Genomic DNA, 57,671 nt, shown 5'->3' with positions numbered 1-57,671 from the left:
GAGTCGTCACCCCGGGCCAGGCCCATATCCAGTGCCCGTACGCGTAGTTGATCCCATGCTTCGCCCTCGCCCGGAGTGTGGACGAGGGTGGTGAGCCTGCGGTCACCGGCTTCGGGGGCGGTCACGGCCTCGACGCCGGCCAGGTCCAGGCCGATGTGTGCGCGTTGCAGGGGTTCCAGGGGCTCGTCCAGGGCGCGTTCGAGGTACGCGGCGGCACGGGGGAAGTCGCCGCGGCGCATCGCGGCGCCGAAGCTGCCGCGCAGGACGTGTACGGCCCAGGGTTCGCCGATGGGCGGTGCCTGGAGGAGGAGGCGGGCGATGCATTCGTCGTCGGCCACGACCTGGTGGGCGAGGTGGGCGGCGCGGGCGTGCAGGGCGGCGCGTTCGCCGGCGGGCGTCTCTTCCAGGACGCGGGCCCGGACGACGGGCAGCCGCACGCGTTCGTAGGAGCCATCGGGGACGGTGAAGCCGGCCATGGCCAACGCAGCGCGCAGCCGGGATTCGCGTACGGCGCGCAGCCCGGCCAGGGAGCAGATCAGCGGGAAGTCCAGCAGGTCGCCGGCGACGGCCAGCGCGCGCAGTACGGCGGTGGCCTCCTCGCTCAGCCCCCGCAGGGCGCGCCCCGCGCGGTCGCCGATGATGCCGGTGATCAGGGTGCGCAGCTGCGGAACGCGGTCGGCGGTGGGCCGGTGGCCGGCCTCCGCGAAGCAGTGCAGGGCCGTGTGCAGGATGGCGGGGCTGCCCTGGGACGCCTGGGCCGCCGCGGTAGCGAACGCCTCGTCGCAGGGGCCGCCGCAGATCTGCTCGGCGAGGGTGGTGACCGCGTCCCGGCTGAGCGGGCGGACGCCGAGGTGGCGGGTCAGCCGCGCGGACGGAGCGGCGTCGGCCAGCCAGTCGGTGCCGTGCGGCTCCAGGCCGGTGCGGCCGATGAGCAGGGCGAGGGGAACGCCCGTGGACAGGCGGCGTACCAGGGCTTGCAGCCAGTGCGAGGAGGCCGCGTCCAGCCACTGCGCATCCTCCACCGTCACGAGCGTGGGGGTGCGGCGGGCGGTGTGCAGGAGTTCGGGCAGGCCCGGCAGGCCGTCCGGCTCGGGCTGCGCGCGCAGGGTGTGCAGGGAGCGTTCGGCCACCTCGCCCAGCTGGCCGAGGAGCTGGATCACGGCGCCGTGGCGCAGATCGCGTTCGGCCAGCGAGCCGCTGACCCGCAGGACGCGGATCGAGCGTTCCCCGGCGAGGCGGGCGGTCCAGCGCAGCAGGGCGTTGTGGCCGAAGCCGGGACGGCCGGTCACGGACACGACGGTGGGGCGGTCTTCGTCCAGCGCGGCCAGCACGCGCCGCAACTCCGCCTGTTCTTCCTCGCGTTCGAGCAGCGGCGGGTCGGTGCGCCGGTCCCCCGCGCGGATGAGTCCCGCGTACGGCTGCTCGCTCTCCAGCCCTGTCTCCGGCATGTCCCGGCCGCCTTCAGCGCTGCCCGCGCGACCGCGACGCCTGCTCCGGCACCCGGGTCCCGCGGACATCCGACGAACGGAGGACCGCGGAGAGCTGGGCACGCTCGGAGACGCCCAGCTTGCGGTACACGCTGGTCAGATGCGTTTCGACCGTACGGACGGTGACGTGCAGCGACTGGGCGATCGACCGGTTCCTGGCGCCGCCGGCGGCGAGGCCGGCGACCTTGCGTTCCATACTGGTGAGCAGATCCAGGGGTGAGCCGGTCATCTTCCGCATGCGGCCGCCCGCCGCCAGCAGGGCACCCCGGGCCTTCTGGCCCAGTGCGAGGGCGCCGCAGCGCTGGGCGAGGTCGGCCGAGGCGCGCAGGTGCTCGCGCGCGGCCCGCGGCTCACCGGCCGCCAACAGGGCCTGCCCAAGGAGGAGTTCGGCGCGGGCGTGCTCGACGCGGGCCGGTGAGGCGGACAGGTGCCGCACCGCCTCGCCCAGCAGTTCCACGCCCTCCTCACCAGGAGCGGCCACACCGCGGGCCATGGCGGCCAGGCCGAGGACGCGTGGGGTCCCCCAGCTGCGTGCGAGCCGTGTGCCGTGCGCCGCGGGCTCCTGGGCCTCCTCGGCGCGGCCCAGCTCCGCGAGCACACAGGCCGCCTCCGCCCACCAGGGCAGATAGGCCGCGTGGCGTACTTCGGCCTCCTCCAGCGCCCTGCCGCACTCACGGAACAGCGCCAGCGCGCCCTCCGCGTCCCCCAAGGCGTGGCGGGCACGGCCGTAGGCCATGAGGTAGCGGTGGTGGGTCCACAGGTACGGGTCGCGCCAGACGGGTTCGGTGGCGGTCAGCAGTTTTTCGGCGTGCGCGGCCTCGCCCCGGTCCACCAGGACGCCCGCCAGGGCCAGGCGCGGCAGGACCATCATCTCGCCCCACCGCTCCGCGCCGCTGATCTGCACCGCCGTCCTGGCATCCGCGAGCGCTTCCGGGAGTGCGCCCAGGCCGTGCCGGAGCAGGGACCTGATGGCCAGGGCCACGGAGTAGGTCCAGATGGCGGAGTTCTCCCGGCCGTGCCGCAGGAGGCGGTCCAGCGCGCACAGGGCGTCCTCGGTGCGGTCGGCGAGGCCCAGGACGACGGCGGAGTTGATCAGGGACCAGCTCTTCGGGGGGAGGTGGGGGCAGCCGGAGGCGCGCAGGGCGTGTTCCACCACCGACTCGGGGGCCTGCCCGTCGAGCGCCGTCAGTACGGCCATCGCCGCCAGTTTCTGCCGCTGGGCGGGGGTGTCGCCCGCGGGTACGGCCATCGCCGCGGCCCGTTTCCGTGTCGCGGCGATCGTGCCGCGGCCGTGCGCACCGACGATCAGCAGCACCGATTCGACGAGGGTGCGCAGTTCCCGGTCGGCGGGCAGGGGGTCGGGGCCGAGTTCGGCGTCGAGGGCGGCCAGGACGTCTTCGAGCATGCGCAGGGCGGTGGGGCCTTCGCGGGCGGCCAGGTAGGTGGTGCCGAACTGCGCGATGATCCGCGCCCGGGTGCGGACGTCGACGCTGGGCACCAGCGCTCCGCGGAGCTGTCCGACGGCCTCGGGCGGGTCGGTCTCGGCCAGCGCCCTGGCCAGCCGGACGCGGACCTTCACGCTGTCGGGGTCCGCTTCCAGGACGCGGTACAGGTAGCGGGCCGCGGCCTCCGGGGCGCCGCGCTCCTCGGCGCGGGCGGCGGCCTCCATCAGGACGCCGGTCATCCATGGTGCGGACACCGAGGGCAGCAGCAGGAGCTGGGCGGCCACTTCTTCGGCGGGCCGGCCCGCGTCGCTCAGGAGCAGGGCCGCCCGCGTACGCAGTTCCGACAGCGCCTGGGCGTCCAGGGGCGCCAGCACCGCCGCTTGCACCACGTCGTCCGTCAGGTGCTTGCCGGGCGCCGGCAGTCCGGCCTCGCGCAGCACCGTCAGGGCGTCCTCGACGGCATCGACGGGGACGGCGGCCAAGGGGGCGAGGTGCTCGGCACCCCGTTCGCCGAGGATCACCACCGCCCGCGCGACCTCGCCCACCCAGGGCGGCCAGCGGTTGAGGAGTTCGCGTGCCCAGTGCGCCAGGACGCGGGGGCCGGCCTCGGCGATCCGGTCGGCACCGCCCACGCCGGAACCGACGCCCTCGGCCCGCAGTGCGCACAGCAGACGTTCCAGGAGGCCGGGGTTGCCGCCGGTCACGGCCCGGGCGCGGGAGATGAAGGCGGGGGCGGCGGGCGCCGGGAAGAACTGCCGTACGGCCTCGGTGACCTGCTCCTCGGTCAGCGGCCGCAGGCGCAGCGTCGTGGTGCGGCAGTGTGCGGTGAAATCCGCCAGGGCGCGCGAGGCCGGGGTGCCGCGGGCGAGGACGGTGGCCTCGGTCCGCTGCGTGAGGACGACGAGCAGGGGAAGGCCGTCAGCCCGCCGCAGCAGGAAGTCCAGCCAGCACAGGGAGAGTTCGTCGCAGTGGTGGGCGTCGTCCAGGGCCAGGACGAGCGGGCGGCGGCTCAGCCCCTGTGCCGCGAGGCGGTACAGGTCGTGGAACACGTGCTGGACGGCGGGGGCGTGCGGCGGCTCACCGGCCGGCGCGCCGGGGGCGAGGGCACGGCGGACGTCACCATCGGGGAAGGCGTCCTGCGCAGCGGAGGCGAATAAGGCGCGTACGCCCCCCAGGGAGTCGCCCGAGGCGCCCTCCTCGCAGAGACCGTGCAGGACCGTCGCGGACCGGCAGGAGTCCCCGTCGAGGAAAGCGCGCAGGAGGGCGGATTTGCCAATGCCCGCCGGGCCGGTCACGACCGCCGAGCCCGCGCGGCCCCGACGCGCTTCGCGGGCAAGGTGGCCGAGTTGTCCGATGTCATCTTCTCGGCCGGCCAAGGTGCTGCCTAAGCGGGGATTGACGCTCCGCTCCTGCACCATAGAGCTCCTTGCACCTCGGAGACACAACAGATGCGACGGGGCGTCACCACATCGTGTTGTAAATCACCCTAAAGAGTGATGGCCGACCTGCGTCAGGTTACATGATCGACAGTCTCCGTGGCCAGGACGCACCTCAGTGCGTGAACTCCCCCGCGCCGCTGAGGTGTTCACGCAGCACCGCCAGTACGGCGGGGGCCTGCGAACTGAGGAAGAAGTGGCCGCCCGGGTAGACCCGCAGATCGAACGCGCCCGTGGTGTGCGCGCGCCAGTCCTCGGCCTCCTCCACCGTGGTCAAGGGGTCGCTGTCACCGGTCAGCGCGGTGATCGGCGCCTTGATCGACGCCCCGGGGTCGCAGCGGTAGGTCTCCACCGCGGTGTAGTCGCTGCGGATCGCCGGGAGGACCATCCGCAGCAGCTCCTCGTCGCCCAGCACCGAGGTGTCCGTACCGGACAGCCGCTTCAGCTCGGCGACGATCCCGTCGTCGTCGCGCCGGTGCACACTCTCCGTACGGTAGCGCGAGGGCGCGCGCCGCCCCGAGGCGAAGAGGTGCGTCAGCTCGCCGCCGTCGGCCTCCAGCCGCCGGGCCACCTCGAAGGCGACCATCGCGCCCATGCTGTGCCCGAAGAACGCCGTCGGCCGTGACCCGATCCGGTCCTTCAGGGCCGCGTACACCCGGTCGGCCATGGTCGTGATGGCGCTGGGACTGGTCTCGTTGCGCCGGTCCTGACGGCCGGGGTACTGCACCGACAGCACCTCCGCCACGGGCGACAGCTCCGCCGACACGGGGAAGAAGAAGGGGGCCGAACCGCCCGCGTGCGGAAAGCAGACGAGCTGGCGCGGGCGGTCCGGCGCCGGGTGGTAGCACCGGGCCCAGAGCCCCTCCGCCGTGGTCGTCGTCATCGTGCTGGCTCCTCCTCCTGGCGAGGGCACCGGACCGGTCCGCCGGAATGCGGCGGCCGATCGGCGGTGCCTGTGGTCCACACGCCCATTCCACAGGGCGGGCGACGGGAAATAACCTAGTGTTTCGCGCTCCGGGTGAGGCGGGCCCACCGTCACGGAGCCGTACGGGGCACGCCGTGGCCGGCGCCGGGGTACGCCCTGGGTCCGGCTACCAGCTGGCGGCCAGCAGCAGGTCCCCGTACTCCCGCTCGCGGGACGCCTGGCGCAGGTCGGAGTCGACCATCATGCGCATCAGCTCGGGGAAGTCGACGCTGGGCTCCCAGCCCAGCTGGGTGCGGGCGCGCTCGGCGTCCGCGCAGAGGATCTCCACCTCGGCGGGGCGCACCAGGGAGGGGTCGATGCTGACGTAGTCCTCCCAGTTCAGGCCCACGTGCTCGAAGGCGATACGGACGGCGTCGCGGACCGAGTGCATCTCGCCGGTGCCGATCACGTAGTCGCCCGGCTCGTCCTGCTGGAGCATCAGGTGCATGGCGCGGACGTAGTCGCCGGCGAAGCCCCAGTCGCGGACGGCGTCGAGGTTGCCCAGGGACAGCTTGTCCTGGTAGCCGAGCTTGATCCGGGCCACCGCGAGGGAGATCTTCCGCGTCACGAACTCCGCGCCGCGGCGCGGCGACTCGTGGTTGAACAGCATTCCGGAGACCGCGTACATGCCGAAGGACTCGCGGTAGTTGCGGGTGATGAAGTGCCCGTAGGTCTTCGCCACGCCGTAGGGGCTGCGCGGCCGGAAGATGGTGGTCTCGCACTGCGGGGTCTCGGCGACCTTGCCGAACATCTCCGAGGAGGACGCCTGGTAGAAGCGGATCTGGCCACCGTCGCCGGCGCCGCCGCCGCGCGAGCCGTTCAGGCCGCTGATCATGCGGATCGCTTCGAGCATGCGCAGGACGCCCATGCCGTTGATCTCGGTGACGAGTTCGGCCTGCTGCCAGGACATCGGGACGAAGGAGATCGCACCGAGGTTGTAGATCTCGTCGGGCTGCACCTTGTCGACCGCGGAGACCAGACTGGCCTGGTCCATCAGGTCTCCGTCGACGAAGTTCAGTTCGGAGACGAGCCGGCTGACCCGGGACTTGCGGGGATTGGCCTGCCCCCGCATCAGGCCCCATACCTGGTACCCCTGGGCGAGCAGGTGCTCGGCCAGATAGGAGCCGTCCTGCCCGGTGATTCCGGTTATCAGCGCACGCTTGGACATCTCATTCCTCTCCTCCGCTAAGAACAGACCGCCCAAACGCAGGGCCGAGTCGGCTGCTGGGCCTCTTGGCTGCTCGGCCTCGAACGGCATCGGCTGAACATCGAATACCAAGGCCCGGACGCTGGGTATTCGTACGCTTCCAAGCGGCCGGTCGCGGTGTCAAGAAATCACCGGCACACTAGGGATTTCCTGAGTCCCGCGCATCGCGGGTCTCCGGCTATTGGCTCCCGCCGGACGCGGTACGGCCCACGGCGCTCTCCCGGCGGGACACTAGGGATTTTCCGGTGTGCGGTGCGCTGCACTGTCCGGGTGTGCCCCCTCCAGGCCCGGCCGGCGCTCGCGTTCCCGCTGCCGACCGGGCCTGCCCGTCTCCTGGAGCGTCGCCCGGTGCTGCTCAGACTCCTGCGAATCCACCTGCGGCCCCACCGGCGCTCCGTCGCGCTGCTGGGGCTGCTGCAGCTGGTACAGATCCTGGCCACCCTGGCCCTGCCGACGCTGGGCGCCGCGGTCATCGACAACGGCGTGGTGAAGGCCGACAGCGGCTACATCACCCGGACCGGCCTGGTCATGCTGGCCGTGGCGCTCCTCCAGATCGCCGCGTCCGTCGGCGCGGTGTCCCTGGGCGCCCGTACGGCCATGGCGATGGGCCGCGACCTGCGTTCCGCGGTCTTCCGCCGGGTGCTGGACTTCTCGGCCCGGGAGGTCGGGCAGTTCGGAACCCCGTCGCTGATGACGCGGACCGTCAACGACGTGCAGCACGTGCAGATGCTGGCGCTCTCCGCGTTCGGCGTCGCCGTGTCGGCCCCCCTGATGTGTCTGGGCAGTATCGCGCTCGCGCTCCAGCAGGACATTCAGCTCTCTCTGCTCCTGGTGGCCTTGGTGGTGGTCCTCGGAATGACCTTCGGGCTCATTCTCGGCCGCACCGATCCGTTCTTCGCCCGTATGCAGAAATACCTGGACCGCACCAACGGGCTGCTGCGCGAACGCATTACCGGAGTCCGGGTCGTCCGGGCTTTTGTGCGCGACGCCCATGAAGGCGCGAGATTCGGCCGCACCAATTCCGAACTGCGCGACATCTCGCTGCGCGTCGGCCGACTGCTGGCGACCATCGTTCCCGTCGTCCTGCTGGCCCTCAATGTCTTCATGGTGGCCGTGCTGTGGTTCGGAGCCCACCGGGTCGAGGCCGGGGCGATGCCGTTCGGTGCGCTCAGCGCGTTCCTGAGCTATCTGTCCCTGGTCATGATGTCCGTGGTGATGGTGACCTTCGTGTGTCTGGCGATGCCCCGGGCGAGGGTCTCGGCCGAGCGCATCCAGCAGGTGCTGGCGACCGAACCGAGCGTGGCTGCGCCGCCCGCGCCGGTACGCGCCCTGCCCGCGGCCGGTGTCCTGACCTTGCGCGGCGCCGGATTCCGCTACCCGGGGGCGAAGGACCCGGTGCTGAGCGGAATCGATCTGAGCGCCCGGCCCGGCGAGACGGTGGCGATCCTCGGCAGCACCGGCAGCGGCAAGACCACCCTGCTCAATCTCGTACTACGGCACTTCGACGCCACCGGCGGCTCCGTCCACGTGGGCGGCGTCGATGTCCGCGCCCTGGACCCGGAGGTACTGCGCCGTACCGTCGGCTTCGTACCACAGCGGCCGTACCTCTTCTCCGGCACCGTCGCCGGCAATCTGCGCTTCGGCGTCCCGGACGCCACCGACGACGAACTCTGGCGCGCGCTGGAAATCGCCCAGGCCCGCGATTTCGTACAGCGTCTGCCCGAGGGGCTGAACTCACCGATCACACAGGGCGGCACCAATGTGTCCGGCGGGCAGCGACAGCGCCTGGCGATCGCGCGCACCCTGCTGCGCAAGCCGGACATCTATCTCTTCGACGACTGCTTCTCCGCGCTGGACCACGCCACGGACGCCGCGTTACGGGCCGCCCTGGAGCCGGAGCTCGCCCGGGCGACGGTGCTCACCGTCGCGCAGCGCGTCAGCACCGTCCAGTACGCACAGCGCATCGTGGTCCTGGACGCGGGACTGGTGGTCGCCACCGGAACGCACGAGGAACTGCTGCGTACCAGTACGACCTACCAGGAAATCGCCCGGTCCCAGCTCACCGCACCCACCGGCCCCTACGGCGGCCCCGGCCCGGACGCCGGAGCCGCGACGACACTTCAGGAGACTCTCCATGGTCCCGGTGGACAGCGCTGACCGCGGGCGGATCGGCCCCGCCCGCCGCACTCTGGGACTGCTGCGCCCGCACCGTGTCCCGGTGGCCGTCGCGGTCGTCCTCGGCATCGGCGGCGTCGCGCTCAACGCCGCCGGTCCGTTGCTCCTCGGCCGGGCCACGGACCTCGTCTTCGACGGCATCCAGCACCCCGAGGCCTCCGGGGGAATCGACTTCCCCGGGATCGCCCGCGTGCTGCTGATCACGCTCGCGCTCTTCGGCGCCGCCTCCTTCCTCACCCTCCTCCAGGGGAGACTGGTCGCGGCCGTCGTCCAGCACGTGGTGTTCGCACTGCGCCACTCCGTGGAAGGCAAGCTCGCCCGGCTGCCGATGCGGTACTTCGACCGCCACCCGGCGGGAGAGGTGCTCAGCCGGGTGACCAACGACGTCGACAACGTGCAGCAGACGCTCCAGGAGACCCTCAGCCAGCTGATCACGGCGGTGTTCTCCGTGCTGACCATGCTGGTGCTGATGTTCGTCATCTCCCCGCTGCTGGCGCTGATCATGCTGGCCTGCGTCCCGGTGTCGGCCGTGCTCGCCGCCCGGATCGGCAAGCGCGCTCGGCCGCGGTTCACCGAGCAGTGGTCCGCCACCGGAGCGCTGAACGCCCATGTCGAGGAGGTCTACACCGGGCACGCGCTGGTCAAGGGCTTCGGCCGGCGCGAGCAGGCCGAGCGCACCTTCGACGAGCACAACGAAGCCCTGTACCGCGCCGGCGCGCGGGCCCAGTTCGTCTCCGGCACCACCGAGCCGTCGATGACGTTCGTCTCCAACCTCGGTTACGTCGTCGTGGCGGTCGTCGGCGCGCTGCGCGTGGTCGCCGGGGCCCTGACCATCGGCGACGTCCAGGCGTTCATCCTCTACTCCCGGCAGTTCAGCCAGCCGATCATCGAGGTCGCCGGTATCGCCGCCCGCCTGCTGTCCGCCCTCGCCTCCGCGGCGCGGGTCCACGAGCTCCTGGACGCCGACGAACAACGCCCCGACCCCGCTTCTCCCGCACACCTCCGCAGCTCTCGCGGGCACGTCCGGTTCGAGAACATCCACTTCCGCTACTCCCCCACCACCCCCCTCATCGAGGACCTCTCCCTCACCGTCGAACCCGGCCGGACCGTGGCGATCGTCGGCCCGACCGGCGCGGGCAAGACCACCCTGGGCAACCTCCTCATGCGGTTCTACGAACTCGACGGGGGACGCATCCTCCTGGACGGCACCGACATCACCGCCCTGTCCCGCGAAGAGCTGCGCTCCCACATCGGCCTGGTGCCCCAGGACGCCTGGCTCTTCTCCGGCACCATCGCCGAGAACATCGCCTACGGCCGCCCCGACGCCACCCGCGAGGACATCGAGGCCGCCGCCCGCGCCACCTGCGCCGACCACTTCATCCGCACCCTGCCCGAGGGCTACGACACGGTTCTGGACGAGGAATCAGCCGGCGTCAGCGCGGGCGAGAAGCAACTCGTCACCATCGCCCGCGCCTTCCTGGCCCGCCCCTCGATCCTGCTCCTGGACGAGGCGACCAGCTCCGTCGACACCCGCACCGAAGCCCTCGTCCAACGCGCGATGCACTCCCTGCGCACGGACCGCACCAGCTTCATCATCGCCCACCGCCTGTCCACCATCCGCGACGCGGACCTCATCCTCGTCATGGAGAACGGCCGCATCATCGAACGCGGGACCCACCCCCAGCTCCTGGCCGCCAAGGGCGCGTACGCCCGCCTCCACTCATCCGCCGACGTTCCCCACCCCCAAGAATCCGAACTCCAGAACGCCACAACCCGCTGACCGGTCTCCGGACCACACTCCCGCGCACCCGTCGGAGGTGACGCCTCCCGCCCCGGTCGGCGAAATGTCCGATTGTCAGAGGTGCCACCTAGAGTTCAGGCCATGGGAACGGAGATCGAGTACGTGCGGGGCGACGCAACGCCCCCCGAGGCAAAGGCCCCAAAGTGATCGCCCATGTCTGCAACGACCTGGGCGGCTGGGGCAAGGGCTTCGTCCTGGCGGTCTCCCGCCGCTGGCCGGAGCCGGAGCAGGCGTACCGGCGCTGGCACCGCGAGCGGGCCCGGAACGACTTCGGCCTCGGCGCTGTGCAAATGGTGCAGGTGGAGCGGCTGATCCGGGTCGCCAACATGATCGGTCTGCGTGGGATACGTACGGGCAGCAAAGGCGTGCCCGTACGGTACGGAGCAATCGACACCGCCCTGGAGACGGTGGCCGCCCGAGCCGCCGAACTCGGCGCCTCGGTCCACATGCCACGCATCGGCTGCGGTCTGGCCGGCGGCCGCTGGGAGCGGATCGAGCCGCTGGTCCGGTCCCGGTTGACGGAGCGGGGGATCGCGGTGACGGTATACGACCACGACTGAGCCGGGCGCAGCCTCACGGCCCGGCAGGACGGGGTCGGCCCGGAGGCACGGCCGCGATCATGTGACGGCGGGCCCACCGTACCGGCACCGGGCCAACACCTGGCCGGCCAGCTCCCGTGGCCCCAACTCGCCGTCCAGGAACACCGTGTCGCCGGGCAAGGTGCCGACCGCCGCCATGCACGGTTCGATTCTGCCCTTGCTCCAGCGCCGGACCTGCTCTTCCCGCTCGGGGTCATCGGGGTAGAAAACGCGCTCCTCGATCCGTCTCTCCAGTTCACACCGGGAGACCTTGAGGAAGAAGTGGTGAAGCTCGACGCCGGCGTCACTCAGCATGCCGAAGATCTCGGTGACGTAGCCGGGGTCGACCAAGGTCATGGGCACCAGGACGGGGCGGTGGTACTCCTCCACCAGGCCCACTGCCAGCTCGGCGACCTGGCGCCGCCACAGTCGCAGGTCCTGGAAGTCGCCGGTCGGCGCCTCCACGATCTCCCGCAGCACGAAGCCGACCATCTCCGGGTCGTAGACCAGCGCCCCGTCCCAGCGCGCACGCAACTCCTCCACCAGCGTGGTCTTCCCACTGCCGAACGCACCGTTCACCCAGACGATCAACGTGTCCCTCCCCGCCCCGCCGCCGACGCCCGTGTTTCGGGCGTGGCATGTCGGCCCAGCTCGCCGTACGGGCCGGGACGGACGCATTCGCCCCGGGCCGCGCCCCGACTTGACGCTCGGCTGCGCTCACCAACCGGCGATCACGTCACGGCCCTGCGGAATGGCGAGGTCGAGCAGACCGGGAAAGCGGGCGTCCAGGTCGTCGCGGCGCAGCCGGTTCATGCGCCGGGTTCCCTCGTCCCTCTGGCGGATCACGCCGGCTTCCCGCAGAACCTTGAAGTGGCCGCTCTGGGTGGACTTGCTGACCGGCAGGGCGAACGTCGCGCAGGCCAGTTCGCCATCGGGTCCGGCATCGGCGAGCCGGGCGACGATGGCCAGCCGCACCGGGTCGCTCAGCGCGGCCAGCACTGCGGTGAACCGCATCTGAGCACGGTCGGGATGCACGAGTTCGGTCGCGGTACGGCTGGCCATGTCCCCACCTTAGCGCACCATGTTCGCCATCTTCGAACATCTGCTATGTTCGCCGTCTCCGAACATGACGCCATGGAGGAATGAATGCCCAGTGACCGCCCCACGACCGCGCTCCACCGCCGGCCGCAACACCGTGCCGCACGAGAGGACCGCCCCGACCCGCTGAACCCGAACGCCCCCGCACCGCCCGTTCCGCGAAGGGGGCGATGGAGGTTCTGGGCCACGGCGTACACCCTGCTGGTCCTGCTGACCGGCACGAACCTCCCGACGCCCCTGTACCGGGGCTACGAAGCGACATTCGGCTTCTCACCGCTGGTCGTCACACTGATTTTCGCCGCGTACGTGGCCGTGCTGCTCCCTTCCCTGCTCCTGGCCGGCCCGCTGTCGGACGCGGTCGGCCGCCGCGGCGTACTGCTGTCGGCCGTGGCACTGGCCGCGCTGGGTTCGCTGGTCTTCGCCCTGGCAGCGGGCACGGGGTGGCTGTTCGCCGCCCGGGTCCTGCAAGGCCTGGCACTCGGCGCGGCCTCGGGGCCCTTGACCGCGGCGCTGACCGAACTCGAACCCACCGGCAACCGCCGCAAGGCGGCGCTGGTGTCCACCGTGGCCTCCGTGGGCGGCCTCGGCCTCGGGCCCGTACTGGCCGGGCTGCTCGCCCAGTACGCCCCGGCACCGGACGTCCTGCCGTTCGCCGTGGAGATCGTGCTGCTGGTTCCGGCCGCAGCGGCCGTCATGAGCCTGCAGCCCGCGTCCGCGAGGACCCGGTGGCGCCCCCGCCGCCCCGAAATCCCGGCAGCGATGCGGACCGTTTTCGCGACCAGCGGTACGGCGAGTTTCCTCGCATTCGCGGTGACCGGACTCTTCCTCACCCTCGTCCCGACCTACGTCGCCACGCTCTCGGGCAGCAGGAACCTGTTCCTGGGCGGTGCCGCGGTGGCACTGATGCTGCTCTGCTCCGCACTCGCCCAACTCCTCGGCTACGGCAAACGAGCCCGAAGCCTGGAGCTCGCCGGCCTCCCCCTCCTGGCCGCCGGACTGGTACTGCTGGCCCTCGCGGGCGGTCTGCCCTCGCTGCCCATGCTGCTCGTCGCGACCGTGATCGGGGGCATCGGCCAGGGGCTCGCGTTCCTCGGCGGCCTCACCGCGGTCAACCAGGCCGCCCCCACCACCCGCCACGCCGACGTGCTCTCCAGCTTCTACGTGATCATCTACCTCGGCGTCGGCCTGCCGGCCATCGGCGTCGGCTTCCTCGCCAACACCGTCGGCCTCCTCACCGCCGTCCAGTACTTCGCCGCCGCAGCCGCCGCACTCTGCCTGGTGATGACGCTTTCCCTGCTCCGCTCCCATCGCCGCACCACCACCGCGGCATCACCACCTCCCACCGACACCGGCCGCTGACCGCGGAAACATCGTTTCCCCTTTCTGGCGAGTGCCGGAAAACCGACGAAGATGAGTCCTGCGCGCAACGCGACGCGGGCAGGCGCCTCTTCGGGGGAGGGCGCCTGCCACACTCCCCCACGGCTGTCCCGTAAACAGATACGGCCTGGGTCAGGCCGCCTCCGGGGTGGAACTCACAGCACCGGCAGAGCCATTGGGCGCGCCGCCAGGCCCCCGAGCCCCCTAGGACTTGTCCGGTCGATCATGTGACGAGTCCCTGACCGGGTCGTTGGTGTTGGCATGGGGCGGGGGCGGGGTGATCTGACTAACGCGGAGTGGGAACGGCTAAAGCCGTTTCTGCCGGTCAGCAACAGGCGTTGTGGCAGATGGCGGGATCACCGGCAGGTGATTGACGGGATCTGCACCGGGTTCGGACCGGCGCGCAGTGGCGCGACCTGCCCGAGCGGTTCGGGCCGTGGAAGACCGTCTATGAACGCCACCGGCTGTGGTCGGCCGACGGGACGTGGGAGCGTCTGCTCCAGCAGGTACAGGCCGCCGCCGATGCCGCCGGCAAGATCGACTGGGACGTCTCGGTCGACTCCACCCTCGTCCGCGCACACCAGCACGCGGCCGGTGCCCGCACCGATCCCCCTCCGGTTTCGGCCTCAAAGGGGGCCGAAACGCCGGACACCAGGGCGAAAGCGCGTGGCAGAGCCTCGTCGCCCGCCTGGTGGAGGTGGTGCTGGAGGTGAGAGCCTGGGCCGCTCGCGGGGCGGGTTCACCAGCAAGATCCGCCTGAGCGCCGACGGCCGATGCCGTCCGCTGTCCCTGATCGTCACACCCGGGCAGCGGGCGGACTGCATTCAGTTCAAGTCGGTAGTGGAGAAGATCCGCGTCCCGCGGACCGTCCTGGGAAGACCCCGCAAGAAGCCCGGCAGCCTGGCGGCGGACAAGGCATACAGCAATGGGCCCTGCCGTGATTACCTGCGACGGCGGGGCATCCGGCACACCATCCCGGAGAAGATCGACAGCCAGGCCGCCCGCCTTCGCAAAGGCTCACACGGCGGACGGCCACCGGGCTTCGACGAAGCGATGTACAAGAAGCGCAACACCGTTGAACGGGCGATCAACCGCATGAAGCAGCACCGGGCGGTCGCCACCGGCTACGACAAGCGCGGCCATGTCTTCCTCGGCACCGCGACAGCGGCAGCCCTCGTCATCTGGCTGCGAACGTAACCGCCGGGACAAGTCCCGGGTGACGGACAGTGAAACTAGCGACGCGCGGGTCTTGGACTTTGGGGTAGCGTCCGGTGGGGAGGTTGGGATGAGTTTCCGGCTGGCGGCGTACGCCGTGTGCATCGAGGACAGGCGGGTGCTGCTCGCCTGTCACGTACCACCGAAGGGCGAGACCAACTGGACCCTTCCGGGCGGAAGGGTCGAGCACGCGGAGGATCCGTTCGACGCGGTGATCCGGGAAGTGGCCGAGGAGACCGGCTGCGACGCGGTGGTCGAACGCCTGCTGGGCGTGGACTCAAGGATCATCCCCGCAGCCGAACGCGCCATCCCCGGTGGGCCAGAACACCAGAATGTCGGCATCTTCTACCAAGTCCGCATCACCGGCGGCCAACTCCGGCCGGAGCCGAACGGCGAAATCGCCGAGTCGACCTGGACTCCGATCCCCGACGTCGCTGGCCTGCGCCGGTCGTCACTCGTCGACATCGGCCTCACCCTGGCGCAGACCCTTCCGGCAACCGGCCACGTCGCGTCCATCCCGGTCGGCGGCCTGATCCAGCACTGAGGAAACCACCAACGTCTACTCCTGCTTGGCCGTCACCTGGCTCGCATGATCGGCCGGACACGCTCTAGCCGGAGTTCCGGCGCATCAGCGCCTCCGTGCCTCACGGGGGTGCACTTCCATGGGGACATGGTCGGGGTGAGCCATGGATGAGGCGGATTCCCGCGGCCGCGGTTTTCCGGGGACCGGGCGCAGTTTCCAGCGGGCCAGAATGGTGGCCAGCGCTATCGTGGCCTCCGTCCAGCTGAACCCGTCACCGATGCACCGCCGGTTTCCCGCACCGAAGGGGACGACCGCTTGGCGCGGGAGTGCCTCCCGCCGTTCGGGCAGCCACCGGTCGGGGTCGAAAGTGTCCGGGTCGGGGTAGTACTCCGGATCACGGTGCAAGGCGTAAAGGCTGAATGCGATCTCGACGCCGGCCGGAATGCGGAAGCCGCTGAGTTCGATCGGTTCGGTCGTGCGCCGCATCAGCAGTACCACGCCGTGCAGGCGGATGACTTCGTCCAGGGTGCGCCGGATACCGGCGAGGCGGGAGACATCGTCAAAGGTCACGGGCCGGTCGCCTACGACCTCGTCGATCTCGGCGACCAGTTGCTTCTCGACCTCCGGGTGCTCGGCCAGATGATGGAACGTCCAGGCGAGGGTGGAGGCCGTGGTTTCCGTACCGGCGAACAGAATGGTGACGAGTTCGTCCCGGACTTCTTCGTCGGTGAGCGCCTCGCCGGTGTCCGCGTCTCGTGCCGCGAGCAGTACGGACAGCAGGTCCGTCTGACCGGCCTGGCCGGACTCGCGTGTGGTGGCGATGACCTCGTCGATGACCTGGCGCATGCTGGTCGTCGCATGGTCGAAGCGACGCCAAAGCGGCAGTTTGTCCAGCATCTTGGGGGTGGCGGCCCTGAGCAGCATGCTCTTCAAGATGATCGGCAGGTTACGGCGTACCGACTCCACCGCCGGCCGGCCGATATCGGTGGAGAACAGGGTCGCCGCGAGCGTCTCGATGGCGTACTCGCCCATGACCTGTTCCACGGCGATGCGCTGTCCCGGTGTCCAGGAATTCGCGAGCGCGCGGGCACGGTCGCTCATCACCTCGGCGTAACGGGCGATCTGGCCGGCGTGGAACATGGGCTGTATCAGGCGCCGGTGACGACGGTGGACCTCACCGCCGGCCGTGGCGAGGCCGTTACCGACCAGGGGGCGGACGCGGTCGAACAGCCGGCCCTTCTCCAGGGACCGGCCGTGCTTGACCATGACGTCGGTGATCGCGGGAGCGCCGGAGGCGACGTATATCGGCATGGTGCCGATATCGACCCGCACCAGATCGCCTGACGCGCGCAGCGACCGCAGGAAGTGCAACGGGTCCCGCTGGAGTGGCAGGACGTGGCCCAGGAGCGGCATACCGCCGGGAGCGCGAGGAACGGCCGTCAATTCGAGCACTGGGGTCCTTTCGCCGGACGAGGTCCGCGCCGGCCGACGTGCGGAGGCGATCCGGCGGGGAGGAGCTTGGTCTACACGGTGCAGCGGTGAGCAGGGCCAAAACGATCTTGCGCGGCATCGTACCCAGCGTGCACTCGTGATCCAATGGGGCGTCCTCGCTTCAGGGACGTTGGCCGGAGCGTCCGCGCCCGACATTTCCGTACACATTCACGGAACGGCGGTCGACGGGAGGACGGGTGGAGTGCCCGGCTTTTCAGGCAGTTGTCAGTGATCTCTGCACGGCCACTCGGACCGGCGTACCGCTTACGGCATTCGGCATATGCCGCGGTTCTTCCACTCGGCCGAAACGGCGCCCGGTTCCCTATCCGCAGAGACAGCTCTTCGTCGCGGCCGACCAGCGGCCGGGCACGTCATTCCTTATGACGTCTGACGTTTGCCTGCCCTTCGGCCCCGCACGCGCTCGTGCGGGGCCGAATGCCCCGGCCGACGGGACTGTTCATGAACCAACCGGAGCCGGTGACACGCTCCTTCAGACCGCCGCGGTCACCCGCGTGCCTGCTGCGCCGGCCCTCTCGGCGTCGATCTCCTGCGGCCCGAATGTCACGGGCAGGGCGGCCGGCCGCTGGGTCAGCCACGCGGCCTCAAGGGTGAGCTCCGCCTCCGAAACCGCGAGCCGGACGTCGGGAAGCAGGCTGAGCAGGGTGTCGATGCCGGTTTCCGCGATGGCCCGGGCGATGTCCGCTCCGGGGCACTGGTGCGGGCCGAAACTGAAGGCGAGGTGCGAGCGGTTGCCGTGCATCGGTCCGGCCGTGGAGCGCACTTCGGGATCGGCGTTGCCGGCTGCGGGGCAGAGCAGCAGCATGTCGCCTTCCTTGATCTGCTGTCCGCCGAGCTGGGTGTCGCCGGTGGCCCAGCGGCCGGGCACCACCGCGATGGGCGGGGTGTCCCACAGCACTTGGTCCAGCGCGTCGGGCAGTGTCATCTGACCGCCCGACAGGCTGCCGCGGAAACGGGAATCGGTCAGCACCAGGCGCAGTGTGTGGGCGAGCAGGTTGACCGTACCCTGGTGGGCCGCCACGAGGATGAGCCGCAGATGCTCGATGATCTCGTCGTCGGTGAGCCCGGACGGATGGGCGATCAGCCGCGACGTCAGGTCGCGGCCCGGCCTCTTCTTCTTCGTCTCGACCAGGTCGCGCAGCGTGCGCGTCACCAGTTCATTGCTGGCAGCAGCCGTGGCACTGCCCTTGACCAGGTCGAGGGCGGGGGCCACCAGGTCAGGCCCCTCCCCGGGCGCCATCCCCAGAACCTGCAAGATCACCAGCATCGGGAGGGGCTCGGCGTAGTCGCGGACCAGGTCGGCTTCGCCCTTCTTGGCGAAGGCCGACACCAGCTGCCGGGTGTAGCGCGTGATGTAGCGGCGTACGCCGTGCCGGTTGATCTGTTCGAGGCTGTCCGTGACCGCGCTGCGAAGACGCACCAGCTCCGGCCCGTCGGCGAACACACACAACGGCTGCCAGCCCACCATGGGGACCAAGGGCGAATCGTCCGGGATGCGCCCTTCCTGCCATGCCGACCAGCGCCGCGAGTCACGGGAGAACCGCGAGGGAGTGCGCATCACCTCAAGGTTGTCCTGGTACCCCAGGACCAGCCAGGCGGGTACATCGCCGTGCAGCAGTACCGGCGCGACCGAACCGTGCTCGCGGCGGAGCGTCTCGTACAGTTCCTGAGGATGTGCCTCCGCCTCGTCGCCGTACAGCCGGCGCACCCCGGAAGCCATACCGTGTGCCGGACAGCCCGGGGGCGGCACCGCTACGGAGTGGTGAGAGGAAGCGTCCGGGAGGGGGGTGGTCACAGGTCCTCCGAAGTCGTTGGGGGGAGCAGCCGCGGACGGGGCCCAGCGGCGTACTCACGCGTCATCTCCGGGTCACGTGCCGCGGTGCTTCCGCGATCCAAGATCCCGAGCCAGAGGCAGCATATCTCCGGCGCCCGCCTACCCGAGCATGGCCTCGAACGTGCTGCGGGGACGCGCTGCGGGCACGAAGTCTCCGACCGGCCAGCCGGGTTGACGGGCCCGGCGAGCCGGCCCAGGCGTCGTGGGCCATCGAGGTGCGGGTACCCCGGCCACTCCCGGCTCATCGCGGGCGGATTCACGGCTCATCGCAAAGGAATGTCGCCCGCTGGAGAGTCGCCCCCTGGAATCCGCCGTGTGCCTCGGTGATGACGTGAGTGCGGGTCAGTTTCCCGGTGCGCGGGTCCCAGAACGGCCGTGGGGTGGGATTGATGGTGATGTCGCCGTTCCGGGCGATCCAGCGCGGCGCCTCGCGGTAGGCGCGGCGTATCCGGGGGTGGTCGTTGATGTCACGCTCGACAGCCAGAACACGCCGATCCGTGGGGTGACGCTGAAGGGTCGCCGAGACCACCGCGAGGGACGGCATCAACCAGTACTCGTGGAACGCCTCAGGATTGTTGCCACCCAGAATCTCGGGGGCGTCGGGATGGAACAGGATGTACCTCTGCGTGTTCCGGGTGGGGTGCGCCGTGACATGGCGCCGCACGCCCCCGAAAACCTCCCGGAACGAGGGGTTCGTGAGCACTACGTTCCAGGCCAGATCGTAGACCACGGACGGGTGGGACAGGCCGTCGATCAGGCGCTGGTAGAGCCTCGACAGGGGCGGGTACGACTGCGCTTTGGTGATCGCGGAAGGGGGGATCTGCCCCGTGAGAATATAGAGATTCGCCCGGCTCTCCGCATTCATCTCCAGAGCGCCGCCGAGCCGTTCCACCTGTTGCGCATTCAACTGGGCCGGCCGTTGCAGCCAGTTGCGGAGCGTACGGGGAGTCACCCCGAGTTTCGCCGCCAGGTCTTTGCGGGTGACGCCGAGGGTCGTGCGCGCCTCCTCCAGGAGCTGCCTGACCGTCTCGTCGCGGTCCCGGTTGGCTTCGTGGGCAGGTGCGGATGCCGGTACGGGCGCGGCCGTGAGCGCAGGTGCTGCCGCTGCGGGTGCGGCGTGCCGGGGATCATCCGTCATGGCGGTCACCCACTGACGAGAAACCCATCGGAAATGAACCATGTGTTTGCAAAGTCCGCGGCTTGAGAGCTGCGCCGAACACGCTAGGTCGACTCATGGGGTTCACCATACGAACATCACCGGAAGAGCCTCAAACGGCCTAGCCATAGCCCTAGGCGACATCTCTGTGCGCGGCTATTCGCTGCCCATATCGGAAGCATATCGCCCCGGGAATCGCCCGGACGCACCGCCTGGAGACCATAGCCATGGCGGCCGGTATATCGACTGCGCGCGAGTCGGGACGAGGTTGTCCGGTTCCAGTTGAAGGCGCAAACAAGCCGGCACAGACGGCAGTGGGCCCGTACGCCGCCTCGGCGTACGGGCCCACTGTTCTCCTCAGAGCCTGCCGGGTCTCCGTAAGCACTGCCCGGCCTCCTCAGAAACCTGTCAGTCCTAGTCAGAATCTGTCAGGCCTCCTCGGAAGCCATCAGGCAGGCCAACCCCATTGCTTGACGCGCTTGTAGCCGCCACCAGGGCAGTACATGCTGATGCCCCGGCGATCACCCTGCCAAGGCCCCGGACCGTAGTTGAGCTGACGGACGTGCGAGCCCTTCTTGCACTGAATGCTCGCCCCGTACCGGGCCGGTCCGTGACCGTCACACCAGACGTTCGCCGACGTGCCGGTCTTCCAGTTGGTGTGACACTTGAGCTTCAGCGTCTGCCGGGGCGGCGCCGCGTTGCTCGCCACCGCAGGCAGGGCGGGGACAGCGACGGCCGCTGCCGTCATCACGGCCAGCATCGCATGTCGTATACGCACCAGTTGTTCCCCCTGAATCGATGCGGCCTGCACCCGCAGCTGCCGGGGTTCGGTTCCCGGTACGGGCGAGGCTTTCGACGGCGAACCTACGGCGAGTACAGGCAGCTGTCGTCCAACAACTGGTTGACCCTGAACGTACGACCAGCGCAGCAGCGCACGGGCGGGGTAAACCGTCGGAGTAATCCACCGGGCGCGAGCGTCCGGAACGTCCACCTGCGGCTCGAAACGTACAGACGAGGGGTGGGACTGCCCGGCACCGTCACTCCGCCGTCGCCCCGGACGCACCGGCGAGAGAACGGTGCCGGTCCACGATCCCCTCGACGATCCTCATCAGCCGCTCCCCCACCTGATCGATGCTGCCGTTCTGCTTGCTGACCTGTGCGCCTTCGAGCACGAAAGTGATCTCCGCCGCGGCCTGCCCGGGGTCGGGCAGACCGGCCGCGGCACACATGCCGACGAGTCTGCGGGTCTGATGGGCCTTGTGTTCCTCGATCACTTGCCGTGCGGGATGGGAACGGTCGGGCAGTTCGGCGAGGGAGTTGATGAACGGGCAGCCCCGGTGCGAAATCGCCGGCAACCCCTCGGCGATGAAACGGGCCAGGCCCAGGATCTGCTCCCTGGGCCGGTCGGGATATTCGGCCTCGACCCGGTCGAAGGCCGCCTGGTAGTCGGCGGCGACGATCCGAAGCCACTCCGCGACCAGCGCGTCCTTGGTCTCGAAGTGCCGGTAGATCGCCATTTTGGTGGTCTCGGCCTTCTCGGCGATCGCCTGGACGCCCACCCGGAGGATCCCCTCGCTCTGGAAGAGCTCTTCCGCCGCGTCGAGGATGCGCTCACGAGGCGGCAACTTCGCCACCCTGCTCGGCCTGCTGACGGTCGATGCCATGCCTACTCCGTGACGTCCGGACGACTGCGGGCCCTCGCCCTCTGCTAAGGTACCACCTCGTCCCATCCGATACCGATCGGTATCACTGAATACCAACCGGTACCGTTTCTCCTCTGAGGAGCGACAGTGAGAATCACCGAGTACGTGACCTTCGACGCGGTCGGGCTCGCGGAGCTGGTGGCCAAGGGCGAGGTGTCCCCCGCCGAACTGGAAGCAGCCGCACGCGAGGCCGCGCAGGCGGTCAATCCGCAGATCAACGCCATCGTGGAGACCTGGCCGACCGACGACGGGCCCCACCCCGGCAGCTCGCCGCTGGCCGGTGTCCCGTTCCTGATCAAGGACATCGCGGTCTCCATGGCCGGCAGGCGGACGGAGCTGGGCAGCCGTCTCGCGGCCGGCAACGTCGCCGGTGCCGACTCCTCCCTGATGCAGCGCTTCCGCCGCGCCGGTCTGGTGACGTTCGGGCGTACCGCGACGCCGGAGATGGCCTACAGCAACACGACGGAACCCGTGCTGTACGGCGCGACCCGCAACCCGTGGGACCTGGACCGGAGCGCGGGTGGATCCAGCGGCGGCGCGGGCGCGGCTGTCGCTGCCGGGGTGGTCCCGATGGCACACGCCACCGACGCCGCCGGCTCGATCCGTGTCCCCGCCGCCTGCAACGGACTCTTCGGGCTGAAGCCCACCCGTGGCCGGGTCTCCGTGGGCCCCGACTTCGACGAGATCTTCAACGGCCTGGTCGTGCACGGCAGCGTCAGCCGCACCGTACGCGACAGTGCGGTACTGCTCGACCAGATCCGCGGACCGGAACCGGGCGACCCCTACTTCGCCCAGGAGCCGTCCCGGCCGTACGCGGAGGAAGTCACCCGCCCCCCGGGCTCGCTGCGGATCGGCGTCCTCACCCAGGCCTGGGGCGGGCACCGCACCAGCACACCAGTGGCCGACGCGCTCTCCCGCACCGTGCGTCTGCTCGAATCCCTCGGCCACCAGGTGACGGAGGCCGAGGTCGGCCTCGGGGTCGACTGGGAGGAGTTCGTCCAGGCCAGCGCCCATCAGTGGACGGCGAATCTCACCGCGTCGATCGACGAGCTGGCAGCCGCCTTCGACCGCCCCATCGACTCGTCGACCCTCGAACCGCCTGTCCTCGCCGGCTACCACTACGGGCAGCGGGTCAGCGGCGCCCAGTTCGTCACCGCCCTCGCGATCCGTAACCGGATCTCTCGGAGCCTGGCACAGTACTTCCGGACGCACGACATATTGCTCACCCCGACCTTGCCGGAACTGCCCGTGCCTTTGGGGACCCACGCCGAGGGCGCGGAGGCGCTGGACGGCCTCGGCTGGCTTCGCCGCCTCTACGACATATCGCCGTTCACCGCGACGTTCAACGTGACGGGTATGCCCGCCATGTCCGTGCCGGTGACGGCCGATGCCGAGACGGGACTCCCGATCGGTATGCAGTTCGCCGCCGGCTACGGGAACGAAAGCCGCCTCTTCCGCCTCGCCGGACAACTCGAACAGGCAAACCCGTGGTCGGACCGGACCCCCACGGTCTGGGCAGGACACCAGGCGGGCCACTGAGAGACGCTCCTGGAGAGCCGGGAGTCCACGTACCTGGCGGGTGAGAACGCATCGTCCGCCTCGCCGCGGTACTCCCGGCGCTCCCAGGCCTGACCGCCCCTGAGAGCCACTCACTTCGAGCGGTCTGGGAAGGGGCTTGACGGCCAGATGCGCCGGGTGCACCAGGACCATGCGGCCGTGGGGGCTCGACCTGAGAATGGGGCGGTGGTTGGAGGCCCTCTTACCCGGCATGGTGCGGCGTGTGCTGGAGGGGGCACTTCCTCAGCCTTCATGGGTACCGCGGCGGGTGTTGACGGTGGTATCGGCCGATGTCGACATCACCGCCGGTGTCGGTGCGCTCTGGGTCGTGTGGCGTCCGAAGTCCGCGAGGGCGCGTGAGCACATCCTGCTCCTTGAGCGGCACGAAGGGCAGTGGCGGTACGTGGGCGGCAGCATCGCCCCGGCCGACGCCCCTGACGACGTCGACGTGATCGACGTCCGAACAGGCGGGGGCGCGCTCAGCCTCACCGGCCGCCATGCTCTGCCGTACTCCGGTACGACAGCGCCATGGATCGGCTGCGCCGTTATCCACTTGGGCCGGGAGGTCAGCCACCTTCTCATCGACAACCGTCGGATCGACGCACCCGACCAGCACAAGCTCATCGTCGCCTGGATGACTTCCCATGCCGTCCGGGAAATCCGTCCCCTCTTCGTGGTTTTCGGGCGCGACGGCACGGAACTCTCCCGCCTTGGCCCCCACGACAGCCTGGACACGCACACCTGGGCACGGTTGAAAGAGGAAGGGTAGGCCATCGCCTCCGGCGCACATGAGTGACCGCAACCGCAACCCGTTGACCGACACGGACGCCACCCCGCCTTGGTGGCGCCACACTTTGCTACCGAGTGCCGCGGATCTCGACGCGGCAGGCGGGACGTCATAGGCCCCGAATGAGCGGGCCGCGTACTCACCCTCGTCGCTGATCGTGCGCGTAACGGTTCACGTGTATAGGCCGAGGCACGGACGTACCGGATACTACGACCATGAGTCTGCTGAACTCGTCGTGCGATTACTGCGGCTGCCTGGACTGCGTCGACTGCTTTCCCAGCTTGCAGTCCCAAGACATGCCCTGCGCGTCATGCCGGCGGCTGAAGTGCGGCACCTGCGGGGACTGCGCCTGTAGCGGTTGCACCGAGTGCGGCGGGCAGGCCAGTACGACTTTCCGTTCCCACCCGGCCGGCCCAGGATCCCCCTGCTGGTGTTCCTGCCGGTGCACGGCACTCTCACCGAACGAACCGCTGCCCGCCCCGTCCGAATAGCACAGCCGCCGCTCCGGCATCCTTCATGCAACGTCGCCAGGCTGCGGCAGTCAGGGGCGCCCCGCCCGCGTGACCAGGAAGCGCCACGCACCAGGCACACCGCAGAAGAACGGCACCACAAGGGGCGGGCAATGCCGGGATGGCCGCAACCGCCGGAACACAGGCTTCGAGTTCGCCGACGGCTCCAACCGTTGGCCAACCGCACGTGCACTGGGGCGCGTACACATGCTCCCCGGCCCCACCCCTCCCCCACAACCACAGTCCCCATCCGCCACCTTCAGGACGTGACGCGATCTGCGCTGCCCGCAGGCCCAACAGAAGAGGCTGAATAATGGGGACATGCATGTAGCGGGCGGGGGAAAACATGGCCCTTGGTATGGGGGACGGCCCTGCGCTCCGGTTCACCCTGCTCGGGCCGGTCGGGGTATGGCGGGGCGGGGAGCGGCTGGATGCCGGTTCACCGCAGCAGCGGGCGCTGCTTGCCGTGCTGTTGCTCCGGGGCAAACGGGTGGCGTCGGTGGCCGAATTGGTCGACGCTGTGTGGGGCGAGGACCCGCCGGCTACTGCGGTGGCCGCACTCCGTACGTACGCATCCCGGCTACGCAAGGCACTGGGTCCGGACGCGGGCGTCTTGGTGAGCGACTCCGGTGGTTATGCGCTCCAAGCCGGCGAGGAGAGCATCGACCTGGGCGTCGCCGAACGGCTCGCAGCCGAAGCCGAACGGGCACACCGGTCCGGCCAGGGCGAAGGCGCCCGCGGTCTGCTGTGTCAGGCCCTGGCCCTGTGGTCCGGCGAGACACTGGCCGGCGTGCCCGGCCCGTACTGCGCTGCGCAGCGCACCCGCCTGGAAGAGTTTCGCCTCGGCCTGCTGGAAAGCCGCCTCGATCTCGACCTGGAAACTGGCCGTCATGCTCAGGCAGTCGCGGAACTGACCACGCTGACAGCGACGTATCCGCTGCGCGAACGGCTGCGGGCACTCCTGATGCTGGCGCTCTACCGCAGCGGGCGCCAGGCCGAGGCCTTGGCCGTCCACGCCGATACCCGCCGGCTGCTGGCGGAGGAACTCGGCGCCGACCCTGGCCCTGAGCTCTCCGAGCTACACCAGCGCATGCTCCGGGCCGACCCGGGGCTGGCCGCGCTGCCGGGCGAGCGGCGCGATCCGCTGGATGCCGTCATCAGGCCCGCGCAGTTGCCCGCCTCTCTTCCTGACGTCACCGGGCACACGGCCGTCGTCAAAGAACTGCGGGAACACCTCGTCGCGGCCACAAGACAGGGTGGGGTGGTGTCGACGGTGTCAGGTGCCGGAGGCGTCGGAAAATCCACTCTCGCCATATACGTCGCGCACAGCGTCCGGGCGCACTTCCCCGATGGCCAGCTGTTTGTGGACCTGCAAGGAGCGGGGCCCAACCCGGCCGACCCCGAGGCTGTCCTCGGCGCGTTCCTGCGGGCCCTGGGCACCTCCGATACGGCCCTGCCCCGCGGCGTGGCGGAACGCGCAGCCCTCTACCGCTCCGCGCTCGCCGACCGCCGCATCCTGGTCGTGCTGGACGACGCCCGCGACGCCGTGCAGGTCAGGCCGCTGCTGCCGGGCACCGCGGGCTGCGCCGCCCTGATCACCGGTCGCACCCGGATGACCGGTCTGGCCGGTGCTCACCTGCTCGATCTGGACGTCATGCCACCGCAGGACGCTCTGGCCCTCTTCACCCGCATCACGGGCGCCGCCGACGCGGCTGCCATGGACGTGGTGGCGGCCTGCGGATTCCTGCCCCTGGCGATCCGTATTGCGGCTTCCCGGCTGGCCGCCCGCCGCAGCTGGACCGTTGCCGACCTGGCCCGCAAGCTCGCCGACGAGCGGCACCGATTGTGCGAGCTGCGGGCGGGCGACATCGCCGTCACGGCCACCTTCGAAATGAGCTACCGACAGCTGTCGGCCGCACAGGCCCGTGCGTTTCGCCTGCTGGGTCTGCCCGACGGTCCTGGTATCTGCCTCGACGCCGCCGCGGCGGTGCTCGGGTCGGACCCCGCGGACAGCAGGGAACTGCTGGAGTCCCTGGTGGACGCCTCCCTGCTCCATTCGCCCGCCCCGGACCATTACCACTTCCACGACCTGGTGCGCCTGTACGCACGGACCTGCGCCGAACGTGACGAGACACCACAGCAGCGGGACTCGGCGCGGTCGCGGCTGCTGGACTTCTACCTGATGACAACCGCGCACGTCTACGCGATCCAGCGGCCCGGCGACACCGTACCCGGCCACCTCGAACCCACCCGGTGGCCCGGCCTGGGATTCGACCGTCCCGAGCCCGCATTGCAGTGGCTCTTCACCGAAGCCAGGGCCCTCCTGGCCTGCGCCGGCGCCTCAACCAGCGCTCCGTTGCTGCGCCGCGCCGCCGACCTCATGCTCGTCGCCAAGGATTTGGCCGAATCCGGTTCGGACGCCCGGCAGTACACCCAGGTGAACGCCCGTCTTCTGGCGGCAGCCCGACAGGCGGGCGACGCCCGGTCCGCAGGCCGACTGTGCTGTCCCATGGTGAACCTCCACCTCTTGGCCGGCCGTTACCATGAGGCGGAACAGGCAGCCCGGTCCGCCAGGGAATACCAGCTCCGCTGCTCCGATCCCGTGCTCACCGCGCACGCCCTCAACGAGAGCGGCATCCTCGCGATCATGCAGCGTCGTCATGCCGACGCGGAGACCTACCTCCTCCAGGCTCTCGATGCCTTCCGTCGCTACGAGAACCAGAACGGTACCGCGAGCGTGCTCGCCAACCTGTCCCGCCTTTACCTCGACACCGGACGTGTCACCGACGCGGTGCGCCTGGCCGAGCGGGCCCTGGCCACCTACCGCGCCATCGGCGCCAGGCTGCGGCTGGCCGGCGGCCACTACAATCTGGCGCTGGCATTGGCACAGAGCGACCGCGCGGACGACGCCCTGGAGGAACTGGCCGAGGCACTGCCCATTTACCAGGAGTACCGGCATCGCCTCTGGGAAGCGATGACCTACTGGCGGATGGCGGAAGTCCATCTCGCAGCAGGGCGGCCGGCGCGGGCCGCGGGGCGCGTCGAACAGGCCCTCGCCGCCTCTCGCGGCACCGGCAACAGCTGGGTCCGTGCCAACGCTCTCAGCACCCTGGGCCGCGCCCTACAGAGCACCAGACACCCTGACCGCGCTCGCGCCTGCTGGCAGGAAGCATTGACGCTCTACGAACAGCTGGGCAGCCCGGAGGCCGGGGACGTACGGACACTGCTCGCCGAGTGAGCACGGCTCCCGGCCAGCGGGCGCTGCGCCGACGCGTTGACTCCGCACGGAACTGACCGGGCATCGTGACGTGTGGGATCGGGCGCAAAGCGGGCCGCGTCGCCGTACTCGGTGCCATCTGCTGCGGCGTTACGGCGCTGGGCGGAGGGGCGCCCCCGTGGGCTTGCCCAGACGGCCGTATCGGCTGAGCACAACTTGCCTTGGCGTGGTCGCGGTCAGCCTTCCAGCAGCCTGCAGACGAACAGCCACAGGGGAATGACCATCAGGACGACCGAGAGCACCCCGAAGAACATCATCAGAAAGCCGCATACGGCGAGCCGTCGGCGACGTGCGCCTCTGACACGGGTCGGCGACAGTGGATCGTAGGTCACGTCCACCTGGCCGGTCCGGCCCTTGCGCGCATGACCGACTGCCTGGGTGACGACACAGCGCTCGCCCTCCAGCGTCCGGAACTGGTAGACGGGGTGCCACTTCACCGAGTCCTCCGAAACGCGGCGCAAGTCGTAGTCCCGGATACTGCCGGAGACGGTGATGCCCCGCCGTCGCAGAATCAGCGCGTCACGCACTACGTCGCGCCAGCCCCAGATGAGCAACAGCCACCCCCAGGGGCAGCCGACCATGATGAATCCCACCAGGTCACCGATGCCCTCTTCGGCACCTCGGTTCACGGCCACCGAAGAGAACGCGAGGTAGGCCACGAGCCCGGGACCGAACAGCCAGAACTGCGGGTTCCCCGGCAGCCGCCACCGGCGGCGCCGGGCGACTTCCACCACTACCTGGGTCGGTCTCTGCTCCGCTGTGCTCACTCGCGTCAGGGCCGTACGCAACTGCTGCACAAAAGCGTCGGCGGCGACGGTGTTGCGAGTGGTGAGCATGAAGCTTCCGCCCTCGACGCCGTCGCCCAGCAGTTCCAGCCGGACGCGCCCTCCGGTGTACTCGACGCGCTGGATCGCCGCCAACGGCACCGTCCAGGTGGTGCGCCCGCGCACCACCCGCACCACGTACCCCTCCAGCCGGAAGACAATGCCTCGCCCCCGCAACACCACTTCTGGTATCCGTCCCATTCCAAGATCATAAATGGCGGTGCATGGCGTACCGAAAGGTCACATGGAGGATGAGTCGGGTATGCGGCGCCCTTGACGCCACTCCTGACGGTTGAAGGGCGGCTCGGCGGAATGCTCACCGCGTGGAGCAGGCCGGGCAGGCGGCGTGGTCGGGATTGTGGCGGCGGCGTCGGCATACGCACCAGGGCCAGTCGAGGCAGGTCGGGCACTGGCTGTGCGGGGGCGCGACCGGCAGGCCGCAGGTTCCGCCGCGGCCGGTGCATTCCTGGATCGGCGGCCGGTAGCTCACGGCGTCGGCGGGCGTGCGCGCCGCGGCGGGCTGCGGCTCGGCTTCTTCGCCGTCCGCGTCGGTCTCGTCGCGTCGAGGTGTGAGCAGCCATCCACCGCGGCAGACGCGGCACGGCTCGTCGTCGCGGTCGGGCCGCTCCGGCGGGGCCGGGTGCCAGCCGTCTTCGCACCGGCCGTTGCAGGCCGTGGGGGTCAGGAGCCACACGGCTACGTCGTCGGGTCCGTAGCCGTCGCGGTGGGCGTCGCCGTCGCGCCTGAGGGGGCGGCCGGCCCAGCTCTGCCACCAGCGGCGTTCGATGCGGGCCGCGAGCCGGGCCGCGGTGTGCCGTTGCAGTTCGTCGTGAATGAGATCGACGACGGCGGGCGGGACGGCGCCGCCGCAGGCCAGGACGAGTTTGTCGGGCAGCGCGGCCAGCACGGCGCGCAGGGGGTCTTTGGCGCTTGCCGCGGTCTGGCACGCGTCGCACTGGTCCATGTCCCATGAGCGGGGGAAGTAGGTACGGACCCACTTGTGACGGCGGTCCTTGCGCCTTTCGGGCTCGACGTGGGTGATGCCGGAGGCGTACTCGGGGCGCTGTGGCAGCGGCGTGGAGCAGGTGCGGCACAAGGCCCTGCAGGTGCGGCAGCGCTCGCCGTTCGAGGTGGGGGCCTGGCAGGTGGGGCACTCCCTGCGGCACACGGCACACAGGTGGTCGTCGGGATGGGGCTGCGAAAGCCAGCGGTGCTCGCCCTGGCAGCGTACGCAGCGGCGGGTGTCGGTCTCTTCCCGGTGAGTGGGCAGGACGGGCCGACCCGGGCACTGATCACAGCGGACGACGGCTCGGTCGGCGGACGGGCGCAAGAACGTACTCATGCGGCACTCCCGGCATCTACGTGGGCGAATCGACCAGCTTAGTGCCTGGTCATGGCACGTCAGGTGGCGGTGGCGGCCGTGAACCGGCAGGCGTACCGCTGACCGAAAGAAAGAGCAGCCGTTGGGCCCCTTCCGCTCACCTCCGGCAGGGCGTGCGCGGACGTACAGCGTCCCGTCGAGGCGGACGAGGACAGGCTGCACCCCAACGACGCTGGTCACCACATGCCCGCCGACGCCGTGGATGTTGATGTGCCGTGATGGGTGCTTCGAGTTCGCGCGGAGCATTCGGCTCCGGCGGCCCGGCTGTGTCGCCGGGCCGCTTCCAGCGACGCGGGAAGCCGGGACGCGAGTCGTACCGCGTCCCGGCTTCCGTGTGTGTCACCGGCTGAGTTCGAGTGGATGGTTATGGGCTACGGAGCGGTGAACAGCCACCAGTTGGGGGTGCCGTTCTGTGAGCAGAAGAACGACTGCCACTGCCCCGCCTGCTGACCCTGGTTCCCAACGACCCAGCACACTTCGTAACTCGCGTACGGGCCGTAGACCGCGGTCGGAGCGGCCACGGCGGTCCCGTGAGCGGCTTCCAGGGCCTTCGGTGCTGCCGCAGTCGCCGATGCCGCCGACGACAGCGCGAACCCCGCGAAGATCAATCCGGCTACGGAAACGGCCTGCAGTGTTTTCCTCAGCATGGAAATCCCCCTCGTCACTGGCTGGGAACATGACCGTAACCCCCTGCCATCGGACCCACGATCACTCACAAGGGCCCATTCACTCCTTCCCGATTGACGGGGTGGGCAGGTGTCCGGCGAGCGAGACCGGCGGGGTAGTGGCTCGGCCCGGCTCCGCCCCGGCCCCGGCCCGGTCCCCGTCCCGCCCCGAGAGAACTCCAAGAGTTTTCGGGGAAGTGCCCCCAACGGCCTCCCCCGCGCGCCCTTCTCCTTCGACCCACTCACAGCATGGGCAGTTGGAGGAGAAGGACCATGAATCGAAGGCTGGTACCGGGTGTCGTCCGGGTGGCGTTGCTGGGACCGGTGATGGTGGTGGCGAATCTGATGCTGCCGCCGGGGACGTGCAGGGACCTGCTGGTGTTGTGTGCCGATGCACTCGTCGGCGCTTTCGCGCTCCGTTCACGCCCCCTGCGCCACCGTGCGCGGTGCGTACCCACCCGTACGCCGCGTCTGTGGCGGGTCGCCGTACGAGCTTGCGTGCGACGCTCGTTTTCCGGCTACGGGGGGCCGGAGCACACGGACGGGGCAGAGCGATGACCGTACCACCCGGCATCAAGAGGACGGCAGCCGAGGTCGACGAGGACGTCGCCATCCTGGTCAGGCGCTTCCAGAGCACTACCGACCGGCAGACTCGCCGCGCCCTCTTCGAAAGGCTCTACGAAGGTCACTATCAACGCCTGTACAGCTTCTGTCTCAAGCGCTTACTCCCGGACCGGGATGCCGCGCAGGAAGCGGTCCAGGAGACCTTGCTCACGGCCTGGGCGAAGCTGGACCAACTGGAGCATCCGGAAGCCGCGGAGTCGTGGCTGTACCAGGTAGCTTGGCGGCGCTGCGCCGAGCAGCGGCGGAAGCGGACCCCGTCCACCGGGGATCTCTGGGGCGACTGGGAGGAGACGGCCGGCCGGGAGACGGCCCGCCGTCTGCGGCAGATCGCGGAGGACGACGCCGACTTCACCGTCCGGCGCGCCCGCGCCCTGACGCTCATCCGGAACATCGCGGTGGCCCAGGGGCCCGGCAGGCAGCGGTTCCATGACCTGTACGTCGGCGACGAGCTGACCGGTGCGGAACTGGCCCACCGTCTCGGAAGCGCCACCGGGGCCACCAAGGACCACAACGAGGCACTGCGGAACGCCTTCAGGTCCAACGTTCTGGCCAAGGACCCGCGCAGCCGGAAGGCATGCGGTCGGCTGGCGAAGATCCTGGCGGACGCGGTGGCGCGCTTGGCCGCTGAGGCCGCAGCCGCTGAGGCGGCGGGGAATTCCATGGCAGCCGATCGGGTCCCACAGGTCAAGGAAGCCAAGGAAGCGTTGGAAGCCAAAGAGGCCTTGGAAGCCTTGGAGCGTTTCCTCGCCGATCCGGACGGCACCGAAGCGTTGTCGGACGCCGTGTGCCGTACGGTCACGCGCCACGCCGGTCATTGCCCCACGTGTCAGGGCAATGCCACGCGCAATGTCGCCCGCTGGTTCCCGGTCGTCGCGCCCTTCGCATTCGCCGACGTCATCGGGGACGCGGTGTCCGAGGACGGGTTCGACCTGGTCTCCGCGGGTTCTCCGGCCGACGGGGGCTCCGTTACGGAGGTCAAGGGCTCGTCGTCCCCGCAGGGCAGTCGGCGCGTACGCCGGGGTGAGGCACGCCGCAACGGCGGGAAGAGCAGGCGGAGCAGTTCGTCCGGTGGCCGGGGTGGCAGTCGGAGCGGGCCGGGCGGCTCGCCACGTATCGGGCGCCGCATCACGGTGAACACTCTTGTGGCGCTCGCGCTGGGCCTGGGCGTCATGTACGGGAATGGCGGCGCCGACCCTGCGATGGCGCAGCTCCCCTGGAGTTCCGCGGCCCCGTCAGGTGAGCCGGGTGGCACTTCGCCGGCCTCCGGCGGTGACGCAGCGCGCCGTACGGAACCCGGGCGGGCAGAAGCCGGGCGTAGCACGGGCCTCGGACGTACCGGCTTCGCGCCCGCGACGAACGGTTCCGCTCCGGCGCCGGCCGCACGGCCCGCCCCGAGGGCGGGGAAGACGGACAGCCCGGCTGCCGGTGCGGCGGGAAGTTCCTCGTCTTCTGCTTCGACGCAAGCCGCCACCGGCCCCTCCTCGACAACCGAGCTGCCTGCCGAGGACCGCCAGCTGGGCGAGAAGCAAACGAGCCAGACAGGCCAGGCAGGCCAGTCGGGTCAAGCGGGCCAGACAAGCCAGGCGGGCCAAGAAGGCCAAGCCGGCCAGACAAGCCAGACGGGCCAGACGGGCATGCGGTCGGCCGAACGGCTTCAGACCGGCCAAGGTACCGGCGCCGGGGCGACGAAGTCGCAGACGCCGACGGCCGAGACGCCATCGTTCCGATCGTCCGGCACCGGCCCCTTCGTCGAGCTTCCGGTCACCTCCTCTCAGCAGTCGCTCTCCCGGGCCAACCTCACCCCCACCGACGAACCCGGTTAATGGCGGCTGACAAGGCGGCCTGGCCTGCAACACACGTCAGGCCGCCTTGTCCGGGGCCGTACGATGATGCCCTACCTCGCGTCGACAGCGTCGGCGCCGCCTCAGGGCGTATCGCCGGTCCAGTCGAAACAGCCCGTGTCGCCCGGACGCGGCTCGTACAGTGCGCGCCCGCCGACGCCGAACCGTCCGAGGGCCGTCTGTAGCGCGACGCCGGTGCCGATCCGGTCCGGCGTCCAGCCGGTTATGTCGAGCAGCAGACCGTCCAGCGGCCCGCCCACCAGCTGGGCGTAAGTGCGGCCCGGCCGTGGCCCGGGGTGTGGGTCGTCGTGGTCCGTGCCGTACACCCGGCCGCGCAGCAGTTCCTCGTCCCTGTCCATGCCTCCAGGCTCCCAGCCACCACTGACAACGGGACCCCGTGGTCCCTGCGGACCCCGTGGTCCCTGCGGACCCCGTGGTCCCTGTGGACCGCGTGGCCGGACGAGGTGCCGGCCCCGGCGAGTGGTACCGCAAAGGACACCGCCCACCGGGGCCGCGCATGTCACCAGGTCACCGGGATCTCGGCCGGCATGATGGCCATGCGGTTCGGGTGCCAGGGGACGTCCGCCGGAGGTACGGCCAGACGGATGCCGGGCAGGCGGTCCAGGAGGACGCGGAAGGCGGTGTCGGACTGGCGGCGGACCAGGTGGGCGCCGGGGCAGTGATGGCGGCCGTAGCCGAAGCGCAGATGTGGATTGGGGGAACGGGTGGGCGTGAAGGACTTGGGATCCGAGAAGGCGGCGGAGTCGAAGTTGACCGCGTCCAGGGAGAGCAGGATCATCTCGCCCTTCTTCACCTGAGCCGTGCCGAGTTCCGCGTCCTTGGTGACGAAGCGGGGAATCGCGTTGCCCAGGACGACGCTGCACCGCAGCAGTTCTTCCACACACTGCGGCATCATCTGCGGCCGGTCACGCACCGCGCTCATGACCTCGGGGTGCTGGAGCAGGTTGAAGGCCGCGACGCCGAGGAAGCTCGCGAAGTCCTCGTAACCGCTGACGAACAGGACGGCCAGGATGTTCGACAGCTGCCGTTCCGTCAGCCCCTGGCTGACGGCGTTGAGGTCGGCCAGGCGGTCCGCTAGGCCGCGCGGCGCCCCGGTGCGGCGGCCGGCCATGTGCGCCTCCATGTAGGCGCGGATCTCCTCCCAGTTGCGGGCGAGTTCCTCGCGGGTCGGGGTGACCATGGTCAGGTCCAGGTCGGCCCGTACGGCGAGCCATTCGTGGTCCGCGAAGGGCAGGCCGAGGAGCCGGCACATGCACTGGGCGGCGACCCACTCCGCGAAGTGGCGCTGGAGGTCGCCGGGGCTGCCGTGGCGGACCATGGCGTCCAGCCCCTCACCGGTGCTGCCCGCGACCCAGTCGGCGGGCAGCTCGGGCTGGTCACGGCCGAGGGCCTGGAGCACTTCGTCGCGTAACCCGGCCTGCTGGAGGTGGTTCATGGCGTCGAGCAGTTCGGGCGCCAGGATCGGCGCGTCCTGCGCCGGGCTGTCCGCCTCGCCCAGCACGGAGCGGGCGAACGAGCGGTCGCGCAGGACGTGCCGGGCCAGCTCGTAGCCGGTCACCAGCCAGGCCTGCTCCCCGGAGTTGGTGGTGACGCGGGCCACGGGACAGCGGCCGCGCAGCTCGTCGAGCTCGGGGGCGAGCCGGTCGCCCCGGGTGCTGAAGGGGTAGTGCGGGAGGGGCTCGTCGTTCGGGCCCGGTCCGGACGCGGGCGCGTGCGGTGTGGTCACGTGGTGCGGACCTCTTTCCTGGTCTGTTTCCTGGGCCGGCTGCCGGGGTGACTTCCTGGGCCGCCGGCTTGCTGAGGGGCTTCCCGGCGCGTCACCGAGGTCACGCGGGCGCCGGACTTCACCAGCGCACAGGGAGCCGGGCCGGTGCGCGCAGTGGGGTGGTCTCGTCCCAGTCGATGGTCCTGGCCGGGACAGCCAGCTCGATGCCGGGGAGCCGTTCCAGCAGCACCTGGATCGCGAGGGTGAGCTGCATACGGGTCAGGTGCCCGCCGGTGCACGCGTGCGGTCCATGCCCGAAGGCGACATGCGCGTTCGGGGTACGGGCCAGGTCCAGGCGGTCGGGCTCGGCGAACGCCGCCGGGTCGCGGTTGGCGGACGCCGGAACGGGGACGACCGCGTCACCGGCACGGATGTGCTGCCCGTGCAGGGTGAGGTCCTCGGTCGCGACGAGGATGTTGATGGCGTTCATCAGCGGTACGTAACGCAGCAGTTCTTCCACCGCGGTGCCGGTCTTCTCGGGCGCCTCCCGCAGCATCCGCAGCTGCTCGGGGTGGGTGAGCAGCGCGAGCAGGGCGTTGCCCGTGTGCTGGATGTTGGTCTTGTAGCCGGCCATGAGCATGGTGACGACGAAGCTGACGACGTCGTCCCGGGTGATACTGGCGCCCGGCCGGCGGGCCTCCGCCAGCAGCAGCCGGATGTAGTCCTCGCCCTCGCCGTCCTTCTCCTTGCGGGCGATGAGTTCACTCGCGTAATCCTGCAAGGCGTACAGGGCGGCGAGCACCTCCTCCATCGACAGACCGGACGCGCCCAGGAGTGCGAGGGTGTGCGGCAGGTAGATCTCGCGGTCCTCGTACGGCAGGCCGACGGTCTCGCACAGCACCCGCAGGGGCAGTGGCTCGGCGTAGGAGGCGATGAGGTCCGCCGTGCCGCCGTCCGCCCCGGCCACCATCGCGTCGACGAGTTCCCCGGCCATCGTGCGGATCCGGGGCTCCATGAACGCCAGCCGTCGCCGGCCGAACATCGGCAGGACGGTACGGCGTACGCGCTCGTGGTGCTCGCCGGTCATCTCCAGGAAGGTCGGCAGGCACGGCGGCGGGGCGTCGTGCCCTTCGCGGGGCGGCCAGGCCGACAGCAGCGGCCGTACGAGCCGGGGGTCGGCGAACGCGGCGCGCACGTCCTCGTAGCGGCTGAGGAGCCAGCCCGTCTCACCGTTGGGAAGCCGTGCCTTGACGACGGGCGCCTCGGACCGCAGGCGGGCGTAGGCGCACGGCGGCCCGGCGGTTCCGGGTTCGGCCTCGGGGGCCGGCATGGGGGCTTCGGGGGCGGAGGCGCCGACGGCGGGAGCTTCGGGTACGGCGGCTTCGGAGACGAGGGCTTCGGGCCGGCTCATGAGGCGCGCTCCGGTCCCGTCGTGGCGGTGCGTGGCGCGGCATGGTCCGGCGCGGGTGCGAGCGCGGGGCGTGTGAGGTAGCCGGAGCTGAAGAAGTACTCCAGGTAGCGGTCCAGCAGCCCGGAGTCGACCGGCGGGCAGTGCAGTCCGCTGCCCGCCAGCGCCTCCTCGGCGTTGCGTCGTCCCAGGACGGGGAAGGTGCCCTTGAGGTACATCTCCTTGACCGACATGTCGGCGTTGCGGCTGCGGTCCACGCACAGGGACACGAACGGCGCCGTGGCGCTCGTCGGGTTCTCGGCGACGTGGCGGACCAGCTCGCCGACCCAGGCGTCGTACGGGAGGGTACGCAGGCTGAAACCGGCCGCGCGCATCCGGTCCAGGACGTCCGAGAGCATCGCCGGGCGCGGGTTGGTCAGGTGGTAGACCCGGCCGTCGGCCGGGCGGTGCGTGGCGATGTGGACCACGGACTCGGCGAGGTGGTCGACGGGGACGAAGTCCATCGGCAGCTCGATGGCGGGGGCCAGCCCCGTCTCGGCGATCATCTTGAACAGTGAGCAGATGGCCGTCTCGGTGTTGCACGTGCCGTGCGTCCGGTCGCCGGTGACCTCGTACGGCCGGTACACGGCCACCGGCAGGCCCTGCTCGGCCGCGTGCCGGAGCACTCCTTCGGCGACCCATTTGCTCTCCGCGTAGCCCATGGTGAGGGCGTCGGCGTGGGCCGGCGGCAGGTCCTCGTCCACCTCGCGCACCCCGGCGGTGCCGAATCCGGCGACGACGGCGACGGTGGACAGGAAGTGCACCGGCACCCGGCGGGGCGCCGCGATCCGGATGACCTCGCGGGTGCCGTCGACGTTGGCCGGGCGCAACTCCTCGTACGGGTAGAGGAAGTTGACGCGGGCGCCGTTGTGCAGGATCAGGTCGAGGCGGCGGGCCAGGTTGTCGGCGTGGTCGGCGTCCAGTCCCAGCCGGGGCTGGGTCAGGTCCCCGGGAAAGCATTCCACGCGCTGCCATTCGGCCTCGCCGAGGTGGAGCCCGTAGCGGGTGAGCGCGGTACGGACCCGCTGCCGGGCGTGCGTGGGGCTCGTCGCCCGTACGGGGCAGTGGATGCGGGCGGCCGTCGCATGCAGCAGGCGGTGCAGCAGGAACGCGCCGACGAAGCCGGAGGCGCCGGTGAGCAGGACGTCCGTCGGATTGTGCGGCTGCGGGGCCGGGCCGTGGGCGGGCGGCAGGGCGAAGCCGAGTTCCGTTTCCCGGGCGAAGTCGACGGCCGCTCCCCTGGCCGCCGTCCCGCCGGAGCCACCCTGGGCCGTGTGCACGGCGGCGGCGAAGGCGTCGAGGGTGGGTGCGGCCAGCAGGGCCTTGACGAGGGTGGACCCCAGGGCGGCGTCGAGGCCGAGGACGGACAGGGTGCGGGTGACGGCTTCGGAGGCGAGCAGGGAATCCCCGCCGAGGAGGAAGAAGTCGTCCTGCGGGGTGGGGCGGACGTGCAGCACCCGCTCCCACACGTCGGTCAGGACGCCGAGCAGGCCGCCGGCTGCCTTCGCCCCGGATGGGCCGGGTGGAGTGGGCGTGTTGCCTATGCCGGGTGTGGGCGCCGTGGCGTGGTCGGGGCCGGACGGGGGCGCGGCGGGGTCGTGGCCGGAGGTGGGTACGGCCGCCTTCAGGCGGGTGCGGTCGGTCTTGCCACCGCTGGTCACCGGGAAGCGGTCCAGGGGCACCAGGGCCGGGACGGCCTGCGGGGGCAGCCACTGGGCGCAGTACGCGCGCAGGGCGGACAGCGGCAGCAGACCTCCGGGCACCGCGTGGGTGACGTAGGCGGTCAGGCCCGTGGCATCGGCTTCCACGGCCACTTCGCCGACCTCGGGATGGGCCCGCAACCGGGACTCGACCTCGTCGAGCTCGATGCGGGCGCCACGCAGTTTGACCTGGCGGTCGAGGCGCCCCCGGTACTCCAGCAGTCCGTCGGCGTGCCGTACGGCGCGGTCGCCGGTGCGGTACAGCAGGGACCCCGGCTCCACCGCGGGCCGTGACACGAACCGCTCGGCGGTCAGCCCGGGGTCGCCGACGTAGCCCAGGGCCAGCCCGTCCCCGCCCACGTACAGCTCCCCTTCCTCGCCCGGCTGCGTCGGGGTGCCGTCAGGGCGCAGGACATGGCAGGTGGAGGCGCCGAAGGGACGGCCCAGGGGAACATGCGTGGCGGTCTCGGGGAGCGGGCTGAGCCGGTGCGCGGTGGAGACGACGGCGTTCTCGGTCGGGCCGTAGAAGTTGACCACTATGGTGCCGGGGCAGGCCGCGAGCACGGCGTTGGCCAGGCGCGGGTCCATCGACTCCCCGCCCGCGGAGACGAGGCGCAGGGGGGCCAGCGCCTCCGGGCGGGTGCGCGCGACGAGGTGGAAGACGCTGGTCGTCAGGTAGGCCACGGTCACGCGGTGGCGCTGGATCAGCTGCTCCAGCGCGGTGGGTGCGAGCAGGTCCTCGCGGTCGGCGATAACCAGGCAGGCGCCGGTGAGCAGCGCGCTCCAGATCTCGATCGTCGAGGCGTCGGAGGACAGACCGTAGGCGTGCAGCACGCCGTCGCCGGGGGCGGGCGGGGCGAGTTCGGGATCGGACAGGACGAGGCGGATCACGCCGCGGTGGGACAGCGCGACCGGTTTGGGGCGGCCGGTGGTGCCGGAGGTGAAGGCCACGTAGGCGCAGTCGGTGGCGGAGCCGGGGCGCGGGGAACCGGCCCGGGCGGCGGTATCGGCAGGGGTACCGGCGGTGGCGCCGGGCGGCGGGCCGTCGGCGGGCCGGTCGAGGGAACCGACCGCGATCGACGCGCGGAGACCGCGCACCCGGCGGGTACTGCCCGGCAGGGTGACGGCGGCGGCGAGCCCCGCGTCCTCGGCCATGGCCCGTAACCGGGCCGGCGGAAGGTCCTCGTCGAGCGGTACGTACGCGCAGCCGGCCTTGAGAATTCCCAGCAGCGCCACCAGCGCTTCCAGGGAACGGCTGCCACACACACCGACGAGGTCGCCAGGCCGTACTCCGTGTGTTGCCAGGCGGGCCGCCAACGCGTCGGCGTGGGCGTTCAGTTGCCCGTACGTCACGGTTCGCGTCCCGTGCCAGGCCGCCGGGGCGTACGGCAGTGCCGCGGCCTGCGCCTCGAACAGCTCGGCGATGCGGCTGTCGCGGGGGTAGCCGGGCGCGGGTGTCGGCGTACCGGTGGTCCGGGTCGTGAATCGGGCCGAGAGCCGGGCCGCGAGCCGTGCCGCGAGCCGGGAGTCCGGGAGTGCGGGGACGTAGGTGTCGGTCATCAAGCCTCTCTCGTTCCAACGACTTCCGGGCGGTGGAGCGGTGTGCAGACGGGGCGCCAAGCGGTGTACCGGCGGACGCGCCCCGCGGTGTACCGGAGGGGGCGCTCAGGAGGTACCGGCGGCCTCGCCGGCGCGCCCTTCGGCGCCCGCTCCAGCGCCCTCCGCGGCGCCCGCTCCAGCGCCCTCTTCGGCGAAAGCGGCCGCGAAGGCGGCGAAATCGGCGCTGCGCCAGTGCTGGGGCCGCATGCGCAGGACGATGTCGTCCGTGAGCTGGCCGGCGGTCGCCGCCAGATACGCGTGCGCCTCCTCGGCGTCCAGGTAGCGCCGGGCCAGGGCCTCGCGCACGGCCGGATCCACCGGGTCCTCGACGGCCGTGACGGGGCCCTCGACGCTGACGTACCGGTAGGGCCGCCCCTCGTCCTGTACGCACAGGCTGAACCGCCCGGCAGCGGTGGCCAGCCGAGCCTTGATGGTTTCCCGGCCCATCTCGACGAGGACCTCGCCCCCGGGCTCGTAGCCGTACCAGACCGGCACGAGCAGCGGCGCCCGGTCACCGCCTCTGGAATCGGTCACACCCAGGACGCCGACGCGCGGTTCGGCGAGGAATCGTTCACGGTTGCGACGCTCCATGGCGGGCAGCATGCGGGGGCTCCTGTCTCACGAACGGTGGCTGGAGGTGTGGTGGTGCGGCGCAGGCGCCGCGACAACAATCTTGAGAACGGGGAGATCACTCCCCGACCAAGTGGCCGACAAACATACGCTTTAGACGGTTTTAAGCCGCTTCTTGCGAGGCGTCGGGGCCGTTCGCCGATGCTGCTTCCGCTCGCAGCGGAACCGGGAGCGTGGGGAGGCGTCCCGACGTTGCCGCAGCGAGTGGCCACCACCCGGGTTTCCGGGCCTGGTCATCACCCGTCCACGAAGCCTGTCGAGGAGTCAGCGCATGACCGCAGCCCCCGCCCTCCCCGCGACCCACCGCGAGGTCCACCTCACCGCACGCCCGGCGGGCACGCCGTCCGAGGAACACTTCACGCTCGTAACGGCTCCGACGCCCGCGCCGGGGCCCGGTCAGGTGCTGATCCGCACCACGGTGCTGGCCGTTCCCGCCGTCCTGAGCGACCTGATCCGTGGCCGCGACGACCTGCCGATGCGGCCGTTCGACGTGGGTGCGTGTGTGCCGGGGCCGAGCGTCGGTGAGGTCGTCGACGCGGGCGACAGCGGTCTGCCGGTAGGTGATCTCGTCAGCACCCAGACCGGCGGCTGGCGGGAGTACGCGGCGCTGGACGCCACCGCCGTCCAGCGCCTGGACCCGCGGGAACTGCCCTACCCGGCTGCGCACCTCAACCAGGGCGCCGCCGCCTACCTGGGCGTCGTACGTGCCGGTGAGGTCCGCGAGGGCGACACGGTGTTCGTGACCAGCGCGGCCGGCGGAGTGGGCTCCCTGGCCGGCCAGATAGCCAGGCTGCGTGGCGCGGCGCGGGTCATCGGCTCCACCGGTTCACAGCGCAAGGCCGACATCCTGACCAAGGAACTGGGCTACGACGTCGCCGTCCTGCGCGGCGCCGGCTCCCTGGAGGAACAGCTGCGGGCGGCGGCACCCGACGGGATCGACGTCGTGATCGACAATGTGGGCGGCGAGCAGCTGAAGGCGGCCGTCGCGTTGGCGCGGCGCGGAGCGCGCATCGCGCTGATCGGAGCGCTGGCCGGACAGCTCGGCGAATCGGCCACCACGGAAATCGATCCGGTGTCCCTCATCACCCGCAGCATCACTCTGCGCGGTGCCACGCTGTACGACAACTTCGACATCGTCCCCGAATGGACCGAGGTCTTCGGCCGCGGACTGCGCGACGGCACCCTCACCTTCCCCCGCACCGTACTGAAGGGCCTCGACCACACCCCGCGCGGCCTGCGGGAACTGATCGAAGGCCGACACGTGGGGACGCTCCACGTGGAGCTGTAACCGACGGCGGTCCGGAAGATATCGAGTCCGCATCTCGGGTCAGGCGAGGGCGTCATAGACGAGGGTGTACCGCCAGAACAGGCGACGGCGTATCCGGGCGCCGGGCAGTTCCTGTGCGGCCGCGGCCCGGATATCGCGCAGGGTCTCTTTCGGGTTGGTGGTGGGGGCTGTCATGTGCAAGGGCGTCACAGCGGCGCGGTCCGGGTGTTTGACCAGCCCTACGACCGGGTTCGCGAGCGCAGCCGGCAGGGTGGCGAGCAGGTCGGCGGGCCCGTCCTCCCGGTAGCAGCCGACGATCACGAGGCGTCCGCCCGGGGCGAGGCAGCCGCGCAGTTCTCGCAGAGTGGGCACCAGTGGGAGGTGGTGCAGGACAGCGACGAGGGTGACGGCGTCCCAGCGCCGCTGCCGGTCGCGGGCTGCGAAGTCGGCTTGGACGATGGTGACCGCGGGGTCGCCGGCGAAGCGTTCCGCCGCGGCGCGGGTGGTCGCAGGGTCGGGTTCCAGCCCGGTGACGGTGGCGGCGCGGCGGCGGAGCAGGGCGGCGAGATTCCCCGTGCCGCACCCTACGTCGAGGACGTTGCGGGCCCCGGACGCGGCCACACAGTCGGCCACCCAGGGGCCGTAGTGGTCATTGTGGCTCCACGGATGCCTCTGATGGAAACGGTGGAGGCGAGACAGCAACGCCATGTCACCACAGTAGTTGGGCGCGACAACCTCGCTTTCGGCACATGTGCGGCCCTGCGGCCACGGCAATACGCCCCACGCACCCCGCCGAAAGAGTGGTGATGCGCACCCATCGTCGTCATCCGCCGGTTATTTCCCGAGCGATGTGTACATGGCGCTCGGAGGCTCAGGTGGAAGGACGGGATCGGGTGGCGGAGCCGGTTTTGGTGGTGGGTGTGGTGGCGGCGCGTACCGGGCGGCTGGCGAGTCTGGGCGATCCGCTGGCCTTCGTGCTATCCCGTCTGCGTCCGGAACTCACCCGCATCGTGAACGGTGGACGCTCCTATCGCGTGCGTCTGGCCAGTCGCGACAGTCGGTCCACGGCACAAGGCGCACGACAGGCCGTCCACGAGCTGATCGCGGACGAAGGCGCGCACATCGTGGTGACGCTGGCCGGTACGCAAGTGCTGCCGGCCGTCGCCGACGCGTGCGAGGAGGCGGGAGTGCCGTGTGTGTCGAGCACCTTCCCGTGGCAGGTCTACTACTACGGGCGCGGCGCGAGCGATTCGGCGCCGTTCCGCTTCACGTACCACTTCTGCTGGGGGCTCGACACCATCGCCGAGACCTTCGCGGACTTGTGGGAACTGGCCGACGGTCCCGAGCGTACGGTGGGCTGCCTCTGGAACGACGGTCCGCAGGGGAACTGGTCGCGCGACGCGCAGCGGGGCTTCGCGCCCGTCGCCCGGGCCCGTGGCCACCACCTGGTGGATCCGCCCGCCTACACCGAGCCCGCCGACGACCTGACCGGCCATGTGGAAGCGTTCGCCGCGGCCGGCGCCGATATCGTCACGAGCGCGGCCACCGGCCGCGACCTGGCCCGATTTCGCGCCACCGCCGCCGAGCACGGCGCCGCGCCGCGGCTGATCACCTGCTCGCGCTGGCTCGCCTACCCTCCCTCCGTCACCGCCGAGGGCCGGCAACCGGCGCAGGCGCACGTGGCGACGCTGGTCTACTGGTCCCCGGCCCACCCCTACCGTTCCTCCCTGGACGGTACGACCGCAGCCCGGCTCGCCGATGCGTACGAGCAGACCACCGGAAGGCAGTGGTTGCAGCCGCTGGGGCTGGCCTACGCCCTGTTCGAGGTGGCCACGTACGCCCTGCGTACCGCCGATGACCCCACCGACCCGGCAGCGGTCGCCGCGGCGGTCGGCCGCACCCGGCTGGAGACGGTCGCGGGGCCCTTGGACTGGACGGCAGGACCGGTACCGAACGTGGCGACCGTGCCACTCGCCGGAGGGCAGTGGCAGCCGGGCCGCCGCCACGACTATGAGCTGGCCGTGGTGACCACTTCACGCGTTGACGGGTTGGCTGCTGATGCCGATCTGGTGGTGGGACGGTAGGCCGGGCGTCCTGCGAGCCCTGCTCGGTGGCGCGCCGGGGCCGCTCCCGACGCGGCGGCGAGCGGTCGCGGCTGCTGCGTGGCCAAGTAGCTGATACGTAGCCGATGCGTTTGACCGGGCCTTCGAGGGGGCTGTCCGTGCGGCGTCCGGCCGGTGCGATCATGGCATGTGATGTACGCAGAGGAAGACGTCGCCGCAAGCGAGGACGCGGCCTCCGGGTGGCCGGACGTGCCGGGTGACACCGCGTTCACCATCAAGGTGCCCGAAGCCGATCCGCTGGTGCGGGCCGGGTTTCCCGCCCATGTGACCGTGCTGTACCCGTTTCTGCACGAGAGCCGCATCGACGCCGCGACCGACCGCGAACTGACCGGCCTCTTCGCCGGGCACGACGCCTTCACGCTCACCTTCGACACGTTCCGGCGCTACCCCGGCGTGCTCTACCTCGACCCGTGGCCGCACGACCCCGTGACCGCGCTGACCAAGGACCTCACCGGACGGTGGCCCGAGGCGGTGCCGTACCGGGGGCTGTTCGGTGCCGGTCTGACTCCGCACCTGACGGTCGCGAACAGCGAGGGCCCCGCCGCCCAGGACGCCGCGTACGACGCGTTGCAGGCCGAACTGGAGCCGCGGTTGCCGCTCAGCTGTCACGTACACGCGGTCCACCTCATCGTCTGGGACGGGGCGCGTTGGCGGGACCGGGCTGTATACCGGCTGGCGGGCCGTCACTGATCGGTCGGGGCGGGTACGCAGTCGCCGGTCGGTAGCTCATGGTCCGTCCCACGCGGCACCAGCCGCGGTCTTCGCCTGACGCCGACGGGACGCCGACAGCCGCTCGCCGCCACCGGCCATCCCCCTGTATCCCCCGACTCCCGCCCTCCCTCCACCAATTGACGCCTTGGTCCAGACCTTTTATGGTGCGACCTACCATCCGGAACCCGGCGGCGCCACACCACACCCGCCCCCCTGGTTGCGCGGCCAGGGATGCGCATTCGGTTCTCACACCCTGTACCACTCACACTCACAGGGGTGCTCATGAAAGACCGGCGCAGATTCCGCAGCAGAGCCGCGGCCCTGCTCAGCACACTGATCCTGTCCGTGGCCGCCGCGCTGACCGGCCCGGCCTCCCCCGCCCGGGCGGCGGGAACCCTCACCGCCGCCTTCACCACCGAGGACAACGGCTCCTGGTGGAAAGGCACTTATGTCGTCCGCAACGGCGGTTCCGCCGCCGTCACCGGCTGGACCCTGGAGTTCGACCTGCCGGCCGGTGTCACCATCAGCGGTCACTACAACGGCGGCGCCACCGTCGACGGCCGCCATGTGACGGTCCGGAACGCCCACTACAACGCGACCGTTCCGGCCGGCGGCAGCACCGATCCGTTCAGCTACTGGTTCATCGCCAACGGCCCCGTCGGTACGCCCACGACCTGCACCGTCAACGGAGACAAGTGCGACGGCAGCCCGGACGTCCCGCCGTCGGCCCCCGGCACGCCCCAGGTCACCGGCACCACCGCGCGCAGCGTCTCGCTGAGCTGGCCGGCCGCCGCCCAGGGCGACCACCCGGTCACCTCCTACGAGGTGCTCGGCGAGGGGCGTACGGTCGCCACGTCCGCCGGTACCACCGCGACCGTGACCGGCCTGACCCCGGCCACCCGTTATACGTTCACCGTCCGGGCCAAGGACCGGCGCGGCAACGCCGGGCCGCCGAGCGCGCCGGTGACCGCGCACACCGTGGACCCGGCGAGCGACCCCGTACCGCCGACCGCACCCGGTGGCCTGCGCTCCACCGCGACCACCTCCTCCAGCGTCTCCCTGGCCTGGGACAAGGCCACCGACAACGTCGGCGTGGTCGCGTACGACGTCTACCGGGGCGCCGAACTGGCCACCACGGTCCCCGGCGGCACCACCACCGCCACGGTCGGCGGCCTGACGCCCGCCACCACCTACGTCTTCTCCGTGAAGGCGCGCGACGCCGCCGAGAACGCCTCGCCCGCCTCCCACGCCCTGACCGTCACCACGGACGACGTGGCCGGACCCGGTAAGTACCTGAAGGTGGGCTACTTCGCGCAGTGGGGCATCTACGGCCGCCAGTACTTCGTCAAGAACCTGGACACCTCGGGTGCCGCCGCGAAACTCGACGTCATCAACTACGCCTTCGCCAACATCGATCCGAAGAACCTCACCTGTCTGGCCGGCGTGACCAAAGGCGTTTCGGGCAATCCGCAGGACCCGGACGAGGGCACCGGCGCGGGCGACGCGGACGCCGACTACGGGCGTGCGTTCCCCGCCGCGCAATCGGTGGACGGGGTGGCCGACGACGGCTGGGGCAAGCTGCGCGGCAACTTCAACCAGCTGAAGAAGCTGAAGGCGAAGCACCCGCATCTGAAGGTGGTGATGTCGCTCGGCGGCTGGACGTACTCGAAGTTCTTCTCCGACGCGGCGGCCACCGACGCCTCCCGCAAGAAGTTCGTCGCTTCCTGCATCGATGTGTGGATCAAGGGCAATCTGCCCGTCTACAACGGCGCGGGCGGCCCCGGGACGGGCGCGGGCATCTTCGACGGGATCGACCTGGACTGGGAGTGGCCGGGTGCCGAAGGCCATCCGGGCAACCACTACAGCCCCGACGACAAGGCCAACCTCGCGCTGCTGGTCAAGGAGTTCCGCCGGCAGCTCGACGCGCTGGGCGGCGAGCACAAGCTGCTGACCGCCTTCACCCCCGCCGACCCCGTCAAGATCCAGCAGGGCTGGGACCTGTCCACGATCTTCACATCGCTGGACTACGCCAACGTCCAGGGTTACGACTTCCACGGCTCGGGCAGCGACAACTCCTGGGAGCCCAGGCGCACGGGCCACCAGGCCAACCTGTACCGGGATGTCCAGGACCCGTACGACTTCCATTTCAGCGTCGAGAACGCCGTGCGCGCCTACACGGACGCGGGGGTCGCCCCGCGCAAGCTGACCATCGGGTTCCCGTTCTACGGCCGTGGCTGGAAGACCGTCGCGGACGGCGGGGTGCACGGCGAATGGCAGTCGGCGGACGGCGCGGCCCCGGGCCAGTTCCCCGAGGAGGCGGGCATCCGGGGCTATCAGAACCTCCTGGCGAACGTGCCGAACATGACCGTCCACCACGATGAGCAGTCCGTCTCGACATACGGGTACACCGGCACGAACGGTCAGTGGTGGTCCTTCGACGACACCTGGTCGATCGGGAAGAAGACGGACTGGGTCAAGTCCAAGGGCTTGCTGGGCGCCATGGTCTGGGAGATGTCCGGTGACACCCCGACGGGCACCTTGATGAAGGCCATCGCCGGCGGCCTGCCGTAGCCGGGGCCGGAGCACGCGTTCGGGTGACGGCCGGGCCACGGCCGTCACCCGGCCCGAGCCGCGGAGCCAGGAGTGCCGGCGGACGAGCGGCCCGCCCTCAGTGCGGCGACGGCGGGCGCGGGATCGTCGGCGTAGAAGCGGAAGGCGCGGGCTTCGGCGAGCTTGCCCAGGGCCCGTACGTACCGCACCGGCTCGGTGAGTTCGACGGTGACCGTCGTCATGCCGGCCACGGCCATGTCGGCGACGCCGTTTCCGTCCACGGCAGCCAGCTTGCCGTCCGGGAATCGCCGGTCCAGACGGACGGACGCTATCCGGTCGGCCGGAATCCGGATGTCCAGCAGCGCGCCGTAGCGCAGGCGCAGCGAGCCGTCGGGCCCGATCACGTGCGGGCGCACCACGCAGGAGGCGTGCAGGGCGAGGACGAAGTAGCAGCCCCAGATGTCGAGGACGAGCGTGACGGCGTGCACCACCGGCCACGGGATCAGAAAGGCGAGGCCCACGGTCTCGACGATGCAGACGAAGAGGAAGCCGTACATGACCGACACCTGTCCCGGAGCGTAGGGGACGGGGAGGTCGCCGTCGCGTACGCCGTGCGGGCCGCGGCGGGTCACCCAGCGCAGGAAGCTGGTGGAGAGGAACACCTCATGGGCGGTCAGCTTGCGTACGGGCGCCGGGACGGTGTCGGCGAGCGCGGCGCGGACGGCGCGGCGGTGGCCGAGGCCGTCCCGGCGGTGCCGGCGGTGGTCGGTCAGAAGCAGTACGGCCGCCGCGGCCATGAGAGCGAGCACCGCGAGCTCCACCGTCAGCCGGACGGCCGGGGGTATCCGCACCCCACCGGCCACGCACAGGACGAGTACCGCCTCGCCGGGGAGCAGTGCGGCAAACGCCCGGCGTACGGTCTTTCGCAACGTCTTCACCCGGCACGCTCCCGCAGCAGAACGATGGCGCGGCGCACGGCCGCGGCCTGGGCGGGGGCGAAGTCCGCGAAGAAGGCGTCCGCGAACGCGCCGTGCGCGCCCGCGTCGCCGTCCTCCCGTACGGTCATCGCCTGGAGCGCCTCGTCGGGGATGCTGCCGGCGATGGCCCGGGCGGTCTCCTCCACCCGCGGGTCGTCCTCGGCGGCCTCGGCCAGCTCGTCCAGCTGTGCGTAGACCGCGTAGGCGCGCCGGACGGCCTCCGGGTCGGCGGTGAGGCTGTGCACCATGGCGCCGAGCCAGCTGCGGTCGCCGCCTGGCGACCCGGTCTCCAGCAGGGCGAGCAGCTGCCGCTCCTTGGCCGCCATCGCCGGCTCCGGGCCGGGCAGGCTCGCCGAGGCGCGGGCCATGTCCTCGAAGACGGCTGCGAGCTCGGGCGAGACGGGGGCCTCGGCGGGCAGCCGCCCGGTCCGGCCGGCCTGCTGGAGCAGCTCGCGCAGGCGGGCACGGCGCTGCCGGATGGCCTCCTCCTGGCGGGCCAGGTCGGCGTCCAGCTCGGCGACGACCTCGACGAGGTCCTTGCCTGCGTCGTCCGCCAGGACGTCCTTCACCTCGTCCAGGCTCAGCCCCAGCTCGGTCAGCCGACGGATCCGGGCCAGCTCGACGGCGTCGCGCAGCGAGTACTCACGGTATCCGTTGGGCTGCCGCGGCGGCTCGGGCAGCAGCCCGATGCGGTGGTAGTGCCGTACGGCGCGGGTGGTGATGCCGGCGATTGCGGCAAGCTCTCCGATTCGCATGACAGCAGTAGAAACGTTGTCGTTGCGACAAGGTCAAGCGGCACGGGGCGCGGGGCCGACCGGAGTACCGGGAAGTGCTGCCGGTCTCGGGCGCCCCCGCCGTCCCGGAATTCCGGCCTGTGTCCGGCATTCGGGCCGCGTCGTCACACCGTGATCTGATGGGCGCCTCGGGCGCGGCTCGTGCGGTCCTCGTTCGGCAGGACGACGCGGATGATCAGGCCGCCGCCCTCGCGCGGCTGGGCGGTGGTGGTGCCGCCGTGGGCCCGTACCGCCGAGCGCACGATGGACAGGCCCAGACCGACGCCCTTGTCGCTGCCGGTGCGCTCGGTCCGCAGGCGGCGGAAGGGCTCGAAGAGGTTCTCCACCTCATAGGCCGGCACCGCCGGACCGGTGTTGGTGACCACCAGCACCGCACAGCCGGGCTGCGGCTCGGTGGTGACCTCCACCCACCCCGCCTCGCCCCCGCCGTCCTCCTCCGAGGACGCCGCACGCTGCGGCACGTTGTAGCGCACCGCGTTCTGCACCAGATTCAGCGCGATCCGCTCCAGCAGAACCCCATTGCCCTGCACGAACGCCTGCTGACGCACCCCCCGGATCTCCACCCCCTTGGCCTGCGCCTCGGCCCGCGCCTGATCCAGCGCCCGGGAGGCCACCTCGGCCAGATCCACCGGCTTCTTGTCCACGATCTTGTTCTCGCTGCGGGCCAGCAGCAGCAACCCCTCCACCAGCTGCTCACTGCGCTCATTGGTCGCCAGCAGCGTCTTGCCCAGCTGCGCCAGCTCCGGCGACGCATCCGGATCGGCCAGCTGCACCTCCAGCAGCGTCCGGTTGATCGCCAACGGCGTCCGCAGCTCATGCGAGGCATTGGCCACGAAACGGCGCTGCGACTCGAACGCCCGGTCCAGCCGGTCCAGCATCTCGTCGAAGGTGTCCGCCAGCTCCTTGAGCTCATCGTCCGGACCGCCCAGCTCGATACGGCGGTGCAGATCCGAACCCGCCACCCGCTGCGCGGTACGGGTGATCCGGCCCAACGGCGACAGCACCCGGCCCGCCATCGCATACCCGAAGGCGAACGCGACCACGGTCAGCCCCAGCAACGCCAGCAGCGAACGGTTGAGGAACGTCTTCAGGACCTGTGTGCGCTGGTCGCGGAGGCAGTGGCCGATCGCCGCGTTGATGTCGTCGGCCGTGCCGCCCGACTGCTGAGCACGGCAATTGGCGTTGCCGAGTGTGATGTCGGTGCCGGAAACCCGGAGTTCCAGGGAGCCTTCTTCGAGGGTGTTGGCCGCGGACATGTAGATGATCGCGAGGAGCACCACACCTGCCATCAGGAACATGCCGCCGTAGAGCAGCGTGAGCCGTATCCGGATGGTGGGCCGGAACCATTGCACCGGTCCGCGGGCGAGGTCGAGACCGGGGCCGGTGTGGGAGGCGGTGCCGGACTTCGCGAGTGTGGTCGTGGGTGTGGCCGCGCTTACGGTCGCGGGCGGTGGCGGTTCGGAAGGGGCAACCATGGCGATCAGCCCCGGTGGCCCGGCGAAGCGGGTACGACGGCCGGGGCCGGGGCGGTGTACAGGCGCACTGCTGGTCCTTCCTCAGGTACCGCGAAGCGCGGCACGGCACATGTCAAGCTTCACCCATCCTGCATCGGCACGCCGTAAGTCGGCGGTAAGGGACGCGGGTGAGGTGCGGTCGAGGGCGGTGCCGGGCGCAGTTACGCGGCCTGTCTCCGGAGTACGTCGCAGGTGTACCGGAACTCGTCCATCAGCCGGGTGGCCTCCACGACGAGCACGCCGTACGGGTAGGCCGGGTTGGTCAGCGGCAGCCCGTCCTGTTCGGCCTGGTCCGTCACCTGGCGGCAGCACCGCTGTGCCTGGTCCGCGAGCCGGCACAGTTCGTCGGTCTGGTCGGCCAGCGTGTCCTCGTCCAGCTCTCCCAGGACCTGGACGATCCGGGAGACGGCCTCCAGGAAGTCGGCGTAGTTGCACAGGAAGCGCCGGTCGCGGTCGCTGCCGTCCTGGCGCCACTGGTCGAGGCTGCGGATGAGCGAGGCCATCTGGTACATGGTCCGCTCCAGCGCCTTGAGCACCGCGCCGTACCCTTCGAAGCCCTTGGGGTCCCGGTAGCGGCCCAGCCGGCTGCGGGGGTTGAAGTAGAGGCTCTCGCGCGCCGTCCGCAGCCTGTTCTCGGCCTGCCGGATCAGCTCGCCGGTCTGCTCGGCCCGACCCCGCCAGTGGCTGATCCGCTCCTCCTCCATCTCCCCCTGGCGCATCGCCGGGTACATGTCGCTGACCAGGTCGCACAGTGCGCGGGCGAGGGTATGGATGCCGTGCTCGGCACTGCGGTAGCGCAGGGGCGGGACCAGGGTGACGTTGACGATCACGCCGACGCCGCACCCGATGAGGACCAGCAGGATGATCTGCGCCAGGTGAGTGATCTTGCCGAGGCCGGCCGGGGCCGTGACATAGGTGGAGAAGGCGAAGAACGCCGCCGTTGCCACCTGCGAGCCCTGCGACCCGAGGGCCGGCCACCGGCCGATGGTGAGGGCGACCACCGCCACCAGCGCGAAGGTGAGCAGGTCGGGACCGGCCAAGTAGCCCAGGGCCGCCTGTACGGCGACTCCGGTCGCCACCGCACCCACGTACCGCAGCGACTGGAGCAGGGACTGATACACCGTCACCTGCATGATCAGCACCGCGGAGAACGGCGCGAACGCCGGTGACTCGGCTTCGAGCAGGTTGTACGAGAAGAACCAGGCGATGGTCGCCGCCAGCGTGCTCTTGCCGATCAGCAGCAGCGTGTGGCGTTCGTGGCCCGCCGATCCCCAGGCCCGGGCCCACCACTGCCGTACGCGAGCGATCCGCCCCTGCGCCGCGGGCTCCTCCCGGTGGAAGGCCCAGGCCCCGGTCTCGGTTCTGGTCCCGGTCGCGCCGCGGTGCGTACGGGGCTCCTCGTCGTCGGTGCCCGTCCCCCGCCGCTCCGTCCGGCGGTTCCGCTGGTGCGCCTCGTGCTGCTGCTTCCGTGCCTGACCGGCCATGCACGCTCCGTTCCTCATCCGGTCCGCCGCTGTCCGCGGACCGTACGTTTCCTTTCGGTTCCCCGTGGGCTCGGTACCCCGTGGGCGCGGTACCGTCCCCGGCTCCTCGACGAGGGCCGGGCCGCGTCGCACGGTGCCGCTTCCGGTTCCGGCTCAGGCCGCCGCGCGGTACGTGCCCGCCGGCGCCCGTGACACCTCCGTCCGTATCCGGGTGAGCGCCCGGTTGAGCAGGCGGGACACGTGCATCTGCGTGACGCCCAGCTCGGCGGCGATGGCGCTCTGCGTCATGTCCTGGAAGAACCGCAGGTAGAGGATGCGGCGGTCGCGCTCGGGCAGCCGGGCCAGGACCGGCTTGACCGCTTCGCGGTCCTCGACGAGCGCGAAGGCGTCTTCGAGCGCGCCGAGGACGTGCAAGAGGGTGGGGTGCTCCGAGCCGCCGCCGTCGCCGTGATCGAGGGCCGCGTCCAGGGAGAGCGACCGGTAGGTCTCCAGGGCCCTCAGCCCGAGGGTGACGTCCTGTTCGGACAGCTGGGTGTACGCGGCGATCCGTTCCGTACCGGGTGTGCGCCCGTCCAGGGTGGTGCTCAGCTCCTTGACCGCGATGCGGACCTTGTTGCGCAGGTCCTGGATACGGCGCGGAACGTGGACGTGCCAGGTGTGGTCGCGGAAGTGCCGTTTGAGTTCGCCGGTGATGGTGGGGACGGCGAACTGCTCGAACGCGTCGGCGCGGTCGGGATCGAAGCGGTCGACGGCCTTGACCAGGCCCAGGGCGGCGACCTGCTTCAGGTCGTCCAGGTGTTCGCCGCGCTCCCGCAGCCGGTACGCCAGCCGGTGGGCCATCGGGAGCCATGCGGTGATGACGCGCTGCCGTATCCGTTCCCTGACCGGCCCGTCCTCCAGCGTTGCCAGCAGACGGAACTCGTCGCTGGTGTCGACATCGTGGGCACCGCGCTCGCCGGGGCGCGCGGTCGCGGGGGTGGCCATCGCCGGCTCTCCTTTGCCGCTCAAGGGTGGTGTCCGCAGGCGGGCGAGAGGCCGGGTCCGGAAAACGGCAGACGGACCCCTCGCCCGGAAAGGGGAAGGGTGCCTACGGTTCCGAAGCACTGCCGCTCGTGTGTCCCGGCCGGCGCCCCTTACACCCGGCGCCACGGCGTCATCGCTGTGGTGTGGGTCACGGGCGGGGCGGAGTGCCGGGCGAGGGTACGCGGCGATGACCACGGCGACAGTGCCCGCGCCACGGAAGCCGGCGGCCGGCGCGTCGGCGGCCTCAGCCGCCCAGGGCCGCCGTCATGCGGTCGAGGTCGGCGAGGAGGGCGGCCAGGCGGCGCGGCGGGATGGCGTCGATCATCCGCCCCTCAATGGCGTAGACGGCGCTGCGGGCCGCGTCGAGACGGCCCCGGCCCTCTTCGGTGAGGTGGGCGGGGAGGGCACGGCCGTGGTCGGTGGTGCTGGGCCGGGCGACCAGCCCGGCGTCCTGGAGGCCGCGCAGCACGACGTTCATGGACTGGCGCGTGACGAACGCGCCGCGGGCGAGTTCGGCGTTGGACAGGCCCGGCTGCTGGTCGAGGAGTTCGAGGCAGGCGTACTGCGGTACGGTCAGGCCGTGCTCGCGCAGGGCCTTGTCCATGGCGCCGCGCAGCGCCGCGGCGGAGCGCTTGAGGCGGTAGCCCACATGCTCGGTGACGTCCTGGGCGGGGTGCGGCGGGGCTACGGGCTTCCGGTCTTTCATGTCAGTATTTTGACACACCCCGTCGGGCGCGGCTTCCTGATTCTCAGGCCGCGCAGGACACCCGCGTCGCCTCCGGTGCGTCTCGCCCCAAGCTCCAGGGGGCGTCAAACGGGGGCGCGCCCCGATTCCGTCTGCGCCCTCTGGAAGCCACCCACGCTCCGGTACGGGCACCGTGCGCCGGTACTGCGCGACCACGGCCTCCGCGTAACCGTTCCCAGGGGGTTTTGTGATGTTTTTGTAGGCACACTCTCTCCTTGGGGAAGTCGCGGACTTCGGGGGCGCGGGGGAGGGCATCATGAGTTGCAGCCGATGCGGTGCCGAGGTCATTCAAGGGCCCGACGGCAGATGGTCGTGCAATTGCGGAGCGTCCGGATGACGGAAAAGCAAGGTGTCCCAGCGGAGGAGTGCACGGGCGTGGGTGACCCCCGCCCCCCGTACTTCACCTCCGCCACGTGCCCGGAGTGCCAAAGCGCCAACGACGGCCTCAACGGCCGTTTCGCGTGCGGCGCCTGCGGCACCACCTACGCCTTGGAGCCACCGGTCCTCTGACACCGGGCGCACCGGCGCCCCGGGCCCCGGGAGTCCCGGACGCCGGAAGCGCTGGACGTCGGAAGTGCTGGACGCCGGCACCGCGACGGGTCGGGTGAGCCGACGCACCCGAGGGGCCCGGCACAGCGACTCCCCCGCACCCGGCCGCGTACCGCGCCCCCAGATCATCCCTCGGCCCGCTCCTGGGTGATGCTCCAGGCGTACTGCATCCAGTCGGAGATCGTCACGGCGCTCAGGCCGCCGGCGACGAGGCGGGTGGCCCGGGGCGCCACCGTGTAACCGCAGACCAGTGAGGTGCTGATCCAGGCGGCGAGGCAGAAGGGGCAGGCGAGCAGTTCGCCGACGGCCAGGCGCAGGCCGTGTCCGCGGGGCTCGTCCATGACCTCGCTGGCGCTGATGGCCTCTTTGCGCCGGGTGAACGGCGCCCGCACCAGGCTGGTGATCTTGTCCTTCGCGAGCAGCCGCGACGCCTTGTACGTCGCGGTGCCCAGGAGCAGCAGATCCCACGGGGGGATACGGGAGGGCAAGGTCCGCCCGGACTTCCGGAAACCCAGGGCGAACAGGGCCGTGGCTCCGGCGTAGCTTCCCGCCAGCACGGCGTAGCCCCGCAAGGGAATCCCCTCCCCCGGCGCGTACACCTCGCCCCCGCGGCCCGCTCCGCAGTGCCGGTGGCCCCCGGCCGCTGCCGAGCCGACGCGGTCCCCCGTACCGCCGGGCTTGCCCTCTTCCGGGAGCGGATTGAATGCCATGGTGCCTCCTACGACGACGTTGCCGGGTGGACCGGTACCCCCGCCGCCGCCCGGTGCACGCCCGGAGGCCGAGATGCGGCCGAACGCGTCGCCGAAAGAGGTACGTGCGGCAGCCCGGCGGAGCCCTCGTGCAGCGACTCCGCCGCCAGGCCACCCGGCCTCACCCGCGCCGTACGCAGGCGCCTACTGGGCCCACGGGGGCGGGAATGTCGCGTCTCCGAGAGTGGCCCGCATCCCGGCCGAGGTGATGACGTTGACGGTCGCGGGCGCGTCGGCGGCGGCGTTGCGGAGGTGCAGCTCGGTGTGCGGAGGCACGATGACGGCGTCGCCCGGCCCGGCGACGACCTCCTCGCCGCCGACGGTCGCCGCTATCCGGCCGGTCTGTACGACGAAAACCTCCTCGCGATCCATGCTGTGCGGCTCACTGGTCGCGCCGGGCGCCGCGTGCAGCGCCCAGACCGCCAGTTCCGTGCTGCCACGCGAGGGGACCGCGAGAGGGCGGAAGGTGAAGCCGGGTCGCTCAAAGGTCGGAGCGTCGGCTCCAGTGGACAAGGGCATGGCACGTCCTTCACGGGTGCGAGGGGAACGACGGGGAGGCGGGACGCCGGCTCGGCGGACCCCGCAGTAGACAACTTGGTTGTCTTGTTGGAGGGTAGGGGTGGCAACGGGGATGGTCAACCAGGCTGTCTACCAGGATTGCGTTGGCGTCGTTCCGCGGCACCACGACCGAGAGACCCCCGAGAGTCCGCCGAAACCGCTTCGCGGAAGGAGAACCGTGGCCGTGCACGCCCCACATGACGAGCCGAGGCCGAAGAGCGGGCCGGGCGACCTGCCCGGCCAGGTCCCGCTGCTGCTCGCGATGGCCTTCCGGGCGATGAACGACCGGTTCCAGAGCCGGCTGGCGGAATTGGGCCGCGAGCCGCTGCGCCCCGCGCACGGGTACACCTTCCGCTATCTCGCCGCGCACACCGACGCGACCACGGTCGACCTCGCCGCCTACTTGGGCATCACCAAGCAGGCCGCTTCCAAGGCCGTCACGGAACTGGAGGGGTGGGGGTACCTGACACGCCACCCCCACCCACGCGACCGCCGCGCCCACATCCTCGCCCTCACCGAGCGCGGGCGCGACTACCTCCGCCAGGCCGATCAGCTCTGGACCGAAGCCGAGCAGGAGTGGGCCGGACTGATCGGCGCCGACCGTCTGGCGGCGGTCCGCGCCGACCTGGAGACGTACCTCCGCCACACGTACGGCGGCACCGAGGTCCCGCTGCGCCCGGTGTGGTGAGTCCCGCACACCCTTCGGTCGTGGTGAGGATGCCGCGTCATCCGGCGCCGGAGCAGGGTGGCACGGTCCGGGTACAGCAGCGTCGAGCGCGCGGGGGTACCGTCGGCGCCCTGCCCGCTCCGCGCCGCCCCGCCCCCGCGTTCGCCCTCTTCCTGCTGGCCCCGTTCGTCGGTGAGTTCCTGCTGGGCAACCTCACCCTCGCCGAGCTGCCCCTCGGACTGGTGCTGGCCCCGATGCACGGCTGCGGGGCACTCCTGGTACGGGAGTTGGGCCGGCGCAGCGGCGGCGGATGGCCGACCATGGGCTGCTGGCGGCGGCGTACGCGCTGATCGAGGAAGGGCCGGTCGACCAGATGCTGTGGAACGACTCGTACGCGGGGAACGACCTGCTGCACGGGCCGTCCTACCTCCCGTCACTGGGGATGAGCGTGGAGCTGCCCCAGACGGTGCTGGCGCTGCACACGGTGTGGAGCATCTGCGTACCGATCGCCCTGGTGGAGACCCTGACCCGGACGCGGCGCAGCGAACCGTGGCTGGGCCGTGCCGGGCTCGCGGTGGTGGCCGCCGTGTTCGTCGCGGGCGCGGTGCTCGTCTTCCGGGGGAATTACGGCGAGGAGCGGTTCATCGCCTCACCCGCCCAGCTCACGGGCGCCTTCCTGGCCATCGCCGCGCTGGTCGCCGCGGCCTTCGCCGTACGGACGCGCCGGCTGCCGCGACTGCCGGGCCGGGCGCCCGCGCCGTGGCGGGCGGGGGCGGCGGCGCTGGTCGTGACGAGTGCGTACTGGGGGCCGCTCAATCCGATCACCGACGACTGGTTCGAGTGGGTCGGGGTGGGCGTATGGTGCGTGGGAACGGTGCTGGGGGTGTGGTGGGTGAGACGCTGGTCCCGGCAGGAGGGATGGGGCGTGCGCCACCGGTTCGCGTCGGCGGCCGGCGCGCTCCTCACGTACGTCTGGGTATCGTTCCCGGTCCGGCCCGAATCCGGCGGCTCCGTCCGCGCGGAACTGGAGCGCCGACGGGTTCCCTCTGGGAGGCCGTGTGAGCGTTGTGGCTGTTCGTGCAGGTCGGAGACAGAGGGGAACGCTTCACCCGATCGTGTGAGGATCTGATGATTCCTCGCAGATTCCAGGAGTTCTCTCTCCAATTTGCTTGCTTGTGAAGGATTCCGGGACCCGCCGCTTCTCTCTGATCAGCGGTGGCGAGGTAGTTGAGCTGGACCGGCCCGGCGAGCAGGAGCGGCCGGAGCCGGGCCTGGCCGACGTGCTGACGCTGCAGCGGCAGAGCGCGGCAACCGCATCGGCGGAAGCCGAGCGGGCCCTGTTCCAGGATTCCCTCGCCGAACACGTGGGGGCCAGGGACGTCGCGGGACTGTCACCGCGGCCCCTGGAGTCGCTGGTCCAGCCGGTGCTGGAGATCTGCTCATACTACGACGTCATGCCGTGGCACCTGAGCTCGCGGCAGCTGGACAAGTACTTCGCGGGGCCGGGCAAACGGCCGCGGCACAACACGGTCCGCTCGAAGGTCAACCGGATCGATCTGTACTACGCCTTCCTGGAGCAGCGGTACGCCGGCGAGATTCACCGGCGCTTCGGCGCGGTGGTCCAGTCGCCGGTTGATGCGTTCAACCGGCCTGTGCACCGCGGCGATTTCGGGTTGCGGATCCCGCCGTCGGCGCGGGCGACGAAGGAGTTCTTCGCTGCGTGGCGCCAGGCTCTGCCACGGGCGCGGAAGTATCCGGTGGCGGTCCGCAACTATGTGATGTCGAAGCACGCGGTGGGTTCGGCCTTGCGGCCTTCCTGCTCGCGGACCAGGTGGTGCAGGGGGATGCCGAGTTTCTCGATGGTGCCGTCGGCACTCCAGGTGCT

The 57,671-nt window shown here is 70.9% G+C and carries 44 protein-coding genes and 3 pseudogenes (1 of these 47 running past the window's edge); 18 read left to right on the top strand and 29 right to left on the bottom strand.

Annotation, left to right across the window (positions count from 1 at the left end):
- The 4 genes from ACH4FX_RS36750 to ACH4FX_RS36735 all read right to left on the bottom strand — a co-directional run.
- A protein-coding gene (locus ACH4FX_RS36750; protein ID WP_398485817.1) for an AAA family ATPase crosses the window boundary here: on the bottom strand, positions 1 to 1,448 show its 5' portion. Its footprint begins 1,387 nt before the window's first position; the window shows 1,448 of its 2,835 coding nt (coding positions 1-1,448); the start codon lies at positions 1,446 to 1,448; the stop codon falls past the left edge of the window.
- A gap of 13 nt (positions 1,449 to 1,461) precedes the next feature.
- Complete coding sequence (locus ACH4FX_RS36745; protein WP_398485816.1) at positions 1,462 to 4,350, bottom strand: AAA family ATPase; 2,889 nt, start codon at positions 4,348 to 4,350, stop codon at positions 1,462 to 1,464.
- Between the two features lie 133 nt (positions 4,351 to 4,483).
- Positions 4,484 to 5,251: a thioesterase II family protein gene (locus ACH4FX_RS36740; protein ID WP_398485815.1), complete on the bottom strand. Its 768-nt coding sequence runs from the start codon at positions 5,249 to 5,251 to the stop codon at positions 4,484 to 4,486.
- Positions 5,252 to 5,459: 208 nt separating this feature from the next.
- Positions 5,460 to 6,500: a GDP-mannose 4,6-dehydratase gene (locus tag ACH4FX_RS36735; protein WP_398485814.1), complete on the bottom strand. Its 1,041-nt coding sequence runs from the start codon at positions 6,498 to 6,500 to the stop codon at positions 5,460 to 5,462.
- A gap of 387 nt (positions 6,501 to 6,887) precedes the next feature.
- Between ACH4FX_RS36735 and ACH4FX_RS36730 the strand changes: the two genes are divergently transcribed.
- The 3 genes and pseudogenes from ACH4FX_RS36730 (at position 6,888) to ACH4FX_RS36720 (ending at position 11,075) form a co-directional block, all read left to right on the top strand.
- Positions 6,888 to 8,696 carry an ABC transporter ATP-binding protein gene (locus ACH4FX_RS36730; protein WP_398485813.1) on the top strand — a complete coding sequence of 603 codons (1,809 nt, stop codon included), beginning with the start codon at positions 6,888 to 6,890 and terminating at the stop codon, positions 8,694 to 8,696.
- A complete protein-coding gene (locus ACH4FX_RS36725; RefSeq protein ID WP_398485812.1) occupies positions 8,674 to 10,494 on the top strand; it encodes an ABC transporter ATP-binding protein in 1,821 nt (606 codons plus the stop codon). Before ACH4FX_RS36730 ends, ACH4FX_RS36725 begins: the two co-directional genes overlap by 23 nt.
- Before the next feature lie 102 nt (positions 10,495 to 10,596).
- Positions 10,597 to 11,075 (top strand): annotated as a pseudogene (locus tag ACH4FX_RS36720) (macro domain-containing protein).
- A gap of 57 nt (positions 11,076 to 11,132) precedes the next feature.
- Here ACH4FX_RS36720 and ACH4FX_RS36715 read toward each other — a convergent pair.
- Both ACH4FX_RS36715 and ACH4FX_RS36710 read right to left on the bottom strand, forming a co-directional pair.
- Complete coding sequence (locus tag ACH4FX_RS36715) at positions 11,133 to 11,684, bottom strand: AAA family ATPase (protein WP_398485811.1); 552 nt, start codon at positions 11,682 to 11,684, stop codon at positions 11,133 to 11,135.
- Positions 11,685 to 11,810: 126 nt separating this feature from the next.
- On the bottom strand, positions 11,811 to 12,155 hold the full coding sequence (locus ACH4FX_RS36710) for an ArsR/SmtB family transcription factor (protein WP_398485810.1): 345 nt from the start codon (positions 12,153 to 12,155) through the stop codon (positions 11,811 to 11,813).
- Positions 12,156 to 12,239: 84 nt separating this feature from the next.
- Between ACH4FX_RS36710 and ACH4FX_RS36705 the strand changes: the two genes are divergently transcribed.
- The 3 genes and pseudogenes from ACH4FX_RS36705 (at position 12,240) to ACH4FX_RS36695 (ending at position 15,327) form a co-directional block, all read left to right on the top strand.
- Positions 12,240 to 13,550 (top strand): MFS transporter, encoded by a 1,311-nt coding sequence (locus tag ACH4FX_RS36705; protein WP_398485809.1) that lies wholly within the window; start codon positions 12,240 to 12,242, stop codon positions 13,548 to 13,550.
- A 279-nt stretch (positions 13,551 to 13,829) separates the two neighbouring features.
- Positions 13,830 to 14,765: pseudogene (locus ACH4FX_RS36700) on the top strand (IS5 family transposase).
- 88 nt (positions 14,766 to 14,853) lie between these two features.
- Entirely contained in the window at positions 14,854 to 15,327 is a 474-nt protein-coding gene (locus tag ACH4FX_RS36695) for an NUDIX hydrolase (protein ID WP_398485808.1), read from the top strand.
- Between the two features lie 84 nt (positions 15,328 to 15,411).
- On the opposite strand, the gene ACH4FX_RS36690 is transcribed toward ACH4FX_RS36695, so the two are convergent.
- The 5 genes from ACH4FX_RS36690 to ACH4FX_RS36670 all read right to left on the bottom strand — a co-directional run bounded on the left by ACH4FX_RS36690 (position 15,412) and on the right by ACH4FX_RS36670 (position 21,469).
- Positions 15,412 to 16,758, bottom strand: coding sequence for a cytochrome P450 (locus ACH4FX_RS36690; RefSeq protein ID WP_398485807.1), 1,347 nt, complete (start codon positions 16,756 to 16,758; stop codon positions 15,412 to 15,414).
- A gap of 529 nt (positions 16,759 to 17,287) precedes the next feature.
- Positions 17,288 to 18,535: a cytochrome P450 gene (locus ACH4FX_RS36685; RefSeq protein WP_398485806.1), complete on the bottom strand. Its 1,248-nt coding sequence runs from the start codon at positions 18,533 to 18,535 to the stop codon at positions 17,288 to 17,290.
- Between the two features lie 370 nt (positions 18,536 to 18,905).
- Entirely contained in the window at positions 18,906 to 19,787 is an 882-nt protein-coding gene (locus ACH4FX_RS36680; protein ID WP_398485823.1) for a helix-turn-helix domain-containing protein, read from the bottom strand.
- Positions 19,788 to 20,253: 466 nt separating this feature from the next.
- Positions 20,254 to 20,565: a hypothetical protein gene (locus tag ACH4FX_RS36675; RefSeq protein ID WP_398485805.1), complete on the bottom strand. Its 312-nt coding sequence runs from the start codon at positions 20,563 to 20,565 to the stop codon at positions 20,254 to 20,256.
- 277 nt (positions 20,566 to 20,842) lie between these two features.
- Positions 20,843 to 21,469, bottom strand: a complete 627-nt coding sequence (locus ACH4FX_RS36670; protein WP_398485804.1) for a TetR/AcrR family transcriptional regulator — start codon at positions 21,467 to 21,469, stop codon at positions 20,843 to 20,845.
- A 126-nt stretch (positions 21,470 to 21,595) separates the two neighbouring features.
- Here ACH4FX_RS36670 and ACH4FX_RS36665 point away from each other — a divergent pair, with 126 nt between their 5' ends.
- The 3 genes from ACH4FX_RS36665 (at position 21,596) to ACH4FX_RS36655 (ending at position 27,599) form a co-directional block, all read left to right on the top strand.
- Complete coding sequence (locus ACH4FX_RS36665) at positions 21,596 to 23,047, top strand: amidase (RefSeq protein WP_398485803.1); 1,452 nt, start codon at positions 21,596 to 21,598, stop codon at positions 23,045 to 23,047.
- Positions 23,048 to 23,288: 241 nt separating this feature from the next.
- A complete protein-coding gene (locus tag ACH4FX_RS36660; protein WP_398485802.1) occupies positions 23,289 to 23,834 on the top strand; it encodes a hypothetical protein in 546 nt (181 codons plus the stop codon).
- A gap of 885 nt (positions 23,835 to 24,719) precedes the next feature.
- Positions 24,720 to 27,599, top strand: coding sequence for a BTAD domain-containing putative transcriptional regulator (locus ACH4FX_RS36655; protein ID WP_398485801.1), 2,880 nt, complete (start codon positions 24,720 to 24,722; stop codon positions 27,597 to 27,599).
- Positions 27,600 to 27,814: 215 nt separating this feature from the next.
- On the opposite strand, the gene ACH4FX_RS36650 is transcribed toward ACH4FX_RS36655, so the two are convergent.
- The 3 genes from ACH4FX_RS36650 to ACH4FX_RS36640 all read right to left on the bottom strand — a co-directional run bounded on the left by ACH4FX_RS36650 (position 27,815) and on the right by ACH4FX_RS36640 (position 30,364).
- A complete protein-coding gene (locus ACH4FX_RS36650) occupies positions 27,815 to 28,663 on the bottom strand; it encodes a DUF3592 domain-containing protein (RefSeq protein ID WP_398485800.1) in 849 nt (282 codons plus the stop codon).
- A gap of 115 nt (positions 28,664 to 28,778) precedes the next feature.
- Positions 28,779 to 29,804: a hypothetical protein gene (locus tag ACH4FX_RS36645; RefSeq protein WP_398485799.1), complete on the bottom strand. Its 1,026-nt coding sequence runs from the start codon at positions 29,802 to 29,804 to the stop codon at positions 28,779 to 28,781.
- 410 nt (positions 29,805 to 30,214) lie between these two features.
- Complete coding sequence (locus tag ACH4FX_RS36640) at positions 30,215 to 30,364, bottom strand: hypothetical protein (RefSeq protein WP_398485798.1); 150 nt, start codon at positions 30,362 to 30,364, stop codon at positions 30,215 to 30,217.
- 698 nt (positions 30,365 to 31,062) lie between these two features.
- Here ACH4FX_RS36640 and ACH4FX_RS36635 point away from each other — a divergent pair.
- Positions 31,063 to 32,955 carry an RNA polymerase sigma factor gene (locus tag ACH4FX_RS36635; protein ID WP_398485797.1) on the top strand — a complete coding sequence of 631 codons (1,893 nt, stop codon included), beginning with the start codon at positions 31,063 to 31,065 and terminating at the stop codon, positions 32,953 to 32,955.
- 101 nt (positions 32,956 to 33,056) lie between these two features.
- Here the strand turns inward: ACH4FX_RS36635 and ACH4FX_RS36630 are convergent, their stop codons facing one another.
- The 5 genes from ACH4FX_RS36630 to ACH4FX_RS36610 all read right to left on the bottom strand — a co-directional run bounded on the left by ACH4FX_RS36630 (position 33,057) and on the right by ACH4FX_RS36610 (position 40,048).
- On the bottom strand, positions 33,057 to 33,332 hold the full coding sequence (locus ACH4FX_RS36630; RefSeq protein WP_398485796.1) for a hypothetical protein: 276 nt from the start codon (positions 33,330 to 33,332) through the stop codon (positions 33,057 to 33,059).
- A gap of 161 nt (positions 33,333 to 33,493) precedes the next feature.
- Positions 33,494 to 34,720, bottom strand: a complete 1,227-nt coding sequence (locus tag ACH4FX_RS36625; protein ID WP_398485795.1) for a cytochrome P450 — start codon at positions 34,718 to 34,720, stop codon at positions 33,494 to 33,496.
- A gap of 118 nt (positions 34,721 to 34,838) precedes the next feature.
- Positions 34,839 to 36,110 carry a cytochrome P450 gene (locus tag ACH4FX_RS36620; RefSeq protein ID WP_398485794.1) on the bottom strand — a complete coding sequence of 424 codons (1,272 nt, stop codon included), beginning with the start codon at positions 36,108 to 36,110 and terminating at the stop codon, positions 34,839 to 34,841.
- Positions 36,107 to 39,406 (bottom strand): amino acid adenylation domain-containing protein, encoded by a 3,300-nt coding sequence (locus ACH4FX_RS36615; protein ID WP_398485793.1) that lies wholly within the window; start codon positions 39,404 to 39,406, stop codon positions 36,107 to 36,109. The genes ACH4FX_RS36620 and ACH4FX_RS36615 overlap by 4 nt, the downstream gene beginning before the upstream one ends.
- A gap of 105 nt (positions 39,407 to 39,511) precedes the next feature.
- Positions 39,512 to 40,048, bottom strand: coding sequence for a pyridoxamine 5'-phosphate oxidase family protein (locus ACH4FX_RS36610; protein WP_398485792.1), 537 nt, complete (start codon positions 40,046 to 40,048; stop codon positions 39,512 to 39,514).
- Positions 40,049 to 40,346: 298 nt separating this feature from the next.
- Between ACH4FX_RS36610 and ACH4FX_RS36605 the strand changes: the two genes are divergently transcribed.
- Positions 40,347 to 41,363, top strand: a complete 1,017-nt coding sequence (locus ACH4FX_RS36605) for an MDR family NADP-dependent oxidoreductase (RefSeq protein ID WP_398485791.1) — start codon at positions 40,347 to 40,349, stop codon at positions 41,361 to 41,363.
- Positions 41,364 to 41,402: 39 nt separating this feature from the next.
- Here the strand turns inward: ACH4FX_RS36605 and ACH4FX_RS36600 are convergent, their stop codons facing one another.
- Positions 41,403 to 42,050: a class I SAM-dependent methyltransferase gene (locus tag ACH4FX_RS36600; RefSeq protein ID WP_398485790.1), complete on the bottom strand. Its 648-nt coding sequence runs from the start codon at positions 42,048 to 42,050 to the stop codon at positions 41,403 to 41,405.
- A gap of 185 nt (positions 42,051 to 42,235) precedes the next feature.
- Here ACH4FX_RS36600 and ACH4FX_RS36595 point away from each other — a divergent pair, with 185 nt between their 5' ends.
- The 3 genes from ACH4FX_RS36595 (at position 42,236) to ACH4FX_RS36585 (ending at position 46,747) form a co-directional block, all read left to right on the top strand.
- Complete coding sequence (locus ACH4FX_RS36595) at positions 42,236 to 43,426, top strand: ABC transporter substrate-binding protein (RefSeq protein ID WP_398485789.1); 1,191 nt, start codon at positions 42,236 to 42,238, stop codon at positions 43,424 to 43,426.
- Between the two features lie 171 nt (positions 43,427 to 43,597).
- On the top strand, positions 43,598 to 44,155 hold the full coding sequence (locus ACH4FX_RS36590; RefSeq protein WP_398485788.1) for a 2'-5' RNA ligase family protein: 558 nt from the start codon (positions 43,598 to 43,600) through the stop codon (positions 44,153 to 44,155).
- A 303-nt stretch (positions 44,156 to 44,458) separates the two neighbouring features.
- Positions 44,459 to 46,747: a glycosyl hydrolase family 18 protein gene (locus ACH4FX_RS36585; RefSeq protein WP_398485822.1), complete on the top strand. Its 2,289-nt coding sequence runs from the start codon at positions 44,459 to 44,461 to the stop codon at positions 46,745 to 46,747.
- A gap of 44 nt (positions 46,748 to 46,791) precedes the next feature.
- Here the strand turns inward: ACH4FX_RS36585 and ACH4FX_RS36580 are convergent, their stop codons facing one another.
- The 6 genes from ACH4FX_RS36580 to ACH4FX_RS36555 form a co-directional block, all read right to left on the bottom strand.
- Positions 46,792 to 47,664: a hypothetical protein gene (locus ACH4FX_RS36580; RefSeq protein WP_398485787.1), complete on the bottom strand. Its 873-nt coding sequence runs from the start codon at positions 47,662 to 47,664 to the stop codon at positions 46,792 to 46,794.
- Positions 47,661 to 48,458, bottom strand: a complete 798-nt coding sequence (locus ACH4FX_RS36575; RefSeq protein WP_398485786.1) for a MerR family transcriptional regulator — start codon at positions 48,456 to 48,458, stop codon at positions 47,661 to 47,663. The genes ACH4FX_RS36580 and ACH4FX_RS36575 overlap by 4 nt, the downstream gene beginning before the upstream one ends.
- Positions 48,459 to 48,601: 143 nt before the next feature.
- On the bottom strand, positions 48,602 to 49,972 hold the full coding sequence (locus tag ACH4FX_RS36570) for a sensor histidine kinase (RefSeq protein ID WP_398485785.1): 1,371 nt from the start codon (positions 49,970 to 49,972) through the stop codon (positions 48,602 to 48,604).
- Positions 49,973 to 50,172: 200 nt separating this feature from the next.
- A complete protein-coding gene (locus ACH4FX_RS36565; protein WP_398485784.1) occupies positions 50,173 to 51,495 on the bottom strand; it encodes an aromatic acid exporter family protein in 1,323 nt (440 codons plus the stop codon).
- Positions 51,496 to 51,648: 153 nt separating this feature from the next.
- Entirely contained in the window at positions 51,649 to 52,479 is an 831-nt protein-coding gene (locus tag ACH4FX_RS36560; protein WP_398485783.1) for a SigB/SigF/SigG family RNA polymerase sigma factor, read from the bottom strand.
- A 283-nt stretch (positions 52,480 to 52,762) separates the two neighbouring features.
- Complete coding sequence (locus ACH4FX_RS36555) at positions 52,763 to 53,224, bottom strand: MarR family winged helix-turn-helix transcriptional regulator (RefSeq protein ID WP_398485782.1); 462 nt, start codon at positions 53,222 to 53,224, stop codon at positions 52,763 to 52,765.
- Between the two features lie 414 nt (positions 53,225 to 53,638).
- On the opposite strand from ACH4FX_RS36555, the gene ACH4FX_RS36550 reads away from it, so the two are divergent.
- A complete protein-coding gene (locus ACH4FX_RS36550) occupies positions 53,639 to 53,773 on the top strand; it encodes a hypothetical protein (protein WP_398485781.1) in 135 nt (44 codons plus the stop codon).
- 164 nt (positions 53,774 to 53,937) lie between these two features.
- On the opposite strand, the gene ACH4FX_RS36545 is transcribed toward ACH4FX_RS36550, so the two are convergent.
- The gene (locus tag ACH4FX_RS36545; RefSeq protein WP_398485780.1) at positions 53,938 to 54,522 is read right to left on the bottom strand and encodes a DUF1360 domain-containing protein; all 585 of its coding nucleotides are present in this window, start codon (positions 54,520 to 54,522) and stop codon (positions 53,938 to 53,940) included.
- Between the two features lie 183 nt (positions 54,523 to 54,705).
- Positions 54,706 to 55,080 (bottom strand): cupin domain-containing protein, encoded by a 375-nt coding sequence (locus ACH4FX_RS36540; protein ID WP_398485779.1) that lies wholly within the window; start codon positions 55,078 to 55,080, stop codon positions 54,706 to 54,708.
- Between the two features lie 223 nt (positions 55,081 to 55,303).
- On the opposite strand from ACH4FX_RS36540, the gene ACH4FX_RS36535 reads away from it, so the two are divergent.
- From ACH4FX_RS36535 to ACH4FX_RS36525, 3 genes are read left to right on the top strand one after another with little or no spacing between them, the layout of a single operon-like run.
- Positions 55,304 to 55,807: a MarR family winged helix-turn-helix transcriptional regulator gene (locus ACH4FX_RS36535; protein WP_398485778.1), complete on the top strand. Its 504-nt coding sequence runs from the start codon at positions 55,304 to 55,306 to the stop codon at positions 55,805 to 55,807.
- Between the two features lie 20 nt (positions 55,808 to 55,827).
- Entirely contained in the window at positions 55,828 to 56,136 is a 309-nt protein-coding gene (locus tag ACH4FX_RS36530) for a hypothetical protein (RefSeq protein WP_398485777.1), read from the top strand.
- Entirely contained in the window at positions 56,097 to 56,915 is an 819-nt protein-coding gene (locus ACH4FX_RS36525) for a DUF998 domain-containing protein (protein ID WP_398485776.1), read from the top strand. Before ACH4FX_RS36530 ends, ACH4FX_RS36525 begins: the two co-directional genes overlap by 40 nt.
- 657 nt (positions 56,916 to 57,572) lie before the next feature.
- Here ACH4FX_RS36525 and ACH4FX_RS36520 read toward each other — a convergent pair.
- Positions 57,573 to 57,671 (bottom strand): annotated as a pseudogene (locus tag ACH4FX_RS36520) (IS5/IS1182 family transposase); the annotation flags it as partial.

It is taken from the genome of Streptomyces sp. NPDC018019 (genome assembly GCF_044327805.1).
In the GTDB taxonomy this organism is placed as follows: domain Bacteria; phylum Actinomycetota; class Actinomycetes; order Streptomycetales; family Streptomycetaceae; genus Streptomyces.
The sequence above is the reverse complement of the archived record's forward strand: the minus strand, read 5'-3'. Positions and strand labels throughout refer to the sequence as shown.

Coding starts and splice junctions, on each gene's coding strand:
- ACH4FX_RS36745 (WP_398485816.1), bottom strand. CDS start 4,350: ATGGTGCAGGAGCGGAGCGTCAATCCCCGCTTAGGCAGCACCTTGGCC.
- ACH4FX_RS36740 (WP_398485815.1), bottom strand. CDS start 5,251: ATGACGACGACCACGGCGGAGGGGCTCTGGGCCCGGTGCTACCACCCG.
- ACH4FX_RS36735 (WP_398485814.1), bottom strand. CDS start 6,500: ATGTCCAAGCGTGCGCTGATAACCGGAATCACCGGGCAGGACGGCTCC.
- ACH4FX_RS36725 (WP_398485812.1), top strand. CDS start 8,674: ATGGTCCCGGTGGACAGCGCTGACCGCGGGCGGATCGGCCCCGCCCGC.
- ACH4FX_RS36710 (WP_398485810.1), bottom strand. CDS start 12,155: ATGGCCAGCCGTACCGCGACCGAACTCGTGCATCCCGACCGTGCTCAG.
- ACH4FX_RS36705 (WP_398485809.1), top strand. CDS start 12,240: ATGCCCAGTGACCGCCCCACGACCGCGCTCCACCGCCGGCCGCAACAC.
- ACH4FX_RS36695 (WP_398485808.1), top strand. CDS start 14,854: ATGAGTTTCCGGCTGGCGGCGTACGCCGTGTGCATCGAGGACAGGCGG.
- ACH4FX_RS36685 (WP_398485806.1), bottom strand. CDS start 18,535: ATGGCTTCCGGGGTGCGCCGGCTGTACGGCGACGAGGCGGAGGCACAT.
- ACH4FX_RS36680 (WP_398485823.1), bottom strand. CDS start 19,787: ATGACGGATGATCCCCGGCACGCCGCACCCGCAGCGGCAGCACCTGCG.
- ACH4FX_RS36675 (WP_398485805.1), bottom strand. CDS start 20,565: ATGCTGGCCGTGATGACGGCAGCGGCCGTCGCTGTCCCCGCCCTGCCT.
- ACH4FX_RS36670 (WP_398485804.1), bottom strand. CDS start 21,469: ATGGCATCGACCGTCAGCAGGCCGAGCAGGGTGGCGAAGTTGCCGCCT.
- ACH4FX_RS36655 (WP_398485801.1), top strand. CDS start 24,720: ATGGGGGACGGCCCTGCGCTCCGGTTCACCCTGCTCGGGCCGGTCGGG.
- ACH4FX_RS36650 (WP_398485800.1), bottom strand. CDS start 28,663: ATGGGACGGATACCAGAAGTGGTGTTGCGGGGGCGAGGCATTGTCTTC.
- ACH4FX_RS36645 (WP_398485799.1), bottom strand. CDS start 29,804: ATGAGTACGTTCTTGCGCCCGTCCGCCGACCGAGCCGTCGTCCGCTGT.
- ACH4FX_RS36635 (WP_398485797.1), top strand. CDS start 31,063: ATGACCGTACCACCCGGCATCAAGAGGACGGCAGCCGAGGTCGACGAG.
- ACH4FX_RS36630 (WP_398485796.1), bottom strand. CDS start 33,332: ATGGACAGGGACGAGGAACTGCTGCGCGGCCGGGTGTACGGCACGGAC.
- ACH4FX_RS36620 (WP_398485794.1), bottom strand. CDS start 36,110: ATGAGCCGGCCCGAAGCCCTCGTCTCCGAAGCCGCCGTACCCGAAGCT.
- ACH4FX_RS36615 (WP_398485793.1), bottom strand. CDS start 39,406: ATGACCGACACCTACGTCCCCGCACTCCCGGACTCCCGGCTCGCGGCA.
- ACH4FX_RS36610 (WP_398485792.1), bottom strand. CDS start 40,048: ATGCTGCCCGCCATGGAGCGTCGCAACCGTGAACGATTCCTCGCCGAA.
- ACH4FX_RS36605 (WP_398485791.1), top strand. CDS start 40,347: ATGACCGCAGCCCCCGCCCTCCCCGCGACCCACCGCGAGGTCCACCTC.
- ACH4FX_RS36600 (WP_398485790.1), bottom strand. CDS start 42,050: ATGGCGTTGCTGTCTCGCCTCCACCGTTTCCATCAGAGGCATCCGTGG.
- ACH4FX_RS36590 (WP_398485788.1), top strand. CDS start 43,598: ATGTACGCAGAGGAAGACGTCGCCGCAAGCGAGGACGCGGCCTCCGGG.
- ACH4FX_RS36585 (WP_398485822.1), top strand. CDS start 44,459: ATGAAAGACCGGCGCAGATTCCGCAGCAGAGCCGCGGCCCTGCTCAGC.
- ACH4FX_RS36575 (WP_398485786.1), bottom strand. CDS start 48,458: ATGCGAATCGGAGAGCTTGCCGCAATCGCCGGCATCACCACCCGCGCC.
- ACH4FX_RS36570 (WP_398485785.1), bottom strand. CDS start 49,972: ATGGTTGCCCCTTCCGAACCGCCACCGCCCGCGACCGTAAGCGCGGCC.
- ACH4FX_RS36565 (WP_398485784.1), bottom strand. CDS start 51,495: ATGGCCGGTCAGGCACGGAAGCAGCAGCACGAGGCGCACCAGCGGAAC.
- ACH4FX_RS36560 (WP_398485783.1), bottom strand. CDS start 52,479: ATGGCCACCCCCGCGACCGCGCGCCCCGGCGAGCGCGGTGCCCACGAT.
- ACH4FX_RS36555 (WP_398485782.1), bottom strand. CDS start 53,224: ATGAAAGACCGGAAGCCCGTAGCCCCGCCGCACCCCGCCCAGGACGTC.
- ACH4FX_RS36545 (WP_398485780.1), bottom strand. CDS start 54,522: ATGGCATTCAATCCGCTCCCGGAAGAGGGCAAGCCCGGCGGTACGGGG.
- ACH4FX_RS36540 (WP_398485779.1), bottom strand. CDS start 55,080: ATGCCCTTGTCCACTGGAGCCGACGCTCCGACCTTTGAGCGACCCGGC.
- ACH4FX_RS36525 (WP_398485776.1), top strand. CDS start 56,097: ATGGCCGACCATGGGCTGCTGGCGGCGGCGTACGCGCTGATCGAGGAA.